This window comes from Ruegeria sp. A5 (assembly GCF_056543005.1).
Genome location: NZ_JBQGAV010000010.1, coordinates 1 through 57,671 on the forward strand (window position 1 = coordinate 1; position 57,671 = coordinate 57,671).

A 57,671-nucleotide genomic window follows, 5' to 3' on the forward strand; every position below is an offset into this window, starting at 1 on the left:
CCCAATCAAAAACCTCAGATGCCCCCAGTCTCTCCCGAGCGTCTCCGCAGCTTCCACCGCGTCCCAGCACCTCAGCAGCGCCGGTGAAGGGGTATTTACGGATTAGGTCTGGGACCTGCAACCCCCAATTTGAAAAAACTTCACATTTCCGACCACCTTCCTCTGCACCTTAATAAAAACAACAGGTTAGCTTAACAAATCCTCCCGAAAACTCACAAAAAAGAGGTTTATAGAAAGAGAAAGAACAGTCTCTCGGCGGAATCGTACCCAATGCTTGGTACGCGCCCTGAGTCAGGCGCATGAAAACGCCGCCCGACTCTCCTCGGGCGGCGCAATTTACTGCGATGGTTATAGGGTTACTTCAGATCAAAACGATCCGCGTTCATCACCTTGTTCCAGGCCGAGACGAAATCGCAGACAAATTTGCCACCTGCGTCGTCCTGACCATAGACCTCGGCCAGTGCCCGCAGCTGCGAGTTCGACCCAAAGACCAAATCCACGCGGGTACCTGTCCACTTCACGTCACCACTTGCGCGGTCGCGGCCTTCATAGACGCCGTCACCGGATGGTTTCCATTCGGTGCCCATATCCAGCAGGTTCACGAAGAAATCGGTGCTGAGCGTGCCGACCCGTTCGGTCAGCACACCATGAGAAGTTCCGTCAAAGTTTGTGCCCAGCACACGCATCCCACCTACAAGCGCAGTCATCTCCGGTGCCGACAGCGTCAGCAGTTGCGCTTTGTCCACTAGCAGGGCCTCGGCCGGAACCGAGTATTCCTTGTGCAGGTAGTTGCGGAAACCGTCCGCTGTCGGTTCCATCACCGCGAAAGACTCGACATCCGTCTGCTCTTGTGAAGCATCGGTGCGACCGGGGCTAAAGGGAACATCAACATCATGACCTGCGGCCTTGGCTGCCTTTTCGATGGCAGCACCACCACCCAAGACAATGAGATCGGCCAATGAGACCTTCTTGCCACCAGACTGCGCGTCATTGAACGCTTTCTGAACGCCTTCCAGCGCATTCAGCGCCTTGGATAGTTTCAGCGGTTCGTTGACCTCCCAATCCTTCTGCGGGGCCAGACGAACGCGCGCACCGTTGGCACCGCCACGCATATCCGATCCCCGGAAGGTCGAGGCCGAAGCCCATGCGGTCGACACCAGATCTGAGACAGACAATCCCGTCGCGAGTATCTTGGCTTTCAGATCGGCTACATCAGCGTCGTCAATAAGCGCGTGATCCACGGCCGGGACGTTGTCTTGCCAAATAAGCTCTTCGCTGGGTGCCTCGGCTCCCAGATAACGCGCACGCGGACCCATGTCGCGGTGGGTCAGTTTGAACCACGCGCGGGCAAAGGCATCGGCAAATTCGTCCGGGTTTTCGTGGAAGCGCTTCGAGATCGGGCCATAGATCGGGTCCATGCGCATCGCCATATCGGCGGTGGTCATCATAGTCTTGACCTTTTTCGATGGATCACCCGCTGCCGGGGCCATGTCCTCTTCCTTGACCCCAACAGGTTCCCAGATCCACGCGCCCGCTGGGCTCTTGGTCAGGTTCCAGTCGTAGCCAAACAGCAGGTCGAAGTAACCGTTGTCCCACTTGGTCGGGTTTGCGGTCCAGGCACCCTCGATGCCGCTGGTGGTGGTATCATCACCCTTGCCGCTGCCAAAGTCGTTGATCCAGCCAAAGCCCATCGCCTCCATCGGGGCGGCCTCGGGTTCGGGACCGACAAGACCGGGATCACCGGCGCCGTGAGCCTTACCAAAGGTGTGACCACCCGCAACCAAAGCAACGGTTTCTTCGTCATTCATCGCCATTCGGCCAAAGGTGTCGCGAATATCGCGACCTGAAGCCAAGGCATCTGGCTGACCATCTGGACCTTCGGGATTCACATAGATCAGACCCATTTGCACAGCGGCCAACGGGTTTTCCAGATCACGTTCGCCCGAATAGCGGCTGTGCGGGTTCTCGGTTGGGGCCAGCCACTCGGTCTCGGCACCCCAATAAATGTCTTCTTCGGGTGCCCAGATGTCTTCACGACCACCGGAGAATCCAAATGTTGTACCGCCCATGGATTCGATCGCGCAGTTGCCCGCCAATATGTAAAGGTCAGCCCACGAGATCTGGTTGCCGTACTTCTGCTTGATCGGCCAAAGCAGACGGCGCGCCTTGTCCAGGTTGCCATTGTCCGGCCAGCTGTTCAGCGGAGCGAACCGCTGATTGCCGGTCGATGCGCCACCGCGGCCATCTGCCGTGCGGTAGGTGCCCGCTGCGTGCCAGGCCATACGAATGAACAAACCGCCATAGTGCCCATAATCTGCGGGCCACCAATCTTGCGAATCCGTCATGAGCGCATAGAGGTCTTCCTTCAGTGCCTTCAGGTCGAGCTTCTTGAACTCTTCGGCATAGTCGAATATCTCGCCCATCGGGTTCGATGCAGGGCTATGCTGATGCAGAATCGACAGGTTCAGTTGGTTCGGCCACCAATCCCGGTTGGACCGGGCCTCGGCGCCATGCATTACCGGGCATTTGCCCATGTTGGGGGTATCACTTCCGTCCATATCGATCTCCAGTCCTGGCTAGATGTGTGCGTCGCGCGGTTAACTTTGAAACGAGAAACAGGGGTCTTGAGTGTTTTTGCGCTCGTCCTTGGCATGGGCGTTACGCGGGATCGCGCAGATCGGCCCTGCCTTCATTGTAGGAAATAGCATTAACGACTCGTTCTTTCTGTTTGGATGTAGATTTAGCAAATCCAAGCCATTCATATAAGTTTTGTTTTTTGATGATATTGATAATCCAGAGCTATCACTTGAACATCTACGCGCAGCCTGACCCTGAAGCGCGTGATTGCGATTGCACCGCCAAGCTTCACCATGCCTCGCAAGTCGGGCACAAGAGAGAGTGGACGCAAATAAGCTTACGATGATGGCCGCGCATGAAACGACTGAACTGAGTCTAGCGCAAAACGGATTGACCGGCCCAGATTCAGTGGCCACTGACCTTCTTATAAAGGGCCGATTTATAGCCGAAGGGAATTCCCAATACCCCGACAAGCCACCCAACCGTTCGGGCGATCTGGATCAATCGCCGATCTGGTTGGAACGGAAACAGAAGGATTACCCCTAACAGCGCCAACAAGCGGAAGGGGGTGCTCAAAAACCCCAAGATCGCCTTTGTTGGCTTCTGATCAAGCTTACGGCGCATATGGGTGTTGGACTGGTCCCTTCCCCGGGCGGTCTGATACCAGAATGACAACCTTTCAGGAGGAATGGTCTCGTACACAAAAGCGTCGGGCACCCAGCCGACCGGTAAGCCTGCAGCAACGGTCTCGGCATAAAACTTTGCATCCGTCCCCCCGGTCATCCGCATGGTTTCATCGAACCAAAGGCCGGTTTCTCTGAACAGACGTGTCTCGCCCAGCCAGTTATTTGTCACGATGGTCACGCCACCGGTACCGTTCAACGTGGCTTTCTTTGCAGCCGCGTTTTCCTTGTCGAGGTAACGATTGCTGATATTGCGCAACATAAGCCGCTGAATCGCGGTCTCCTGCCCCGATGGCCCCGCCGCACGAAGCGGAGCGCCCATTAGAACGGCAGAGCTGGCGCGATACCCGGCGACCAACCGTTCAAGCCAATCGACCGCCACCACCTCGTCATCATCGACAAAACAGAGCAGATCCGAGCCATTCTCCAACGCTTCGCGCGCGGCTCGGTTGCGTCCGAACGGGATGCCGAGTTCGGTCTCAAGGACATAGTTCAGACTTGCTCCATTAGGCAGCTTCTCCCCTACTGCCTGCACGGTACCTTCGCTGAGCGCTGCGCTGTCGTTTTCCACCACCAAACATCGCACCGAGCAGTCGGGCGGCAGCTTCATCTCTCCCCAGCTTCGAATCAAAGCGGCCAGCATCTCGGGCCGCTGCCGGGTCAGGGTCGAAACGGTAATGTTCAGCGGGACAGAGCGGTCTTTCATCGAAATCCCATACAATCCGTGCCGGTTTCTTGGCAAGGCGCGGTGATCAAGTGGCATCCTTCTGATGCTGCATCAGTGCTTCCAACCCTACACGGTAGTTCGGATAGAGCAATGAGACGCCCAGTTCATCCTTGATCCGATCATTCCGAACGCGCTTGTTCTCATTATAGAAACTGCGCGCCATCGGAGTCAGATCAGCCTCATCAAACGGAACCGCAGGTGGCATCGGCAGACCTTGCAACTCGGCGGCATAGCCGATCACGTCCTGCGGTGGCACCGGTTCATCATCACAGACATTATAGATCGCACCCGGATTGGGTTTGGCCATCGACGCGATCAAAACCTGTGCGATGTCGTCAACATGAATGCGCGAAAACACCTGGCCCGGCTTGATGATCCGCCGCAACCCTCCGCGTTTAAGCTTTGAAAACGGCCCGCGACCCGGCCCATAAATCCCTGCCAGTCGGAAGATATGCAAGGGCAGCCCCGGAATGCCGCCCCATTGCTCCTCGGCACGCACGCGCCAACGGCCACGTTCAGCCGTCGGTGTGGCGGGCGTCGTCTCATCCACCCAGCCTCCCTGGTGATCCCCATAAACGGCTGTGGTCGACAGGTAGCCGACCCATTTGAACTGTCCGATCCGCGCGGCGATCTCATCCTTCAATTCCGCCAGCACCGGATCACCATCGGCTGTGGGTGCTGTAGAGACAAGCAGATGCGTCACCCCGTCCAGATCAGGCCGATCCCCTGGCCAGACACGAGGCTCGGCACCCGAATCGCGAATTGTCTCAAGTTGTTGGGAATCACGCGTGGTTCCGATGACCCGCCATGTGGTTGGATCCAGTTGCCTCGATATCGCTCGGGCAGAATAGCCGTGGCCGAAGGAGAATAGTGTCTGTGTCATGGTCCCTTTGATGATCTGCCCGGCACGTGGATGCAAGCGCCGGATGGACGCACTTGATTCGAATCCTCTGATGCGCATTCATTGAGAAATGACCAAAAAGACACCTGACTTGCACGCAGCCTACTCCCTGAAATCGCCCGAGGAGAACAAGCGCCTTTATGCGGAATGGGCAGGGGAATATGACGACAGTTTCGCAGCGCTTGAGGATTATCAACTCCACATCCACACGGCGCGCGCTTTTGTGGGTGCAGGCGGACAAGGCCCGGTATTGGATGTAGGCGCAGGCACTGGGTTATGCGGAGCTATTCTGGCCGGGTTAGGCGTGGGTCCGATCGACGCCACCGATATCAGCGCCGAAATGCTGGACGAGGCGATGCGCAAGGATATCTATCGCGACGCGATCGAAGCCGATCTCAATCAGGGCCTGCCGGTTCCGCGCGGCAGCTATGCCGGTGTCGTCTCGTCCGGAACGTTCACCCATGGCCATCTTGGGCCAGAAGTTTTGCCAGCGCTCTTGCGTGTCGCACGCCACGGTGCGCAGTTCGCCCTGTCGATCAACGCAAAACACTTTGAGGCGCTCGGGTTCGCCGATACCTTCCGCCGCCTCGAGGCGGATCAGATCAGAGACTTATCTTTAACGCAGGTCCGGATTTATGGCGATCTTGCTGCCGGCCCCAACAAAGATGACGTCGCTTTGATCGCATTGTTTGAGAAAACCTGACCAAAGCTCTGCGTAGGTCATATACGGACCTATGCAGAACTCGGCGGGGCAGAACGCCCTCGTGTTTAAGTATACATCTGCTTCTTGAAAGCCCGTGTCCGCGTTGTCGCCTCGGCTGAACCATCGTGATAAGTGCCGAACCACTTGTCGAACGGAATCTCGGATGTGCCGTAGTTACACTCGAAATACCGGTGATGAAGCTGGTGGAAGAAGTCCCCTGCCCGCGCGGCATCCGTTTCACCAGCCTTCAGCTTTTCGAAACCCGAGTGAGACAGTACAGGGCTGATCTGCTGGAAGTAGGCGTGAAACAGCAGATGCAGTGGATGCGATGGTACAATCAGATGGATGAAGTAGGTGGTGAAATAGAGAAGGTTTTCATACCAATGGTTCGATATTCCTGACCATGGTCCGATATTGACGTTGCGATGGTGCACAGCATGAACGTGCTTGTAGAGTTTCGGGTGATGTTCCAATCGGTGCACCCAGTAGAAATGAAGCCCTGACCACATCGGGATGAAAAGCATCCAGATCACGAACCAAACGGGGGCCGTGGCCCAGGTTATCACTGGCGCATAGCCATTCGCCATGGCCCAGTAGATCAGCGACTGATAGACCGTCGCCACAGTCATCGCACTTCCCAGCGTCCACCAGATGTTATCCAAAACCTGATTTCGAAAGGTAAACGACCCATTGTCACGTGTCAGATCACGCCGGTCGAATTTCTTGTACATGCCCTGCCCTTTGCGCATGTAAAGCCACCAATGCAGACCTCCTGCTATCATGATCTGAGGCACCATGTTCAGCAGCCAGATACGGAACATCCAGCCGGGCGCGAAACTCTGCATGGTCTCTAATGGAGGTAAAAACACGAAATAGGCGGCAAAAGCCATCACCATGCAAAGCGTCAGCGACGTAAGGGGAAGCCAAGCCCCTTTGTACCAGTTCAGGATAGCCGCAGGACGCGGCGGCCAGTTGAACAAAGGGTTCAAACCGACGGGCCCTTCGGGGCGGTAATTCCATCGGGCGGCTTCTGCATCATGCATATCGGTCATGGCTGAAACTCCTAACAGTGCGCTTCAGGTTGCGTAATCCGAGCCTTCGGCATCCAGAACAGATTTGATTTCGCGTAGATGTGCTTCGGCCTGACCGGGATATTCATCAAGCTCTTGCGCGGTTTTCTCAGCAATCTCATCGGACAGAACGCGCAAAGGTTGCCTGGTTTGAAGAGCACGAATGTACGTTTCTGCGGCGCGTTCAAAATAATAGAGTCTGTTAAAGGCATCTGCCGGACTGTCGCCGATCACCAAAACCCCGTGGTTGCCCATGATCATGACTTTCTTTTTCGGGTCCGACAGCATCGCGGCACAGCGCTCACCTTCGTTTTCAAAAGCCAGACCTCCGAATTCTTCATCGATTACGTAGCGATTGAAGAAAGTTGCGGTGTTCTGATCGATCGGCGGCAAGCTGCTGTCTGCCAGCGAGGCAAGAACCGTCGCAAAAATCGAATGCACGTGCATCACGCAGCGCGCATGCGGGCAATGGCGGTGGATCGATCCGTGGAGCCCCCAAGCCGTCGGATCCGGTGCGCCGGGCTGGTCCATGACATCTTTGTCATTGGCATCAAGCAGCAGCAGATTTGACGCCTTGATACGCGCGAAATGCATCTGATTGGCATTCATCAGGAACTGCGTGCCGTCTTCGTTCACCGCAAGGCTGAAATGGTTCGCCACCCCTTCATGCATGTTCAACCGTTCGGTCCAGCGGAATGCGGCGGCCATGTCCACGCGTTCGGACCAATGATCGATGTTGGGACGCAGGTTTGTAACGCTCATGCCGGGCTCCTTCGCTGGTCAATTGACTTCTGGGAAATCGTGCCTTCACCGCAAACGTTTGACCAACGAAAAAAACATGCCTAGTTCATTAGTAAAACTACTGGCAGAGTTATGAGCATGCAGAAATCACTTCCACCGCTCGGCTGGCTACGCACATTTGAAGCGGCGGCCCGTCATTTGTCATTCACGGGGGCGGCGCGGGATTTGAACATGACGCAAAGCGCAGTCAGCCAGCAAATCAAATCACTAGAGGGCTATCTGGGTCAGCCATTATTCCTACGTCGCCCGCGTGCATTGGAGCTGACCGAAGCTGGTATCACCTATCTGCCGGTCGTTCGCGAAGCCTTTCGAACTCTGGTAAGGGGGACACAAGCCGTCACGGGCGCACAACAAAACGCAGTTCAGGTCCAGAGCAATATCACATTTGCCGTCAACTGGCTGGCTCCGCGCCTACCCCGGTTTCGGGCACTGCATCCGGATGTACATCTGAACATCTTCACCGAACTATGGGAGCCTCGCGAAATGGCCGAAGGCGCGGCGGTGGAAATCCGCTATTCGCTGCGCCCAGCCGATACGGTGCGAACGGAATTGCTACGGACAGATCACTACTATCCTGTCTGTGCCCCCGACTTCCCGGTGACGCTGGAAACTCTGCAGGAACAGCCCCTGTTCGACTGTTCAAATTTGTTGTCGAATTGGGAGAGTTGGATCACAGATCAGAGTCTAACTTGGCAAAAACCCAAGGTAACCTATTCGACGACCTATCTGGTCAGCCTGTCGGTTGCGATGGCCGGAGGAGGCTTGTGTTTAGCCCACGACACGATCGCAAAACGGTTGATTGAAGAAGGCCGCCTGATCGCGCCGTTCAACCATCGCGCTGCTATGCCCGAGGCCTATTATCTATTGCTATCGCCCCAAGCCGAGGAAACGCCGGGCGCGTTGGCGTTTGTCGACTGGCTGCGCGCGGAGATTGAAGCCGATCGCCACAACTAATCGCGGGTCGCTCCCGCCCATCTTTGATGCCCTTTGGGCATCTCCTCTGGTTGGGCGTGGCAGCGCTGGCGCGCTGCGGATGGCAGGTTTTGTGATGATTCCATGATACCTTAATAGTGGGGGTTGCACCTTGCGCCGCATTCGGGAAAGTTGGGCCATGGAATACACTCCCTTCCCAAGTTGGCCCGATACCGCCCCTCGTCTCATCGCTGTTGCTTCTGGCCGCGAGGCTGCCGATTTGGTGATCCGTGGCGGCGTCTGGGTCAATGTGCATAGCCGCGAAACCCTGCCTGACCATGACGTGGCGATCGCTGCGGGGCGCGTTGCTTTTGTGGGGCCGGACGCCGCGCATTGTATCGGTCCTGAGACTCAGATCATCGAGGCGCACGGTCGCTATTTGGTGCCGGGGTTATGCGACGCACATATGCATATCGAATCGGGCATGTTGACCCCGGCAGAATTTGCCCGCGCAGTCATTCCGCATGGCACAACTTCGATGTTCACCGACCCGCATGAGATCGCCAATGTGATGGGGTTAGAAGGTGTGCGACTGATGCATGACGAGGCGCTGATGCAGCCGGTGAACATTTTCACTCAGATGCCGTCCTGCGCGCCATCAGCTCCCGGGTTGGAGACGACCGGGTACGAAATCACTGCTGAGGATGTGGCCGAGGCGATGTCGTGGCCCGGTATCATCGGACTGGGCGAGATGATGAACTTTCCCGGTGTCATTCATGGCGATCCGAAAATGTTGGCAGAGATCGCAGCCACACAGCGCGCCGGGAAAATTGTTGGCGGGCACTATGCTTCGCCTGATTTAGGGTCTGATTTCGCGGCATATGTCGCCGGCGGCCCTGCTGATGACCATGAGGGCACCTGCGAGGCAGACGCCATCGCACGTGTCCGTCAGGGAATGCGGTCAATGATGCGGTTGGGGTCGGCTTGGTATGATGTCGAAAGCCAGATTACTGCGGTGACTGAAAAAGGGCTGGACCCGCGCAACTTCATCTTGTGCACCGACGACTGCCATTCGGGAACGCTGGTAAATGACGGACACATGAACCGCGTAGTGCGACATGCGATTGCCTGTGGTTGCGATCCTCTGGTTGCGCTGCAAATGGCGACGATCAACACGGCGACCCATTTTGGGTTGGAACGCGAGATCGGCTCGATCACACCCGGGCGGCGCGCTGACATTATCCTGAGTTCTGATCTGGTAGAGCTTCCGATCGAAACCGTGATCGCGCGCGGTCAGATTGTGGCTGAAAACGGGACGGTAACGGTCGAATGCCCGCATCTGAACTGGCCCGCTAAGGCGCGAAATACCGTACACCTAGGGCATGCGCTGACCTCGACAGACTTTGAAATCGCAGCCCCTGCCGGAGCGAACCGTGTCACGGCCAACGTGATCGGGGTGGTTGAAAACCAAGCTCCAACGCAAGCGTTGAAATCCGAGCTACCGATTATCGAAGGGCTTGTTGAAGGCGAAGGCGATGTGTGCCAAATCGCATTGGTCGAACGGCATCGCGCTACCGGAGGTGTGACCAACGCCTTTGTCTCGGGCTTTGGGTATCAAGGCAAAATGGCCATGGCCTCGACCGTTGCGCATGACAGCCACCATATGATTGTTGTCGGCACCGACCGTGAACAGATGGCGCTGGCCGCGAACAGGCTGGCCGAAGTGGGCGGAGGCATCACAATCTTTCGCGATGGCGAGGAACTGGCCTTGGTGGAACTGCCGATCGCAGGCCTGATGTCCGACAACCCAGCGACTGAGGTTGCCGCCAAAGCTGAACAAATGGTCGAGGCGATGAAGACCTGCGGCTGTCAGCTTAACAACGCATATATGCAGCATTCTCTGCTGGCCCTGGTTGTGATTCCTGAACTGCGGATCTCGGACCTTGGGCTGGTGGACGTACGTACATTCGAAAAGATCGACCTTCTGGAACCCCTTGCATGACTACTATCCGAACACCTGACGTTCCCAACCCCGAGAAATTTAGCGATCCGCTTGCAGCTGTCGCACGTTTAGAAGAGCTCTATGAACAGGCGACAAAATTCCTGTGCGATAGGTTTGCAAATGCACTTAAGAACGGCGCTCCTACCGAGAGGTTTCGGGCGTTCTACCCCGAAATCCGGATCAGGACCTCGTCTTACGCGCAGGTCGACAGCCGGCTGAGCTTCGGTCACGTGTCCGAGCCGGGCACGCACGCCACGACAGTGACGCGCCCCGATCTGTTCCGGTCATACCTTACCCAGCAAATCGCGCTTTTGATCAAGAACCACGATCAACCGGTCACAATCGGAGCTTCGGAAACGCCGATCCCGGTCCATTTCGCTGTCGCCAATAACCCGGATCTGGTTGTCCCGCATCAGGGTGCAGCTGGGTTCACTCTGCGCGATGCGTTCGATGTACCGGACCTGAATACAACAAACGACGATATCGTGAATGGCGTGCACGAGCTGGAAAACGAAGCCGGGCCCCTTGCGCTGTTCACGGCCCAGCGCGTGGACTATTCGTTGGCAAGGCTTTCGCATTACACCGCGACTGACCCCGGTCATTTCCAGAACCACGTGCTGTTCACCAACTATCAGTTCTATGTCTCGGAATTTGAGAGCTACGCACGGGCGCAACTCGCTGATCCCGACAGCGGCTATACCAGCTTTGTCTCGACCGGGAATGTTGAGATCACGGACGCCGAAGCCGTACTGGAACAGCCCCTTAAACTGCCGCAAATGCCAACCTACCACCTGAAACGCGCGGATGGGTCTGGGATCACGCTGGTCAATATCGGCGTCGGGCCATCGAATGCCAAAACGGCCACCGACCACATTGCGGTTCTGCGCCCGCACGCCTGGTTGATGGTCGGCCACTGCGCCGGTCTGCGCAACACGCAGGCGCTTGGGGATTTCGTACTGGCACATGCCTATCTGCGCGAGGACAAAGTGCTGGACGACGACCTGCCCGTCTGGGTGCCGATCCCCCCGCTGGCCGAAGTCCAGGTCGCGCTGGAACAGGCTGTGGCCGAGGTAACCGAGTTGGAAGGCTACGAGCTGAAACGTATCATGCGAACAGGTACAGTCGCCTCGGTCGATAACCGCAATTGGGAGCTTCGCGATCAGTCCGGCCCGGTGCAACGGCTCAGCCAGTCCCGTGCGATTGCGCTGGATATGGAAAGTGCAACAATCGCAGCCAACGGTTATCGGTTCCGGGTTCCTTACGGCACCTTGCTGTGCGTCTCGGATAAGCCCTTGCATGGTGAATTAAAGCTTCCCGGCATGGCTTCGGCGTTCTATACCACTCAGGTCAGTCGTCATTTGGCGATCGGAATCCGGGCGATGGAGCACTTGCGCGGCATGCCGCTGGAACGGTTACACAGCCGGAAATTGCGTTCGTTTGACGAAACGGCCTTTCTCTGAAGCAAAAAAGCAACGAATTTCCCCTATTTTTGGGGTTTTTAGTGCTACTATTCGTTGTGTTCAGCCACAATATCCCGTTACAGTTACGCGGTGAGGCCCTATAGATCGGGCACGTTAAGGAGACCAAGAAATGGCAAAGCCTATGACAAAGACTCAGCTGGTGGCTGCTCTCGCTGAGGAAATGGGAACTGACAAGAAATCCGCAAATGCCGCGCTGGAGGCCATGACCGGCCTTATCACTCGCGAAGTTTCGGCCGGTGGTGCAGTCACCCTGCCCGGCGTTGGCAAAATCTACTGCCGCGAGCGCCCCGAGCGCATGGTGCGCAACCCCGCCACCGGCGAGCAGTTCAAGAAAGAAGCCGACAAAGTGGTCAAAATGACCATCGCGAAAGCTCTGAAAGACAGCGTCAACGGCTAATTCGCCGAAGACAGATCGCAAGATCGAAGGGGTCGCCACCGGGCGGCCCTTTTTTTGTCTGAATAAGTTATGTAAGCATCTGATTAATATCGAGTTTTTGCCGCTATCGCCATAGTTGTGTCATGTTCCTCATCCACTCGCTTAATGGGAAGTATTATTGAGGAATCTCGATTTATGGCACGATATCAAACCACTGAATTCGATACAGAAAATCAATTCGACTGGGCAGACATCCAATACACGATTGAAGACGATGTTGTCGTTGCAACGCGGACGACTTTTGATGCCGGATACGAGGTCTTCGGGACTTACGAAGACGGCGTTTTGCGTCAGGAATTTTATGTCGGAACAGAAGAGGCATTGGGCTTTGATAATCGGTTCATTGACTATGACGCCAATGGCATAATGACCGAACGCGGAACGGTTTATCCAGACAGTATCCGCGTGACCGAGACCTTTCAAAATGGTGTTCCGGATGAGATTCTCATCCAAGATGGGTTTTTCGGAGACGGTGCAACACCCTGGGACCAGATCGTTCTACGCTATGATGCGTCGGGCAATATCATAGGCCGCACGATAACAAACGATAATGGTGCCCGGACGGTTGAAGCCTTCGCGCCCGGTCATTTCAGTACTGTTCAGGACTTTCTACAAACCAAATCCTGGGATCGGATCGACACGTTCTTCGATGTCAACGGAGAGACAACCGGACGGACGACCACCTATGACAATGGAATTGTCAAACAGGAAACGTGGACAGACGGACAGCGTAGCAACGTAACGCAGACAGACGGAAGCGACATTAAGTCGTGGGAAACCATCAGCACCTCATTTGATGGCAGTGGAAAGAAATCTGAAAAGACAACGACATATGACAATGGAGTCGTGAAACACGAGATCTGGTCAAATGGCCAGCGCGTCAGCATCAGCCAGACTGATGAGCTGGATGCGAAATCCTGGGATTCGATCACGACCGCCTATCAGGACGGACAAATCTCGGAACGTCGGCTGGAGAAAGATAATGGGGACGTAACCGTTACACTTTACGCGGATGGAAAACGTTCTGACGTGCTGCAACTAGACGGGGACGACAGTGCTTCTTGGGCATTGAAGGTCACCAGCTATCCAGACGCAGGCGGGAAAGAGATTTCTTTGTATGAAAAGGTCGAGGACATCCCTGAATCCTTGTTCCAATACTTCCCGGAACTGACCGCGCCTGACCCGCTTGAAGAGTTCGTGCTGGATTTCAATGACGGAACCCGCATCAATGACAGTGATCAGGTGCTGAATGGTGCATTTATTGCAAGTGTTAGCAAAGGGCAGAGCAACACTGATGGTATTCTAACCCCATACGAATACGGTGGCTCAAACCCCGACCCCGACCTGGAGGCGTTCAATTCCTGGGGGGCAACTGTCGGCTTCTCGAAAAGCGATGGCGAAGAATTCAACTTCAACAGCGTTTCCTTGGCCAATGCTTCCAGATCGGACACCACGTATATTCCTGAATCGAACTGGGCAAACCAAGTCACTATCAATGCCTATAATGGCGATGAGCTGGTGCACTCCGCAGAGGTCGATCTGACATTCGATCACGTCACACACGAGTTTGACTGGCGCGATATTGATCACGTCGAGTTCGTTGCATCGGGAGGTGAAATTACCAATGACCATGTCGAGAACGCGGGTTGGTTCTCGATGGACGATCTTAGCTTTTTCGCCTGAATCAAGCGACAAGCTGAATCATAATGATGAGCAGCGCTTTTCTACAAAAAGCTCTGCTCATTCTCATTGCGCGCAAGCTCATTGATGCCAACTATCGGGCGACCCCGCTATTCGACGCAATGGGTCCTTGCAGCTCATGTTAAAATCAGGAACAGTCGCCCGAATTTCATCAGGAGGCCGTAATGGACCTGCGCGCCATCGCCATGGGGCTTGTTTTCGCCCTCATCTGGTCTTCGGCCTTCAGCTCGGCGCGGATCATCGTTGCCGATGCCTCGCCTTTGTTCTCGTTGGCGCTGCGATTTCTGATTTCGGGACTAATTGGCGTGGCGATCGCACGCGCCATGGGGCAAAGCTGGCGCCTGACTCGCAACCAATGGCGCGCCACTATTCTGTTCGGAATCTGCCAAAATGCCCTTTATTTGGGTCTAAACTTCTATGCGATGCAGACAGTCGAGGCTTCGGTCGCGGCGATCATCGCCTCGACTATGCCCCTGCTGGTAGCCCTAGCCGGCTGGCTGCTATTGGGTGAGCGGATACGCTCGCTGGGCATCGTCGGCTTGCTGGCAGGTTTTGTCGGTGTCGCGCTAATCATGGGTAGCCGGATTAACGCTGGTGTCGATCTGTTCGGGGTTCTGCTCTGCGGAATCGGGGCGCTGGCGCTGACCTTTGCCACCTTGGCTGTTCGGGGGGCGACTTCGGGCGGTAACTTCATGATGGTGGTTGGGCTGCAGATGCTTATCGGATCGGCGGTGCTGTTTCTCGCCGCCCCGGTGTTCGAGTCTATTCATATCCACGCCACACTGCCTTTTATGCTGGCTTTCACCTACACCACGTTATTCCCGGGCCTTCTGGCAACTTTCATCTGGTTCCTGCTACTGGATCGCATCGGCCCGATCCGTGCAGCAACGTTCCATTTCCTCAACCCGGTATTCGGCGTGACCATCGCCGCCATTTTACTGGGTGAGAAGCTGGGCCCATTGGATGCGGTGGGGGTTCTGATCACAACACTGGGTATTCTTGCCGTACAGCTGTCGCGCGAGCCCGGTCAGCGCAGCAACGCCTCGACCTGATCTATCAAATTAGGCGCATTTGGCTTGGTGCTTGACCCATAGGTGGCAACGACATCACCCTCGGGGCCAATAAGCACTTTGTTAAAGTTCCATTTCGGGACAAAGCCAGTCTGCGCAGCAACAGCTTGGTAAAACGGATGGGCATCCGAACCTTTCACTGGAGTGATATCCGTCATCGGAAGCGTAAGGTCGTAATTTAGTTCGCAAAAATTCTTGACCTCTTTCGACGACGCCAGCTCTTGTTTGAACGAATTCGACGGGACCGCCAGTACCACCAGCCCGCGTTCTTCATATGTTTCGTGCAGCTCCTGCAACGCTGCGTATTGTCCGGTAAAGCCGCAAAGCGACGCCGTGTTGACCACAAGCACGGGCTGTCCGCGCCAGTCTTCCAGTGATATTGTCCCACCATCGATTGATGAAAATTCGCCCGTCAGTGGTGCCGCCTGAAGGGCTTTGCCCAACAAGATCAGAGCAGTCAACAGAGCCATACGGAACATCACTTCACCTCCTGTTATAAATCATACGCGCTGTGCATTCGTTTGGATCAACTGCACAGACCCGCGAGCGCGCTGTAATATGGTTTTGATTCCAGCGCATCTATGCCCAAATAGGACATCATCATTCAAACACCGGAGGATCCATGTCCCGTTATACCAAAGACCCCGAGGTCATTGCGGCCCTCTCACCTGAAGAATTTCACGTCACCCAGCGCAGCGGCACCGAACGCCCGGGCACTGGCAAGCTGTTGAACAACAAGGAACCGGGCATCTACGTGGATATCGTCTCGGGCGAGCCGTTGTTCGCCTCGACCCACAAATACGAATCCGGCTGCGGCTGGCCCAGTTTCACCAAGCCAATCATACATGAACATGTCGAAGAGTTTCGCGACACCACTCATGGCATGATCCGGACCGAGGTCCGCTCGAAACACGGCGACAGCCACCTGGGCCACGTGTTTCCCGATGGCCCCCGCGAACATGGCGGGCTACGCTATTGCATCAATTCCGCCTCGCTGCGGTTCATTCATCGCGACGAGATGGAGGCCGAAGGGTATGGCGAATTTCTGATCCATGTGGAGGATATCTGATGACCGATGAACGCGCCGTTCTGGCCGGAGGCTGCTTTTGGGGCATGCAGGACCTGATCCGCAAATTGCCCGGCGTCTCGCGCACCCGCGTCGGGTACACCGGCGGCGATGTGCCAAACGCAACTTATCGCAACCACGGCACCCATGCTGAAGGGATCGAAATCTGGTTCGACCCGACCCAAATCACCTATCGCGATCTGCTAGAGTTCTTTTTCCAGATCCACGACCCGACTACCCTGAATCGTCAGGGCAATGACCGCGGAATGAGTTATCGCTCGGCGATCTACTATGTGGACGATGCCCAGAAACAGGTGGCCGAAGATACAATTGCCGATGTCAACGCCAGCGGCATTTGGCCCGGCAATGTGGTGACCGAAGTCGAACCCGTCGGCGATTTCTGGGAAGCCGAGCCCGAGCATCAAGATTACCTAGAGCGCATCCCCAACGGATACACCTGCCATTTCCCGCGCCCGGACTGGGTGCTGCCAAAACGCTCCAGTGCGGCAGAATGATATGCGCGGTATAGCCCCTTGCGGGGCTATCCGACCGCCACCCGAGGTCGTCCGCTCGCCTCAACCGTGATCAACGCTTCGACGAATACCTCTTGCGCCTCAATCTTGGCGGTGCGGATATCGCGGTCGACTGTCACGCGTATATCCTCGGCACCTGCTTGGCGCACCGCGCCCTCAGCCTCGTTGCGCAGCACCTCTTCAAGCAGCTGCAGAGCGGAATTCGAGTCCGAGAAATCCTGCGGCCCCTCTTCCAGATGTACCCGATAGCGGCCTTCGGCCGGGGACGTAACTGAACCGGCACGCCGAAGGGTCAGCCGCCCGACAACCGCACCGATGGCATTTGCAACACCGGCATGCTCTGGCAGGACCATCTTGCAATGCAACCGCTCTCCGACTGCCGGGTAATAGCTGGGGGCCGAAGCCCCAAGGCCCACCACATCCACATTCAGCGCGGCATCCAATGCCAACAACCCACGGTGTTTCGCCAGCCCGCGCTGCGTCAGAACATGCCGGGCCAGATCTCTTGCAGGTTGGTCAAACCCATGGCTTTCCTCGGCAAAAGCAGTCTCTAACAAGGTCAATGCGGTTTGTTCCGTCAACTGATCAACGATAATCTGAGCCAGCGCTTCAGGCGATACTGCCAGCCTGTCCCCTGATCCAACCCGCTTACGCGCCATCAGTTCCAGCGCCTTGAGCGCTGCCGAGCAGTCCCAATCCGCAAGCCGCCCCAGAGCATGGCTGGCATCCGAAGGGGTGACACCCGAGACCTGTACGATCCCGCGATCCACCAAACGACCCAGTGCCCCATGCTCCATCCGGGTTTGCAACAGACTGCTGAGCGGCACAACACGATCCTCCAACCGGTCCAGTAACACTGATTCACGCGGCCCGACCCCATCGGCGGGGATACCCGACACACGACGGGCAAACCTCGTGTCATGTTCACCTACGGTCGTCGCCCGCAATTGCTCATCCAATGCCGCATGTACCACATCCGGGGCCACAGCTGCGATCAGCGACACCGGCAGCACCCGACGCGGCCCAAGGAAGACACCGCCGCCCAAGCCTTCGGTCACCACATGCACCTGACTGTCACCGCCCAAACCATGAGTCCGCATCGCAACCGCTTCGACCATGGTCCGGAAACCGCCAACCTGCGCGCCTGCAGGGTCGATGGCGGGTTTGCCATCCCGGATCAGCGCGACGTCGGTCGTGGTCCCGCCGATATCGGACACCAGCGCGTTCTCAGCTTCGGTCAGCCAGCGCGCGCCAACGATAGAGGCCGCAGGGCCACTTAGGATCGTTTCAATCGGACGCTCCCGCGCCTGCTCGGCGCTCATCAAAGCGCCATCCCCGCGCACAACCATCATTGGGGCGGTGATGCCCTGCGCGCGCAACTGATCCTGCGCGCGCCCGATCAAGCGGTCGATCATCCCGATCAATCGTGCATTCAGCACGGCGGTCACTGCACGCTTTGGCCCATTCAGCTTGGCCGACAGGTGATGAGAGCACGTGACCGGCACTCCCGTACGCTCGGAAATCACGCGCGCCACTTCCAGTTCATGCGCCGGATTCCTGGTCGCGAACTGTGCCGCAACCGCATAGCCGGAAATGCCTGAATGTGAGTCTAAAAAGGCCTCTAGCCCTGCAACATCCAATTCGGCGACCTGACCCCCGGCATGGTTGTGCCCCCCAGCCAGAACCAAAGCCGGATCGCCCTTCAACGCCTCTCTTAGACCGTGTTTCTCAAGGTCGCTTTCCCGAAACCCGACATAGATCAACGCCACGCGCCCGCCCTGGCCTTCGACCAACGCATTGGTGGCCAGCGTTGTCGATAACGATGCCATCCCAATCTGATCCGGAGACACATCAGCCGTCTCTAGCACAGCAGAAACCGCGCGGCCCACACCAATCGCCAGATCCGCTCGTGTGGTCAGCGATTTGGCCGACGCGATCACCTCGCGCTCATCCCGGATCAGCACCGCATCCGTATAGGTTCCGCCCGTATCCACCCCCAAAGCCAACGCCATCGGGTCCTCCATCTGTTCGCCAGAACCGGGTGTAGCGTTTTCCTGCGGCGCGTCCAGCCTGTTTACGACAACCGGGATGCCGCCCAGCGCGCGGCATCAGCCACGGTCGGATCCGGATCATCGGTCAGCGTCTGTGCAACCTGCAGTAACGCCGGCACCGCTGAGTTCCCAATCGCATAAAGCACGTTCCGCACGAACCGATTCCGTCCGATCCGCTTTATCGGCGAGCCCGAGAACATCGCGCGGAATGCTGTATCATCCAGCTGCGCCAGTTCCGCCAACGGAGGCGCCTTTAGCTCCTCCCGCGCCGCATAGCGAAGGTCACTGGCCGCGACCGCAAACTTGTTCCACGGGCAGGCCGCAAGACAATCATCGCAGCCATAGATTCGGTTGCCCAACAGCGCGCGCAACTCTTCCTCCACCGGCCCCTTATGCTCGATGGTCAGATACGAAATACAGCGCCGCGCATCCAACTGATACGGTGCTGGAAACGCGTCGGTCGGACAGGCCGTCAAACACGCGCGGCATGAGCCACAATGGTCGACCTCAGCGCCATCCACAGGCAAATCCAAAGTTGTGAAAACAGACCCTAAAAAGGCCCAATTTCCCCAATCCTGACTGACAAGATTGGTATGCTTGCCCTGCCACCCCAGCCCAGCTGCCTGCCCCAGCGCCTTCTCTGGCACCGGAGCAGTATCGACAAACACCTTCACTTCACCCCCACCCTCGGCAATCAGCCAGCGCGCCAATCGTTTGAGGCGCTTCTTAACCAGATCGTGATAATCCTTGTTCTGCGCATAAACCGAAATGGCGCCCAAGTTGGAATGCGCCAGCACCGCAGTCGGGTCATGCTCGGGCGTATAGCTCTCCGCAAGCATGATCACCGACCGCGCGTCAGGCCACAGCACAGACGGATCACCGCGCCAATGAGCCCGCTCAGCCATCCAGCCCATCTGGCCATGATATCCGGCTTGTAGAAAGGCATCCAACCGTTCGGGAACAAGGGGCACATCCCAAGGACGACAAACCCGACAGGCGACAAACCCCTCAGACAAGGCTTGCTCCACCAACCGCTGTTTCAACTCCGATCCGCTCTTCATCTGGCCAAAAATACCTTCGGGGGTGAATTGGCCCAATGGCCAAGAGGGGGCGGACAGCCCCCTACCCCTCAATCTATCAGAAATCCAGATCCGCGTAATGTGGCGGTGGCCGGAATCCCGGAACCTGATCCGCCAGAATCGAGCGGAACGCCGGGCGGGATTTGATCTTGGCGTACCAGTCCTTCACCGCAGAGCTTCGGTTCCAATCTACGTCCGAAATGTAATCCAGCGCCGACAGATGCGCCGCCGCGGCGAAATCGGCCAATGTCATATGATCTCCGGCCAGCCAGCGACGGTGATCCAGCAGCCAGGCCATATAATCCAGATGATACTTGATCGCGCGCGCGCCTTCCTTGACGTTCTTGCTGTCCGGATAGCCTTGCCCCGTTACTTTCTTGTTCACCCGCTCATAGAGTAGCTTTGAGGTCACCTCGTGGTGAAACTTGTCATCAAACCAGCCTACCAAACGCCGCACCTCATAACGTGCTTCGGCTTTTTTAGGCATCAAGGGTGGCTCGGGTCGGGTCTCTTCGATATATTCGCAGATCGCGGCGCTCTCGGCCATGATCTGACCATCCAGTCGCAGCACAGGAACCTTACCCGCCGGGTTGCGGCGCAAAAAATCCGGGTCCTGTTCCCAGTATCGTTCTTCGACCAGCTCAACCTCGATCTTCTTTTCGGCCAAAGACAGGCGAACCTTGCGGCAATAGGGCGAGAGGGGAACGTGAAACAGACGCGCCATGAACTTCCATTCGAACCAGTAGAGTACCCTTCAAGCTTTAGCCGCTGAGGGGTCTGGGTTTCAATCCTCGAAACACGCGGCGCGTCCATCTGCGCGGATGGTGGCCGCTCCATCCAGAATTGACGCGGCACGCCTGCGGGTCCGCACCGATGGATCCGTAACCGACCGGTTGCGCGGGGATGGCAGAATCGCCGCCACACGCGCCGCTTGTGTCGGAGACATTTTTGCCGCACTCACCCCATAATACTTCTGCGCCGCGGCCTCGACGCCAAAGATCCCTTGTCCGGTTTCCGCGACGTTCAGATACACTTCGAGAATGCGCTGCTTGCTCCAGACGATTTCAACAACCGGAGTCATCGAGGTTTCAAGCGCCTTGCGGACCCAGCTGCGCCCCTGCCAAAGAAATACATTCTTGACCACCTGCTGCGTGATGGTCGATGCACCCCGGCTGCCGCCATCTTCCAGCGCATCGCGGATCGCTTCGACATCAAAGCCCCAATGCAGGCAGAAGTTGGCATCCTCGGCTGCTACGACCGACCGCGCCATGATCGGGGCAATCTCTTCGATCGGCACCCACTCGCGATCAACCTTCCCAAGCCGACGCCACTCGGACCAGATCGTATGCGTGACCGGCGGGTTCACGACTGAATAGATCAGAACCAAAGACACAAAAGCCACGACCATCGCCAGAACAACACGAAGGGCCCAGCGCCGTATCCGAGCGATAAGGCCTGTTGTTTTGTTTGATCTGGACGCCTTCTTTTTCTTACCGCGCGGTTTGCGGACTGCTTTTTTTGCCATGCCTTGCTATACGCCGCGAAGGGCGTATTTGAAACGGATTATTTCGACAACATCTGTCCGCCGCGCGGTCGCACAACCGGGCGTGCAGTTCTGACTGAGGCTGCTCCGCGCGCCGCCAACTCCGGGAACAAGGCCAATACTTCTGCTTGCGTCCGACGCTCGGCCTGGGTCAGTGCATGTCCCGGGTAGTAGCTTTCACTTTTGGCGCCATTGGCGAACACGATCTCATGTCGCCGGAACAGAATGTGGATATAATCCACCTCGCCACCTTCGACACGCGTGACTGTTGTTCCGTTCACAAGACAATGGGCAGCGATCAGAACTTCTTCATGGCCAAACAGGTAGGGTGCACGCCAATCATCGATCAGCATCCTGTGCTGCGGCGAAACAAGCAGAGGGCGCGTGAGCCCGAACATCCCTGTCTCGAACCGAATTGGGGCCAGTTTACCCTCGGCTGCTACCTTGGTACGACCAATCCAGAGCACAGGTTTAGCGCCGCTATCCGCGGTCGTAACCAGATCTCCAAGTTTCAGGTCCTCGACCGGCCGGGGCCCATCGGGGGTATTAATCAATGTGCCGGGCGTAAAGCAGGGCGGACCGAGATCACCGTTGGCGATATCGACCGAACCAAACGAAGCCCCATCATCGCTAAAATCGGTGACTGAAGAAGAAACAAACGTGCCTTGCTGCAGAACCGATCCGTCCGTCGGGGTAAAAACCTCGCGCCCGTCAGCAAGGTAGAAGGTAACGCCGGTATATGTAACCTGCGCACCACCCGGCAACTCGATCGTCACCATATCATTGAAGTAAGACGCAGTGATGTCAGATCCGTCAACCGAGTCTCCATTCAGCCGGTTGACCAGATCATCGTCATTCTGATCGATGATATCAAAGAACTCGACGTTCAGCGTGGATCCAACAACGGTTCCGTTCGCACCCGGATTGGCCGGGTCGAGCACAAAAAACTGGTCTGTATACGTCGTGGGCACACCGATATTCCACTTCACTCACATCATTGGGATAGCAGCATGCCTGCATTTCCCGAATAAACTATGACTAAAGCTAGGCGTTATGCACGGCATTACACAAGAATTGGAAACAATATGGCCAGACAAAAGAATACCCGGCGTGTTGGGAACGACACGCCGGGCCAAAGATTTAGATCTCTCAAGACTTATTCTGCAGGAACCGCCGCCACTTCGGTGGTCAAAGGATGACTGAGCTTGTTCAACATCTCTTTCGGGCAAACCTGCAGGAAGTTGGTCTTTTCCACATCCCAATGCTGTAAGATATCAATGGCTTTGCGGCTATTGGTTTCCGCGACATGGCGCTCGATCATTGCTTTCAGCTGATCTTCCCAATGGTCCACTGTCACCGGACAGGTGACAAGCGTCTCCATGTTCATCAGCGCTTCGGCCTTGCCTTCGGGGTCGTACAGATAAGCCATACCACCCGTCATCCCCGCACCAAAGTTGGCACCGATATCGCCGAGAATAACCGCAACACCGCCGGTCATGTATTCACATCCGTTCGAGCCGCAGCCTTCGATCACCACTCTGGCACCTGAATTTCGCACCGCGAACCGCTCACCTGCGCGGCCTGCTGCAAATAGGTGGCCATCGGTGGCACCGTATAGGACGGTGTTGCCAATGATGGTGTTATATTCCGCCTTGAGGGGGCTCACCTGCGGGGGCCGCACAACGATCATGCCGCCCGAAAGCCCCTTGCCGACATAGTCGTTGGCATCACCCGAGACCTCCAGCTTGAGACCTGGAGCGGCAAAAGCCCCCAGTGACTGGCCCGCCGAACCCTGCAGCTTCACATGCAAGTGATCGTCCTGGAACGTGTTCCGCATGCCGAAATTCTGGACGATGTGGCTTGAGACACGTGTACCCACGGTCCGATGCGTGTTCTGCACCGCGTAAGATAGTTGCATCTTCTCACCGTCTTTCAGGAAGCGCGCCGCATCGCGCACAATCTCGGCATCCAGCGTATCCGGCACTGCATTACGATCCTTGTCGCGGTTGTAGACGATATCATGTGCGCCATCGACGGTGATTAACAGCGGGTTGAGGTCCAGATCATCCAGATGCGCCGATCCGCGGCTGACCTGAGCTAGCAGATCAGCACGACCGATGATTTCGTCAATCGAGCGTGCGCCAAGGCTAGCCAGCAGTTCTCGCACTTCCTGTGCGTAGAAGGTGATCAGGTTCACCACCTTGTCCGCGTTGCCAGTAAACTTGGCACGCAACGATTCGTCCTGCGTGCACACGCCCACCGGACAGGTGTTCGACTGGCACTGGCGTACCATGATACAGCCCATTGCGATCAGGGCGGCGGTACCGATGCCGTATTCCTCAGCGCCCATCATCGCGGCCATGACGATGTCACGACCGGTGCGCAGGCCACCATCCGTCCGCAGAGTCACACGGTCGCGCAGGTTGTTCATCGCCAGAACCTGATGGGCTTCGGTCAGGCCCATTTCCCATGGCAGGCCGGCATATTTGATGCTAGTCGCAGGTGAGGCCCCAGTGCCGCCATTGTGACCTGAAATAAGGATAATATCCGCTTTCGCCTTGGCCACACCGGCAGCAATCGTGCCAACGCCCGAGGACGCCACCAGCTTAACCGTCACTTTGCAGCGCGGGTTGATCTGTTTCAGGTCATAGATCAGCTGCGCCAAATCCTCGATCGAGTAGATGTCGTGGTGCGGCGGCGGCGAGATCAGCGTAACGCCCTTGGTAGAATGCCTCAGACGCGCGATCAGGTCTGTGACTTTCATTCCCGGCAGCTGACCGCCCTCACCAGGCTTCGCGCCTTGGGCGACCTTGATCTCAAGCTCTTCGCACTGGTTCAGGTATTCGGCGGTCACGCCGAACCGGCCCGAGGCCACCTGTTTGATCTTGGCCGACGGGTTGTCACCGTTGGGTTCAGGCACAAAATGCGCCGGGTCTTCACCACCTTCGCCGGAATCCGACTTCGCGCCAATCCGGTTCATCGCCACGTTCAGTGTCTTGTGCGCCTCGGGGCTTAGGGCGCCCAGCGACATGCCTGGAGTGACAAAGCGTTTGCGGATTGAAGTGATCGATTCGACCTCTTCGATCGGCACCGGCTTGCCCAGCGGCTTGAAATCCATCAGATCGCGCAAGTGAATCGGAGGATTGGACTGCATCTTGGCCGAATACTGTTTCCACAGCTCATATGAGGCGCGGTTACAGGCCATTTGCATCATGTGCATTGAGGTTGCTTCCCACGCGTGGGTCTCACCCGATTTACGCGCTTTGTAGAAACCTCCGATGGGCAGAACATCCAGACCGCTGTCCCACGCCTTAGCATGAGTTTCTTCGACTTTGGTCTGAATGCCGGTGACACCGATGCCGGAGATACGACTGGTCATACCGGGGAAATACTCGGCCACCATCGCGCGGCTGAGACCCACGGCTTCGAAATTCAGACCACCGCGATAGGACGAGATCACCGAAATACCCATCTTGGCCATGATCTTGAGCAGACCCTGGTCGATCGCTTCGCGATAGCGCGCAACGTTTTCGGTCAGGGTGCCGTCCAGCAGACCACGGTCAATGCGATCAGCCAGTGAGTCTTCGGCCAGATAGGCGTTCACAACAGTCGCGCCACAGCCGATCAGAACCGCAAAGTAATGAGGATCAACACATTCAGCAGACCGCACGTTCAGCGAACAAAAGGTCCGCAAACCCTGACGGGTCAAATGCGAATGCACAGCACTGGTGGCCAGGATCATCGGCATCGCCACACGACCTTGCCCTGAATTCATGTCAGACAGAACCAAGTGACCCGCGCCCGAGCGCACGGCTTCCTCTGCTTCGGCTCTAACACGTGCCAAGGCGGCGCTCAGAGCGCCTCGGCCGGGTTCAAAGCTACAATCGATCTCCGCAAGGGGTGAACCCAGTTGATTGACCAGGGTGTCCCATTGTGCATTGCCGACAAAGGGGCTTTCCAGAACGATGATCTCGGTCTGGCTGCTGTCTTCGTCCAGCACGTTCTTAAGGTTGCCGAACCGCGTCTTCAGCGACATCACACGGTATTCACGCAAACTGTCGATCGGAGGGTTCGTCACCTGGCTGAAGTTCTGCCGGAAAAAGTGGCTGAGCGGGCGGTATTGCTTGGACAGAACAGCCGAGGGCGTATCATCCCCCATCGAAGCCAGCGCCTCTTTGCCGTCCTCTGCCATCGGGGCAAGAATCTGTTCTAGGTCTTCTACAGAATACCCGGCCGCGATCTGACGCTTGCGCAGTTCTTCTCCGGTGAATTTCGGGTGTTCCGTCACGCCCGCAAGTGACTCGTCCAGATCGTTGATCTTGCCGACCCAGTCGCCAAACGGCAGTGCTCGGGCCAGTTTGTCCTTGATCTGCTTGTCGCGGAACAGCTTGCCCTTTTTCATATCGACAGCCAGCATCTGGCCCGGTCCCAGCGCGCCTTTTTCGGTCACGGTGGCCTCATCAATCGGCACCATACCCGCCTCGGACCCCGCGATGACCAGACCATCGCCGGTTACCACATAGCGCATCGGGCGCAGACCATTCCGATCCAAACCGGCACATACCCAGCGGCCATCCGTCATTGCCAGCGCAGCAGGGCCATCCCAAGGTTCCATCACTGAATTGCAGTAGGAATACATGTCGCGCCAGCTTTGCGGCAGCTCGATAGCTTGCTTGGACCAGCTTTCCGGAACCAGCATGGTTTTCGCCATCGGCGCCGAGCGCCCCGCACGCACCAAGACCTCGAATACCGAGTCTAATGCGGCGGAATCCGACGATCCGCCCGCTATGATCGGTTTGATATCCTCGGCATAGACGCCAAAGCTATCCGAGGTCATGCGGATCTCGTGGCTTTTCATCCAGTTGATGTTGCCTTTCAGCGTGTTGATCTCACCGTTGTGGGCCAACATACGGAAGGGCTGGGCCAGCCACCATTGCGGGAACGTGTTGGTCGAATAGCGCTGGTGGTAAATCGCAAAAGCGGACTCGAACCGCTCATCCATCAGGTCGGGGTAGAAAACAGCGACCTGCTCGGCCAGCATCATGCCTTTATAGATGATCGACCGGCAAGACAGCGACGCCAGATACAGCCCCGAGATTCCTGCGGCCAGCGCCGCTTTTTCAATGCGGCGACGAATGACATAGAGCTCACGCTCGAATGTCTCTTCATCCACGCCTTTGGAGTTCGAGATCAGAATTTGCTCGATCTCGGGCCGGGTCGCGTTGGCCTTTTCGCCCAGACAGGTCACATCAACCGGCACATGTCGCCAGCCATAAATATAGTAACCCATGCGCAGAACTTCGGTTTCCACTATGGTCCGGCACTGTTCCTGCGCGCCAAAATCCGTGCGGGGCAGGAAAACCTGACCGACAGCAACCAGTTCATCCAAGTTTGGTTCATGACCCGTGCGACGAATCTGATCATAGAAGAATGGGACCGGGATCTGCACATGGATACCTGCGCCATCCCCGGTTTTACCGTCCGCATCCACCGCGCCGCGATGCCAGATTGCCTTTAGCGCATCGATCCCGGCATCCACCACCTTGCGTGACGGCTTACCATCGACGGACACAACAAGGCCCACACCGCACGAGGAATGTTCTTCTTCCTCTGAATAGAGACCGTTTTTTGCCATCCATTTGCGCTTGGCTTCTTCGGCCCGCACCCAATCGGCATCATATTTGGTCATTGGCTGTCTCCTTCTTCCCAAGGGGGCACACAGGCTTTTGTTCATCTGTCGGCGTTCGCTTTCGAACGCATACCCGCTGGGATTTTTCGAATTGCTTTTGCGTTTTGTTTCACTCGGCTGCGATGGCGGATTTGGCGTTAAAACGCTCAATTATGGCATCTGCGCAATCGCGCCCGTCACGGATCGCCCAGACCACCAGCGAAGCACCGCGCACGATGTCGCCGATGGCATAAACGCCCTCCATCTCGGTCGCACCGGTCTGGAACGCAGCTTTGATTGTACCCCAGCGGGTCACGGGTAGATCGGGTTGACCAAACAGCGTGGGCAGGTCTTCGGGTTCGAATCCAAGCGCCTTGATCACCAGATCGGCCTCTTCGACATAGTCTGCGCCCTCAATCACTTCGGGAGCCTGACGGCCCGAGGCATCGGGCTGGCCCAGACGCATCTTCTGCACCATGACACCGTTTACTTGCTCATCGCCGGTAAAGCCTTTGGGTGCGCTAAGCCATTCGAAGATCACGCCTTCTTCCTCGGCATTCTGGGTCTCGCGCTGCGAGCCCGGCATATTGGCGCGGTCGCGGCGATAGAGGCATTTGACCGACGTCGCACCCTGACGAATCGACGTGCGCACGCAATCCATCGCGGTATCACCCCCGCCGATGACGACCACTTTCTTACCTTCCGCGTTCAAGCGGCCATTGTCGAAGTCATCAACCGCATCGCCAAAACTTTTGCGATTCGAGGCTGTCAGAAAATCGATCGCCTTTTCAATCCCACTCAGACCGCTGCCGGGCATGGACAGATCACGGGATTTGTAGACGCCCGTTGCAATAATTACCGCATCATGTTTCGCGTGGATTTCCGCGAATTTCGCGGCGTCCACATCGCAGTTCAGCTCAAATGCAACACCACCGTCTGCCAGCAGGTCATTTCGGCGTTGGACGATATCCTTTTCCAGCTTGAAACCGGGAATGCCGTACATCAGCAGCCCCCCCGCACGGTCATAACGATCATAGACCGTGACCTGAATACCCGCCCGGCGCAGCATATCCGCCGCTGCCAATCCACCGGGTCCACCGCCAATGATACCCACGCTTTCGTCGCGCTCGGCACGGGGCTGAACGGGTTTAACCCAGCCTTTATCCCAGGCTGCATCGGTAATGTATTTCTCGATCGAGCCGATGGTGACCGTACCGTGGCCTGATTGCTCGATCACGCAATTGCCTTCGCACAGACGGTCCTGTGGGCAAATGCGACCGCAGATTTCAGGGAAAGTGTTGGTAGCCTGGCTTGTTTGATACGCCTCTTCCAACCGCCCGGTTGCCGTCAGATTCAGCCAATCAGGGATATTGTTGTGCAGCGGACAATGGGACTGGCAATAGGGCACTCCGCACTGGCTGCATCGGCTGGCCTGTTCGGCCGCCTTCTCCGCGGCGTACTCGGCATAGATTTCATCGAAGTCCCCTTTGCGGTCACTGGCGGCACGCTTTTCAGGCATGACACGATCGATCTGCACAAATTTCAGCATCGGTTGCTTGGCCACGGGTCAGACTCCATGAATTGGCTTGGTCAGGGTTCTTTAAGTGATGTCATTCTGGATGAAAAGTCAACTGTGCTGACCTATATTGAGAAAACTGCATCGCTCGATGTTTTTTCAGAGAAATTTGTCGTGTTTTTAGTTCCGATTCGGACCTATCTGAGCACTTCACTTTCCCGTTGCCCGCTTATACCCATTGTTCTCAACAAAACGAGCACGGTACCGGCAGAGCAGATGAGCCTTTTTCACTTGATTCTTGTGGCGATCATTCAGGGCGTCACCGAATTCTTGCCTGTATCTTCATCCGGGCACCTGATCCTGTTGCCCCGCCTGACTGGCGCGGTTGATCAAGGCCTGGCAATCGATGTCGCCGTCCATGTAGGAACACTTGGCGCGGTTATTCTTTATTTCTGGTCAGATGTGAAACAAGCCCTAGCCGGGATACCCCAAATTATCCGAGGACGAATTGAGACGCCTCAGGCGCGGTTGGCACTGGGCTTGGTCATCGCCACGATTCCGACAGTCATTGCGGGCGGGATCGTGTACCTGACGGGGCTTGAGCAGACTCTACGTTCAGTCGCCGTCATCGGATGGGCGATGCTTGGCTTCGGGTTAGTGCTGTATTGGATGGATCAAAAGGGGGTACAGACCAAACGTAGTTCGGACTGGGGCTTAAAGGACGCAATGATCATGGGGCTGTGGCAGATGTTGGCCTTAATCCCGGGGACTTCACGCTCGGGGATTACGATCACAGGCGCTCGTCAGCTTGGCTATACACGCGAAGATGGTGCGCGGATTGCCATGCTGATGTCGATACCTACGATCATCGCTTCGGGCGTCCTGCTTTCGATCGATGTCGTCCGTGAGGCGGATACACAGCTGGCCAAGGACGGCGCGATTGCCGCAGCCTTCGCCTTTGTTTCGGCTCTGATCGCGCTTAACCTGATGATGCGGCTTCTGCGCAGCGTCAGTTTCACACCCTATGTGATCTACCGGGTCATCCTCGGAGCAATACTGCTAATGATCGCCTATAGCTGATCAGATGCGCAGGTTCTTGGCCGAGTTCTGAATATCGTCATACTGACCCGCGGGGCGGAATTTCCACAGATATTCTGGCAGCACCGACTCCAACGTTGCGGGCTCGATCCCGAGGTCCGAAAAACCTTTAGCGTCATCCGCCACCACATTATCGCGCCGCAGATTCTTAAGTTGGTCACGGGTCAGGATATTGTTCGGAAACAACTGAAAACTGACGAACTTCGCGATATCCAACACACCCGCCATGATTTTCGCCGCCCAGAAAGGCATCCCGATGATGATCCGGCGGCGATGAATTACGTCGAGCATCTGCTGCATCAAGGCGCGGAAACTCTTTACCTCTGGCCCGCCCAGTTCATAAACACCGGCAGACGCTTTGCCCAGAACGCCTTGAACTGCCGCTTGCGCAACATCATCGACATAGACAGGTTGAAATTTCGTTTCCGCCCCAACAAGCGGCAGGAACGGGCTCATCCGTGTCATTCCTGCGAAGCGGTTGAAAAACTGGTCTTCGGTGCCGAAAATGACTGATGGGCGCAGAATGACGGCGCCCGGCATGTGTTGCAAAACGCCCGCCTCGCCCTGCGCTTTGGTGCGCGCATATTCGCTGTCGGATTCGGGATCCGTACCAATGGCCGAGATATGGACCATGCGGTCAATACCCTGAGCGGCCGCCAGCCGGGCGATCCGTTCGGCACCTTCGGCCTGCACTGCGTCGAACGCATTCTTGCCCAGCTCATTCAATACGCCGACGCAATTCACCACGGCGTCCACACCATGCATCGCTGCAGCGACCGAGGCGTCATCACGGATATTGCACAAGATAGGCTCGACCTGACCAACCGCGCCATAGGGTCTGACGAACATCGCTTCATTGGGCCGCCGCACAGCGACGCGGACACGCCAGCCTTCTGCAGCCATACGCCGCGCGATATATCGGCCGACAAAGCCCGATCCACCGTAAATCGTGACGAGTTTCGACATGATGGCGCTCCTGCTGTCTTGGTCTGAATTGATCTAGCGCCCACGAGCCCGTCGAACAAGGCGCAATAACGCCGCGCTTCTCTGAAAATCCGTCGCGTGAACCAGAAGTTGGGGCACGCATCAAAAAACTTTCAAAAACACCCCCGAATCTGGTTGACGCCCCCTGCCAGTCAGCTTAAACGCCCCTCCACGACACCTGCCCAGGTGGCGGAATTGGTAGACGCGCTAGCTTCAGGTGCTAGTGTCCGTATGGACGTGGAGGTTCGAGTCCTCTCCTGGGCACCAAATTTTCCATAAAATTTGAACCCCTAGCACTTCCGGTCACTTGACCGATGTACAATTAGACTGGTTTGGCCTGTCTGAGACAATTTCTTTGTTTGACCCCGAAAATTGACCCGCAGGTAGCGGAATTAACAATCTCTGTTGCACTACCTTTTGCCAGTCGAAGAAGGACATGGTGCAAGGCTATGGCAATTTCCTGCAAATCAAACTCATCTTTTTTGAAGATACCTTCCCGTCACGCTTGTTAGTTACAAAGTCAACTATTACCACACCGATTAAATTCGATCGTATCTGTCCGGAAGGAACGTGCAAAATGAATGAGCCGACCAAGAATGAACGCATGACAGTTGCCCCATCCTTGAAAGGGCCGCACGAAGGGTACATGCCGGGCTTTGGCAACGATTACGAAACTGAAGCGCTTCCTGATGCTCTGCCCCAGGGTATGAACAGCCCGCAGAAATGCAATTACGGCCTCTATGGAGAGCAACTTTCAGGTACTGCGTTCACGGCACCCTCGCACCAGAACGAGCGCACCTGGTGCTATCGTATCCGCCCGTCAGTAAAGCATTCACATCGCTATGAAAAAATCGATGTTCCCTATTGGAAATCAGCGCCAAATGTCGATCCTGACGTTGTCAGCTTGGGACAGTACCGCTGGGATCCGGTGCCCCATACCGGTGAACAGACAACCTGGATCACGGGCATGCACACCATGACCACTGCCGGGGATGTAAACACCCAGGTCGGGATGGCCAGCCATATCTACATGGTGAATACTTCGATGCAGGATGATTACTTCTTCTCGGCTGACTCCGAGCTGCTGGTGGTGCCGCAAGAGGGCGTTCTGCGATTCTACACCGAATTGGGGATCATCGACCTTGAACCCAAGGAAATCGCTATCATTCCACGCGGCCTTGTCTACCGGGTCGAAGTTGTGGAAGGCCCTGCGCGCGGGTTCGTGTGCGAAAACTACGGCCAGAAATTCGAACTGCCTGGCCGCGGCCCGATCGGCGCCAACTGCATGGCCAACCCGCGTGATTTCAAAGCACCGGTCGCGGCGTTTGAGGACCGCGAAGTGCCCTCAACCGTGACCGTCAAATGGTGCGGTCAGTTTCACCAGACCAAGATCGGCCACAGCCCACTGGATGTAGTGGCGTGGCACGGCAACTATGCACCCGTTAAGTACGACCTGCGTACCTATTGCCCGGTCGGAGCCATCCTGTTCGATCATCCGGATCCGTCGATTTTCACCGTTCTAACCGCACCTTCAGGCCAGCCCGGCACCGCAAATATCGACTTTGTTCTGTTCCGCGAGCGCTGGATGGTCATGGAAGATACCTTCCGCCCGCCCTGGTACCACAAGAACATCATGTCCGAGCTGATGGGCAACATCTACGGCCAATATGATGCGAAACCGCAGGGCTTTATTCCCGGCGGTATGAGCCTGCACAACATGATGCTGCCCCACGGCCCGGATCGCGAAGCCTTTGAAAAAGCATCGAATTCAAACCTGGGGCCAGACAAACTGGAGAACACCATGTCCTTCATGTTCGAAACCCGCTTTCCGCAACATCTCACAGCGTTCGCCGCCAATGAGGCACCACTGCAGGACGACTACATCGACTGTTGGAACGACATCGAAAAGAAATTCGACGGCACACCCGGCAAGAAGTGACGAGGGTATAATTCCTTCGTCTCCCAAAGGGCAGAGAATTAGAACGCTTGATCTGTAACGCATTTAAGCGGGTACGTTCAGAAAAGCTTGGCGACCCCGGCAGGAAACGTACGCATCCCGCCCCGAACCTATATTAAGTTATTGTAAAATCGCAGAAATATCGACGTCTTGCGTAGTGTAAATCCAGCGCAGCGAAAAATACATCGCGCCTAATTTCCTACTAAGTGTTCCGCTGTCTCGAACGAACGTGACCTGATCTTCGGGTCGTAGGCCACCGGGTCTGACTTATTAAGTTGGTTCCAATCCTTAACCTCCAAACAAAGCAGGTCACCCTTTGCGGCGACGTGCTGCCTCGGCGATTGTACCAGAATACCGTGTTGCCCATCGGTTTAGTGTTGTGTGGTCCACCAAAACACCGCGCTCTGACATGATTTCTTCCAGATCCCGGCATGACACACCGTATCGGACGTAGAAAAAACACCGCGAACAGGATCACATCCTTCCGATATTGCACGCCTTTGAAGGAAGTCATGAACTGGCTTTCGACTGATTATGCGGAAAGTCATTCACCCGCAGCATCCGATCTCGTCAACAGCCAAATATTTGCAATAGATTCTTTTTTAAATCAAAAAAAGAAAGTGTTTGTTAAAGATGCACCTGACTGGGCTCGGGTTCCTCACAGCTTGGAAGATGTAGCCAGGAAAGCAAAGAACGGTGCAAACCGGACTTTCACCCAACCGTCAAGATGCTACGCCCGCAGCCCTCAAAACTACCAATCGCTGCACGTGCTCACTCTCGTTACGAATGAAGGACATGCAGGGGGCAGGTCCCCCGATATGAGCGGAGATCGCTAAGGTCACGAGATTTAATGGCCAGAACCATGACCAGCGCGGTTTCATGGCCGCTCACGTAGTATTCTAAGAGATCGACCGAGGCTGCAATCAGTTGACCCAACGCCGTTAGGCGATATTGAGTTTCCGGTCGTGGCTCCGGGCGACAAGGCCTGTAGCCTGTAGCCTGTAGCCTGTAGGGCAGGCGCGCTTAATAGCATCTTCCTGTCAAAGGAATTGATTTTCATTGAGGGTCTACCAGGTCTTGCAGATCCCGCGTCGCTATGGCGCGCGACGTTCCGGTGATCGAGATATAATTCTCAGTACTTAACGCCAGCGTGGCTTGCCGAGTTTATCGAATTCCAAGCCGACATCGGGATGATCGCAGCGAGGGTACGATTTGCCTGTGCCTTGTCAGTTCCAGCATGTCGAAGCAAAGGGTTATAATACCATCTATCTAAGCTAAATGACCTTACCGCCCTTCGTGCCGTACTTCAGACCCTACCCGACCCGATGCAGCTTCAACCAATATCGCGTGTATCGGAGTTCACCCGTTCGGCTCAGAGCGCCCTTCTCGACCAGATCCTGGAGATCCTGCGTCGCCGTGGCGCGGGACGTTCCCGTGATCGAGATATGGTTCTCGGCGCTCAATCCACCTTTGAATCCGTTCGGCCCAGCGTTGAACAACCGGGCGATTACCTTGCCTTGGCGGGCGTTGAGCTGATCGCGATGCCGGTCATAGAAATGCGTCTTGGATATTAAGAAACCAAATCTCGTCCTGTCTCCCCAAATTTACGTAGCGTGGAAAGTCCAAGACAGCATTGCCTTCGTGGACAGCTCTCCCTTTTCGATCTTAACCAGTAGTGAAATCAGGTATCGTTTAAGAACCATTTATTGTTCAACTGTTAAGGCGAAGATGATAGCCGAAGCTATGGAGGAGAGAAGCGTCAACGTGATATTAAGTTTTATTCTTGAGCCCAGCTTGGATTAATAACATTGTTTAGACGTTCAACGCCTTCATCAAATTTTACATTTTCATCAAAAGCAGGAAGACCCATTCGTTTCACCATGGAGGGGCGTACAAATATCTTTAGGTTGCCGAAGCCACTTTTAAACCACTCATTCTGAAGATGCCCAAAAAGCTGCGCATCTTCCCACCAAGTCTTTGTTCTTAGCTCCAACAAAATGACATCAACTCGCTCTGCCTCCAACAGGGCATTGAACTCATCGGCGCTGCTGCTAGTCAGAATTTTGCTTCCCTGCTCCGAGAACAGATAGAAACTGTCGACAGGACAGCGATACAACGCGCCATTCCTATCGATGGCTATCTTACGTGCGCCCCGAGCCTTTAAGTGAAGGCATAGACTGTGTTGTATTTTGGCCCTAGCGCTTTCTCTCTCGTTAATCTGGCTTTGCAGCCGGATGTTTGTAGCTAAGTTCAAAGAGCCGACAAAGAGAACTGTGATCAAAAGCACAATACGCTGCAGGTAAAGAGGTGTTTTTAGCGTCTTCAAGGAGAAAGTGATCAGCTTGAGGCTGAAAAAGACCAAACAAACCACCAGCAACGCAATAGGAAATCCGTAGCGCAGATTGGCAACTACCGCCGCGCTTAGAGTGATTCCGTCCATCTGAACCGGAAAGAGATAGATAGCTGACATTATCACACAAATTATGAATGCGGTGCATAGCCATGCCTGCCCATCTCCAATTGAGATCAAATTCCGCTTATTCCAGAACCTAAACCAGATTAGAAGCGATGCAGCGATGGCTATCGCATAAACCCAATAACCGACACCTCTTTGAATCAGTGTCACATATGACAATTCGAACAAACTAGGCTCATTCATGAAGGACCGATTCGTCTCAAACCGCTCTTTGAGAACTGGATCGACATAGTAGGGATAAGCAAAGCCAAGATTGCCGGATTCCGTACGGCTGTATTTCAAATAGTTCTGAATCGCGAAATAGAAGACCAGACAACTCGCCACCCAAAGCTCAGCTATTCGAAAAACGGCCCATTTGTGCCTGTTCAACAATATCAAACCAATCGCGGACCAGGCAGCACACATATAGATTGCCCCAAGTGTGTGTCCTTGCAAGCTCCCGAGCACCGCAAACAGCGTAACAATGGTGTGAGAAATTGACTGTTTGCACATATCGGAGCGATTGATGGGTTGCGATTGTAGCAACAGCCCAAAAGCTACAAATAACGGCGCGACCACATAGCTGTCTCTGCTAAGAGCTCTTAGCTGATACTCCCAACCGGAATGAGAAACGATAAGCGATAGTGCCAATAAAAACCAAAGAGGCGTAAGCTTGGATTGGCTCGTCACAAAATAAAGAATGCCCGCCACCGCAGCTAAATGGTTGACCCCGATAAGCAAGCGCGGCACCTGGTCGTCGCCAAATCCGGGCGAGGCCGAAGTTAAGAATCCCCAAGTAAGATAAAGGCTGTACGAAATGTCATGGGGATGTTTAGTTCCGGTTAGGTTAAAATACTCCTGAAGGCTTAATCCATCTCTTAGTGATTGGGCAATTCTCGCTGCCTCAAGAAAATATACTGAAATGTCGTTGTCGATATGAAGACGGACGGATTGTGCGTACGCCGCGAAAGCGAAATAGCCCGCCAGTAGCCCCAGCGTAACCGGAAGTATGTGAGAGAATTTAAGCGCTACAGAATTTCTTATTTTGCGCCAATTTGAGGAAACATGAAATACGGCAACCACTAGAACGAGAGCAGATATGAGTATAATTGGAAGCGTCGCCATCCAAGGCAGCAGAGGTGCGGGAATTGGCGCATGCACGAGTATCCGACTATACGCGGTAAACAGAGCGGGAAGGAGAGCGAATCCTAGAAGCCAGCTGTTCGAGTTGTTTAACCAGCGGCAAAATGCTACCGGCGCAGCAACGAGCGCGAAAGCAACAGTAATGATAGACAGCATCTGCACTCAGTTTTTCCCGGTAAGGTCTTTCGGCACTACTAACAAAGGCAGAACCAAAGCTAAATCGGCGATCAACCACAAAAACCGATGAGTTACTGTGATCTCGACAATATGACGGACAGATAGACCAGAGTTTTCAGGTAGCAGCATGCCAACAACGATTTCCCGAACTCCGATACCGGAAGGCGCAAAAATAGCCAATTGCCCAGCTGCAAATGCCAGATTGAACTGACCTGCGGACCAAAGCCAATTTGAGGCTACCGGCAATGCAATAATGGCAAAGCTTAGTCCGAAGAGAACACAACCAACTGCCGCCACCAAAAATGCGCCAAGACGATTTGCCCAGTCATCATTGGGTAAACAAATTTTGAGACTTGCTATGCTGGCGATAAGACCGAGAGTAAGTAGTGCCTGAAAAACCCAGTCGATGCGCAGGGTCAAACTTAGCGATAGAACTCCGGTCAAACCAAATAGTAGTATGAGGATATAAGTTTCCGACAAGAGTATTTTACTTCCCTTGCGTAGATCAATGTTGTTGTGCTTATAAATGGCCAGGCGTCCGGCAATGCCCCAAATGCCACCTGGCAGATATTTAGCAATATCAGCAAGTGAATAGGCGCGCCAGCAAAACAGAGCAGTCCTGTTTTCACCGTAGCCTTTCAGAGAAAAGTGAACAAGCGCTACCATCAATATCTTGCCCACGACAATCAAAGCTATAGCAGGGAGTGCAGTAGACCATTCAAGTCGAGAGATTGATCGATGCAGCGTCTCCGGTTCTTTGATCAAAATGTAGGTTACAAAACCGACAACAAGCAGCACCCAGAACCGCGTGATGAGCGCATTGTTAATCTTCAATGTTCCCTACTTTCCTTGTTTGGGCAAACCGATCTTTGAAAATGGTTCTAGGCTTGATCTACGCTTTTCGAAGGCGGCTAATGATCAGTTTAGCTGCATTGGTCAAGCGATCTCGTCCCTCCGCGATCAGAAAGTTAGGCGTATTATATGCCCACCTTTCTGGATGTGTTGAGACGATAAGCAATTGGTTATTCTTCGCAACCCATTGTCCAAAACTTACCGTTTCGGGCGTTTCAGGTTTCGTTGTCGCTACACCGACACGATCTCGCAAATTCAAGACTTCAGGTGCTCTCCAGCTACCACCGGTGTCGGTCAAGTACACAAGTTCAGTCTTTGCAAAACTAAGTACTGCGTCAGATACGAGGTTATAGTCCCTTAGATTTGCTCCTACCAAAAGATCTTGATTGTGATAGGGGCTTAGAGGTGCGCCGTGCATCGCAACGCTTTGGCAGGGAGCGATCCCGCGAAATCTTTCGAGATTCTCCGCGAACGACTCAAGAGCTGCCTTTAGGTCACCTCTGCTGCGAGAAAGGCATTCATAGTGGTAACCAACTTCGTGGTTCAGCTCTGAAATCGCAAGAACATAGCGTTCCGGAAAAAGCCCGCGCTTATTGCAGCGAAAGTAATAGGTCGCCTTGATATTGTTGTTCGCTTCCAGCCTCGCCATGTGAAGTGCGTTTTCAGGACTGCGATCCACGTCATGACGCATAACATTCGCATTACAAAGTAAGCCGTCATTTGCTTGCAAGCTTTTGGTAGCTTCAGTGATGGTGAGCCAGTCTCTGCCCGGAATCTTCGCGAGCTTGTCAATGAGTCCCTTGTAGTCAGATAGGTGGAATGCCATTCACGACGCCTTCACTTATTCTTCAAAAGTTTTTTAGTGCGGGACGCGATGAGGCGCGGAGAAAAAGTCAGAAACAGGTATTCACCTATTTGAATTGGTACGTAGAATGGTCGCAAGAACGTCCATTTGCGAATTTTAATCTTGTATAGGTCCACAAAAGCATAAACATGCTGATGCCAAGACCGAGCGCCCTTTACATCATCATATAGCTTTAACTCTGGTGCCACTATCCCGAGGCGACGAGCCATATTTCTGGTAACGTCTGCATGACGTCGATTTTCGAGCGTATAACCTTGGGACGCTACAAGTTCATCCCGGCTTAGCTTTTCGCTACATATAATACCGTCCGCGACAGCTTTCTGCAGCAACTGCTCGCCCGTATCAGTACGGGCGATAACGGCTGAATAACCAGCGCTTTCCTTTTCCTTAAAGCGGGTCAAATGCGGATCACCCACAGCAATATCGGCGAAGTCCGAAATTTGGTCAGGACAAATTCTGCAACGCGGCAACATCCAATAGCCCTGAAAAGAGACCATGTAGCGCAGGATATTCCAGCGGCTATTGCCGCGAATCCGAGGTATCCGCTGAATCTGGGAAGAGTTTTTCTGCTTCAAGGCGAGTTGGCCTGGCCATACCCCATCCCGATAGTCGATTTCCTCGACATTTTCTGCCTCCACGCCAAAATTGGAGAGGTAGTGACCAATACCAGAATAACGGTTTATTCCACCACAGAACAATCCGATTATCGCTACGCATCTCTGGGCAATGTCGTCACGATACGCCATCACGCTTCGCATTGCAGACACTTCACACGGCAGGCCAACAAAAGCAAATCGCTCGTTGCTCTCAGCCAGTTCTTCAAGTGCCGCGCCAAAGTTTACCGGATGGTAATGGGAGCCTGCGGAGTTTCTCAGATCATCGGAATTTCGAGCGATTTGACCTTTGCCGTTATGCGGATCAAGTCCTGCTGTGCAATAAGCAAAATCAATGATATCTTCGTTCAACCAGCTCTGAAGAAGAGCTGTGGTTACACCTCCCGACGCGGCAAATTTCCGCACTGTTTCGTCTGTTGCGTAACCAGCCTGGATGGATTTTGTTACACCGACGAAGCCATCTTTTGGCTGCTCTCCAAAGACGTCTTGCGAAAGCGCTTTCATATCGACCTTGGCGCCCGGACAAACACGCTGCTCTAGACTGGCGGCGTCTGAGCTTGAAATAGTTGGGACCCAAATTTCCTCATCCTTAGACCAAGCAAGGTCAACTTTTGAAGTCGTTTCAGCAAAGGAGAGTGGAATAGAGCACATGCCGCAGCCAATGCAGCGGCCAGATGAAACGACCTCATCCAGTTCATTAACAGCAATTGTAGGGGACGAAGTAGTCATAGTTTTTCAGCTTTCAATATGGAAGCAATGCTAACTGCTGATCGATCAAAGCAGTCCTGCGCAACTTCAGACATTGTTAGCTTGAGATCGTCCTGTCTGTCCAACAAACCTAGTAGGTGTTCACAAAGTGTATCGGGCGAAAGATCAGAATAGTCTAAGCTCATTTGCCCAGCTTTGAAGGGCGCTGCCGCTTCCTGATACTTGTGACTCCAGCCAACAATGACGACCGGTACGGCTTGGGAAAGGGCAGCAATCATGGAATGAAACCGACATGCAATAAATGCATCTGCTTGGGCAACCAGTGCGCGGGCCCAGCGTGGATCGCCCTGTGCATCTAGCACCGCGATATTCAGACTGTAGTTTGCTGCGACGTGTTCTTTGATCGCAGTTACGATCTTCAAATCGTCATTCTTAGCGATTCCAGTGTCAGTAGAATGCGGTAGAAGCGTGCAATGAATGCCTCTGTCATGTAGGGATTTGACCACTTGGCTCAAAATTTCAACCAGATCTTTACCGACGCTCTCGCAGTACTTTTGTACCACCGCGCTAGGTGAAATCATCACCATCCTTTCACCTTCGTCTCGGCGCAAATGTCGGGCAATTTCTTGCCTTGCACGGAGCTTCAAATCCGGTTGGACGTCTAATGCGAAGCTGGTATCTGGAACGTACTCACATTTCTGAAGGCCAAGTTGGTGCAGATGTGCGAGCGAAATTTCACCCCTAGCTATAACTTTGGTGCACTTTCTGAGCACCCATTTTGCAGCAAAACGATTAACGGGATTATTGAATGGCCCCATAGCCTGAGAAAGTTTGTGGACAGGCTTGTCGAAGAAAAGGCCCGGCAAGGTTACTGCAACATTGTAGGCCAAAAGCGGGAATCCGCGCCCGTCAATGAATGCGACACCAGACAGATCAGCCACTGCATCAATATCGGAGAAATGTTTTAGCACTGGAACTTTCTTTGCAATTTCTTTAACCAGCCGGAAACGACGAAACGGCCAAAAAAGCAAGCAGAAAGGTGCAGCAACAAGCATCAATGTACGATAATCCGCCGCAACAATTTCTGCCTTATCGACGGTATGCGCTACAGCGGCATCCTTGGTTGGGAGAATGGATGCAAGTTGAAATCTTGTAAGGTGTGGCAACAACACATCCTGCACAGCACACAACATGGCTGTGCCCCCAAGGTTTCCGGTTCGGGTAACGCCGGTCACAATCAGTTTCATCTGACTTCTAGGTCCTTTTCTTGCAAAGAGTAACCGTCGCAATGTCACCGGTGTTGAGTGTGACGTTCCAATTGGGCACCAGTTTGGTAACGATTGGTTCTAGGAAATGTAACCGAAAACTCCGTACTGCTTTGATGGCGATGAAGTTTAGGCTTACCTTCTTGCTCTCTGTACGTATGTCTTGCAACTCAAAGCCAGCACGCTCGATCAATTGTCGAATGCTCTGGCGAGTGAAAAAATGTAGATTTACAGGTGGAATCATAAGAGCCCAGCGCGCGCCCAATAAACGAGCAATTTTAGAGTCAATCATGGGTAAAGTCATGACCAGAGAACCGTCATCTTGAAGCAGTGTGAAGCACTTCTCCAACACCTCCGCAGGCTGATGCAAGCTTGCGAGAACATCCCAAAGAGTAATCAAGTCATAGGAAGCACCCTGAAAGTCGGTTGCGAAGAAATCGCCCTCAAAAATGGTGAAACCAGCATCCCTTGCTTTACTTGCCGCAACAGTTGAAAATTCCACACCATCGATGGCGAAGCCTTTTGTCCGGGCAGCTCGGAGAAATGCACCATTTCCTGCGCCGATGTCGAGCACCCGCCCACTACAAGTTCGTGAAAGATTTTCTGCCCGCTCCATGGCATTGCGGTTTATAGGCGATGTTGCGCTTTCAATTGCCTGTTGATCGCTGGCGAAAAAGCCATCGGCATAGATCTGAGATAGATATTCAAGATCTGATCTGCCGATTGCAACGCCATGACCGCATTGATCGCAAATCTTGATATCATAGCACTCACGATGATCCAGATATGGCGTAACAACCCGCATCCGCTCCTGCAATATCCCGCTCACGCATGAGGGGCACTGATCAGGATTTAGGGTGTATGTAGAGCCAGTCATTATATCGATAGTCCATTTCAAAGCTATTTAGCCACAATTGAATGCTGACAATTGTCGTCATTCCGAAAAAAATCGATGCAGTTTGCGAGATACTTCCAACAACGATTAGCTTCACGATAATATAGGCCATTAAAAATAGGCTCAAAATCGACGCGAAAATTGCAAGTGCATAAAACAAAACGATAGGGTGACCGTGCCGAAAAGCATATTTATTCAAAACGCGGAAAAAAAACAGCCTAATCAAGAGTAATACGATGGGGAGTATTACTTTGTGTGATTTCATTTTAGACTGCCACTCGGAACCGTATACAGCAGTGATAGGCACGTCGCAAACACGCATATCTGCCGTGTTTAATCGAACTAAATAGTCATTTGGGCAACCGTAGCGCGGATAGCATTTACTCCAATCGACAGCTAAAAGTGCCCGGCGATTTATCGCTGTATAACCGCCTTGGGTGTCGCTGACGTGCCAATATCCAGAAACGATCTTTGTCAGAATAGATAAGACCAGATTGCCAAACAGGCGGTGCCTTGGAATTTTGGATAACTCCTCACGACCTCGGAGGAAGCGGTTCCCCTTCGAATAATCTGCCCGGCCCTCCACGATTGGACGAATGATGTCGGGAAAGTCGATGGGGTCCATTTGGCCGTCACCTGCCATCACAACCGCTATGTCCTCACCGTTTTTTATGACTTCTTGATAACCCCGTACAATTGCTGCGCCCACTCCGGAGTTCTTCTCCAGGTCAATCAGTACGACACGGCTATCCAAAGAGGATTTTTGTTGAACTATCTCAGCAGTATTGTCAGTGCTTTGATCATTAACGATATAAACCGTGTCAACTTCAGTTGGCATTGAGTCGAGGACTCCCTCAATGCGACCAGCTTCATTGTAGGCTGGTACGACAACCGCAATCTTCTGGTTTTCAATCATATCAAGTAACTTCCCTAGCAGATTCCATAGCGAGTGACCTACATCCGCGCCACCTATATCGCCGAGAGCTTTGGATGCCAATCAGTCTTCTTAAACTGGATCGCAATTGTTGGCGGCTTATCATCATATTTGATTGAATTGTCTAATATCAGCGCCAACGGGACAGTTTAAGTTGAATGATAAGAGAACGTTGGGGCTCATCGTATGCTCTGTTTAGGAAGGAGTTTTGCTCAATTTATGGAGGAGTGACGCCGGTTAGCTCCTTAAACTGAGCGCTAACGCCACATTGCCAAATCTGCGAAGGATGGAAGGTAAGAATTAATGCAGAAAGGGTGCGACTGTCGTTGGATGGAGATGAGAGTGGTCCAAGCTGACGCGTTGGGAATTACGACCACCCCGCAACGCAACAAGGCGATCTAAGTTGATATAAGGCTGCCAACTTTGCTAAAATGTCGTCGGTCTGTAGGTGGGTGTAACGCATTAACATCTGCAAATCCCTAGTCCCATTGATCATTTGTATCTGTGCTAGCGATAGGGCACTTTCCAAAAAACCGGCCTCGTGCCGAGTGTCATGAAATGTAAGCTCAATCACCCCCGCCCGGTGCCTGCGTCGGTCAAAGGCTAGTGCACAGAGTTGCAAGACAGAGGAAAAGCTAAAAAAACTGCCAATCGAAGGAGTAGAACGCGATCGCGCGTTCGTTGCACGTACAGCCTTCGAAGATGTCCGCAACTACGTGAACAAAAAGCGGAAAGCGCGTCATCGATTGCGTCAATACCGTCGTGTTGCCCAATTTCAACTGTGGTTTTCGCAAGCGAGACAAGTTCAGGAGCTGTTCGAGCATACGCGCCGGTCGTGCTGAAACTTCCTAAAATGCCTTTTGACCGTGTCGAAGATGAACGTGGTGGTACCCCAGATTGTCTGGACATGCCCGATGGCAAAGTAAGCGAAACAGTCATGGGCCAGAATGCATTCCGCATGAAGGGTGTTGTTCCATTTGACTTACTGCAGGTCTTCGAAGCGGAACAAACGAAAGGAAATGAGGCGCTACGATGAACAACGAACAGCTTGCCTCCAAGGTTTGGAAGTAAGCGCACGTGCTGCGTGATCAGGGCGTTTCGTACGGCGACTATGTTGAGCATATAACTTACCTCCTGTTCCATAAGGTGGACCAAGAACGGGTTGATCTTTTGGGGGAATGCCTTCCGCTATCTGCGCAGGTGTGAGAGGACCACGATATGGGTCAAGTGAGCTATTCAAATAGGTATTCCCTGAATGCCACCGCCTCAACGTCTGCCACATCGTCCACATGGAGGCTGGATATATCACCGCCCAGAAAGTCGACCAGATAGCGAACCGAAGTTCGGAAATCGTTGATGGTCGAACCCCTCAGTGGTTTGTAACCTGAAGCATTCCCCGGCGCTCTAGCTTCAACATACGCCTCAACCATCTCAGCCAGTGGTTTGGATTTGGCCATACCCCGTTTACCGAACGCATCTCACACTGCGATGGGCGCTCTCTCGACCTCATCATAGAACACATCACGCGCCAGTATCGCAGCCTCTGGGTCTGGGTCCGTCATTGCCTCAGCCCATCGGTCTGCAGCAGCAAGGCTGTAACGGTTCCTGCCCAGCGCCTGCAGTTCTAACTCTCGAACCTTGCTCAATTCCACATAGCGCAACTTAAGTGCCGTCGCTTTGTGCTTAACGCCCCCAAGGCTTCTGATGATGTTTCGACCAAAGGTTTTGCCTGTCTCGGGGTCTGTGGTTCCCTTTTAAATTTTGGGCGCAGACATGCGAAACCACCACGCCGTACTAGGTCCACGTGGCTGCTCAAGGTTGCTATCATTACTCATGGCCTGGTCATAGTAGTGTAGATTCGAGGTGTAACTCCACCACACCCACAACGCCACGTCTTACATTTCGTCAATAAAATAGGGGTTTAGGATAACTGGCGACCCCGGCAGGATTCGAACCTGCAACCTGCCCCTTAGGAGGGGGCTGCTCTATCCAGTTGAGCCACGGGGCCGCGCGTCGTTTTCTCTAGCGGGGTTTTTTCAGATTGTCATGGGCTTTGCACAACAGTTGAACAATTCGCCCTGTTCACGCTACCATCGGCCAAACAAACAATGCAGGTATCTCGGTGACAACAGAAACAAAACGCCCGCTTACCCTTCGTGATGTCTCGGAAGCGTCCGGAGTATCCGAAATGACCGTTAGCCGGGTGCTACGTAATCGCGGGGATGTGTCGGATGCCACCCGTACCCGTGTTTTGGCCGCCGCAAAAGAGCTGGGATATGTGCCCAACAAGATCGCGGGAGCATTGGCGTCAAGCCGGGTGAATCTGGTCGCTGTGATCATCCCGTCATTGTCAAATATGGTCTTCCCCGAAGTTCTAACCGGTATCAATCAGGTGCTGGAAGATACTGAACTGCAGCCGGTGGTTGGCGTCACGGACTATCTGCCAGAAAAAGAAGAAAAAGTGCTGTACGAGATGCTCTCGTGGCGGCCCTCAGGCGTGATCATTGCCGGGCTGGAGCATACCGAAGCCGCGCGCGCTATGCTGGATTCAGCTGGCATACCGGTGGTCGAGATCATGGATACCGATGGCAAACCGGTGGATGCGATGGTGGGAATCTCTCACCGCCGCGCCGGGCGCGAAATGGCGCAGGCAATCCTGAAAGCGGGCTATGAGCATATCGGGTTTATGGGCACCAAGATGCCGTTAGACCACCGTGCCCGTAAACGGTTCGAAGGGTTCACCGAAGTATTGGGCAAGCACGGGATCGAGATTGAGGACCGTGAATTTTATTCGGGTGGCTCAGCGCTGGCCAAGGGGCGCGAGATGACACAAGCGATGCTGGAACGCTCGCCCGAGTTGGATTTTCTGTATTATTCCAACGATATGATCGGCGCGGGTGGGCTGCTGTATTTGCTGGACCAAGGGATCGATGTGCCCGGTCAAATCGGATTGGCCGGATTCAACAATGTGGAGCTGCTGCAGGGGCTACCACGCAAGCTGGCCACCATGGATGCCTGCCGGACCGAGATTGGGCGCACCGCGGCCGAGATCATTGCGGCGAAGCTGGCCGATCCGGATTCCGAGGTTGAAACCCGCGTTACCCTAACCCCCAAGATCAGCTATGGCGACACGCTGAAACGGCGATAACGCCAGATGGCGCAGCAACGTCTGGACAACCGCGCTGCGCGGGCGCTGTTCATGGATCGGCACGCGCTTTTGGAACAGCCTACCGGAAGTTCCAAAGGCGATGACTTGTTACAGCTGATCCATCGTTTAGGGTTTGTCCAGCTTGACAGTATCAACACCGTCGCCCGCGCGCATGACATGATCCTATATGCGCGTAAGCCCAGCTATCGCGCGCGCCACCTCAAACACCTCTATGAACGCGACCGCGCGCTGTTTGAGCATTGGACGCACGATGCGGCGGTGATTCCAATGGAATTCTATCGCCATTGGCATCTGCGGTTCCTGCGCGATGCCGACATGCTGAAAGCTCGTTGGAAGAACTGGCGGCGAGACGGGTTTGAGCAAAAGTTCGAAACCGTCCTACAACATATCCGCGACCATGGTCCGGTTGGCTCGTCCGATGTGGGAAAAGACGAGAAAAAGGGATCTGGCGGTTGGTGGGACTGGCATCCATCCAAGACCGCGCTGGAATATCTCTGGCGATCCGGCGCGCTGACCGTGGTTGGACGCGATGGGTTTCAGAAACGCTATGACCTGACAGAGCGGGTTATAGAAACTCAACTTTGCCCCGGCAATTTGCACTGCGACGCAAATGAAACTGTGGATTGGTTGTGTAACGCCGCACTCGACCGGCTGGGGTTCGCCACATCAGGAGAGCTTGCCGCGTTCTGGGATACGGTAAGCGCTGCCGAGGCAAAATCCTGGTGCCAACAGGCTCTAACACAGGGTGAAATCGAAGAGATCTGCGTCGAATGCGCAGACGGGCGGGAACGAAAAGTGTTCGCCCGCCCCGGTCTATGCGAACACGCAGCGGCGATGCCCGATGCGCCGGGCCGGATCAGAGTTCTCAGCCCTTTTGACCCTATGTTGCGTGACCGGAACCGGGCCGAGCGGTTGTTCGGATTCCACTATCGGATCGAGGTGTTCGTACCCGAACCCAAGCGTATCTACGGCTATTATGTCTTCCCGTTGCTTGAGGGGCACCGGTTAATCGGGCGCATCGACATGAAGGCCCAGCGAGACCGTGGACTGTTGCGAATCCGATCCGTATGGCCAGAAAGGTCGGTGCGTTGGTCTGATGCAAGAACCCGCCGCCTGCAGGCCGAATTGGACCGGGTAAGGCGATTTGCGGAACTGGACGGGGTGGAATTTGAAAAGGATTGGCTGAAAGATCCTAAATAGAACTCAATTTTTCGATCAGGAAACCTTGTTCCTCAATCAGTAGGCGCAGCTCGTTCAGCGAAACATGGGGCGCCCTGCCCGATGTATCTAGCTGCGCATTTGCCCGCCCATACAAAGCCTCGCGACTGGCCAATATGTTCTTGAGCTGTTCCATCGCCTTGGGATTTCCGGCCATCGGGCGTTCGTCGCCTTGGGCGCGCACGCGGTCCATATGCTCGGTCGGTGACGCGCGCAGCCAGATGGTGTGAAACCGGCCAAGCAGGGTAGCATAGGTCGAAGGCTCTGATACGATCCCGCCCGCGACTGCCAGCACGACCCGATCATGCTCTGCAATCACCCGATCCAGCGCCTGCGCTTCCAGATTGCGATACCCGTCTTGCCCGTAGAACGCCATCACTTCAGACATGGGCATGCCGGCCATCTCTTCAATCATGGCTGTGAGCTCAACAAACGGCAGTCTTTGTGCAGCGGCCAGCATAGCGCCAAGAGTTGACTTACCCGCTCCGCGTAATCCAATCAGACAAACCCGATGCGCACGTGCATCCTCATCTGGGTGAGGTTGCAATGCACGCCTGACGCTTTCTTTGACGTCGTCGCTGGCTTGTCGGAAAAGCTCAACTATCTGCAAAGCATCCGAATCCCACGGATCATCTTCACCAATCAACCATTCGGCTTTGTAATCCAGTGCCTGTGCGACACGGTGCAACACGCCGATCGAGATGTTGCCCTCACCCGCCTCAAGCTGCGCCAAATAGCGTGGGGAAACGCCCGAGTTCTCAGACAGAATCCGGCGCGGGATGCCTCGCATTTGACGCGCCCGGCGTACTCGCGCGCCCACTCGCTCGCTTAAATCCTGCTTTGCAATATGTGCAGGCAGTGCCGGTTCTGGCGGTTTGGGCCCATCCATCTGCATTGAACCGTTTGTTAAAGGTAAGGATGAGGCTACGACGCGAACCATCTACGGGCAACGAATATTACCTTCTCCGCCCACAATGCTTATCGTTTGGGGCCCTGAACGAGGTCTGAACGACGACAAGCAGTTTGGTTAGAGCCTGTTCTGAGCATTGCGCTCAGCCTTCCAGCTGGTGAAGCTCTACCAGAAGGTCCAGCAACTTCTCGTGCTGCTCTGCCCCGAGCAAAGAGCGGGTGTGTTCCGCCAGCTCCAACATTTCCGCCAGATTTGCGTCGATAATTTGCAACCCATTCTCGCTGATTTCGACAATCTGTCGGCGGCGGTCTTTGGTATCCGGCCGCCTCATGATCAGCTTGCTGTCTTCGAGCTTTTTCAGAATGCGCGTCAGGCTGGGCAACAAGAGGCAGGCGCGCTCGGCGATCTGAGTAGGCTCCTGAGGTCCTTCTTCCTGCAAAACGCGCAGAACGCGCCATTGTTGCTCGGTGACGCCAGCATCCGTTAGCACACCACGAATAGGCCCCATCACCTTTTCCCGAGCGCGCAACAACGCTATCGGCAATGATCGGGACGTCTGTGGTAAGTTCTTTGACATATGGAATTTTCGCGCAATTCCAAATATTTCGCAATAGAACGTTGGTTGTGGTTGAGTTTCGTTTACTGGACTTTACTTAACTTGTTTAGCATATGATACTGACAAAAAGGCTACCGAGGCGGATAAGATGAAATGGAATGAATTCTCCGATTGGGGCAAGAAGGTTGCCGAGTGGACGCAAGACTATCACTTGACGGTGGGCGGCAAGCCCGTGCGCGCCCGGACCGAGCCGGGCGATATCCTGAACGCTCTGCCCGCGCATCCCCCTGAGCAGGGCGAGCCGATCGAGGACATCTTTCATGATTTCGAACAAATCGTGATGCCCGGCATTAGCCATTGGCAACACCCTCGGTTCTTCGCCTACTTCAATTCGAACGCCTCGGCCCCGTCTGTTCTGGCCGAGTTCCTGGCCAGCGCCATCGCGCCGCAATGTATGCTGTGGCAGACCTCGCCCGCCGCAACCGAGATGGAAACACGAATGATGGACTGGCTGCGCGAAGCGCTGGACCTGCCCAAAGGTTTTGCCGGGGTCATTCAGGATTCGGCGTCATCTGCGACATTGGCGGCTGTGCTGACCATGCGCGAGAAGGCGATGAACTGGCAGGGCAACACGCTGGGGCTGTTCGGTCAAAAGCCACTGCGCATTTATTGCTCTTCCGAGGTTCATACCTCAATCGACCGCGCAATCTGGGTTGCGGGGATTGGACAGGACAATCTGGTGCGCATCCCCGTGCAAGGTGATTGGCGTGGAATGAACCCCGAGGCGCTTGAAGCAGCGATTCAATCAGATTTAGAGTCTGGTTTTCACCCGGCGGGCGTGATCCTTTGTGTTGGAGGGACCGGAACCGGGGCAACTGATCCAGTGGATCGCTGCCTTGCGATCGCACAGAAATACGGCCTTTATAGCCATGTCGATGCAGCCTGGGCGGGGTCGGCGATGATCTGCCCCGAATATCGTCACTACTGGCCGGGGATCGATCAGGCCGACAGCATTGTATTCAATCCCCATAAGTGGCTGGGCGTGCAATTCGATTGCTGTGCGCATTTCCTGAAAAACCCCGATGATCTGGTCCGCACACTTGCGATCAGCCCGGAATATCTGAAAACCCACGGCAAGGACGGGATCATCAATTACTCGGAATGGTCGGTGCCATTGGGACGTCGGTTCCGCGCGCTGAAACTGTGGTTCGTCATCCGCACCTATGGGCTGGAGGGGCTGCGCGAACGGCTGCGGAATCACGTCAATTGGTCGCGCGCGCTGCATGATCGTCTAGCAGCAGAACCGGATTTTCGGATCGTGACGCCTCCAATGTGGTCTCTTTGGACCTTCAGATACGAGCCGGATGGGGCCGACGATCTGGATGATCTGAACCTGCGGCTGGTGAATGCAATCAATGATGATGGGCGGATCTACCTGACACAGACCCGCGTGGATGGCGATCTGGTCATCCGCTTTCAGGCCGGTCAGTTTGAAACCAAAGAACAGGACGTGATGATGGCCTATGACGTGATCACAGAAATCGCTCGAGGGCTTTAGGCCCTCATTGACGCTGCAGCCTGCGCGTATCCCCCCGAGGCCCCGTCAACAAAGTGCACATGGTCGTCGCGCATGGCCGAGGGAACAAAGCAGGTCATCATCGCCTCTTGCTGAGCGTGCATGCCATATCTGATTTTGCCTTTTGTTTGCGCGTCGTCCAGCATCTGAGTGAGCTGTTCCAACGTGCTCGAGTCACAATCCAGTGTCATTTTCAGACCGTCATCAAACTTTCGGAAATCAGCGTTGCGACTGACCATCTCCTTGTAATGCTTGGGTTCGAATTGACCCAGGCGCATCCCGGTTTTGAACAACAAGCCGATCAACATATTCCCGATCATCAAGCGTGTTTTCTGCATCAGAAGATTCCGACCCGCGCGTGAGACATGGGCATCGATATCGACGCCGGGCGGAGGGAAACTCATCGGAGGTCCTTTGGCCGGAACCGGGTGACCGGCGCGTTCTAGCCCTTCGGCGACGGACAGGATGGATTGAGTCAGGGCGGCGAATTCAGCCTCATTAGACTCTGATGTAGGTTGAATAACCAGTGAAACGATCTGACCAACCCTCGCTGGACTGTTGGACCAACGACAGGATAGGCCGGTCAGATCGGGCTGCGCGTCAGGTCCGGCTGGTTGAACAACAAGTTGCCCGGATTTCATCTGAGCCTCGGCCCAGGCCAGTCCCCCGCCGGTAAACATCGCATAGTCAACGCCGGTGGACGGCGCAAAGCGCGCAACACGCAGATCACGTCCAGCGGCGCGGATGTCGGCCACCGAAACCAGCGCCGCGCGCAGAGTGATGGCGAATTCCGTTTCGGCCCAGCTTTGCAATGTTGCCAGCGTATCCCGCGCGATCTCGGCATCCTCACCCGATACGGCGAATCCAGCACCATCACCACCGAAGACATACGGGAATATGCGCCCGCCCAGCGCATTGATCATGCCTGAAATCACGGCCGCCCCCACCATGTTGACGGTCTTGTACCGGCCCCGCGCGATTTCACCGGTAGAATCTACGATATCGGCGACGCCCAGCACCCATGTCTCGGGCAAAGGTGTGAACTGCGCGGGGTCACTGAGGCTGAGGAAATTGTCCGAAATGGGGACGGAGTCATAAAATACAGAGTCTGAGAGGGTCATAACACACTCGGAAAATCCAAAATCTGCAGTGATGATAGCTCAATTGTGAAGAATGTCCGCCCCAATCGATTCAATCATGGCACTTGTGCCGATCAACGCGGCGTGCCAAGCATCGGGGCGAGGCAGCTAGACAATAGGTCAAGAAATGCAGGCAGGTTTGGTGATCTTGTGTCTGGCCTATGTACTCAGCCAGTTTTTCCGCGCTTTTCTGGCAGTTTTAAGCACCGATCTGGGACGCGATATCGGCGCAACACCCGAAGACCTCGCCTTTGCCTCAGGTCTTTGGTTTCTAATCTTTGCGGCGATGCAGATCCCGGTGGGCTGGGCACTGGACCGCGTCGGTCCTCGGCGCAGTTCTGCGGTGCCGCTACTAATCGGCGGGGCTGGCGGGGCTGGCCTGTTTGCGGTCGCAACGACCCCATTCCATGTGGCACTCGCCATGGCGCTGATCGGGGTTGGATGTTCGCCCGTTCTGATGGCGTCCTACTATATCTTTGCCCGAGAGTTTCCGCCCGCCAAATTCGCCACGCTCGCCGCCGTGATGCTGGGCGTAGGGTCTGTCGGCAATCTGGTCGCCTCATACCCCACGGCGCTGGCGGTCGAGCTGATGGGCTGGCGCGCTACGCTGGCCGGTCTGGCGATTATCTCTGCTGCGGTGGCTGCGGGGATCTGGCTGACGGTGCATGACCCTGAAAAGGTAAAAACCGAGCAAAAAGGATCACTTCTGGACCTGCTGAAAGAACCTGCGCTGTGGACCATTCTGCCGCTCATGCTTGTGTCTTATGCGCCATCGGGTGCGATCCGAGGGCTTTGGGCCGGGCCGTATTTGAATGACGTGTTCGGGCTCAGCACCGCTCAGATCGGGACGGCAACGTTGATCATGGGGGCCGCGATGATCGCGGGAACCTTCGCCTATGGGCCGCTGGACCGTATCCTGGGCACCCGGAAATGGGTGATCCTGGGCGGTAATACCTTGGGAGTCGCAGCACTGGGCCTGCTGTGCCTGTGGATTGACAGCGGCGTTTGGGTCTCGGTGCTGCTGTTGGCGGTGATCGGCTTTCTGGGCGCCAGTTTTCCGGTGATCATGGCCCATGGCCGGGCCTTCGTGCCGCCGCATCTGGTCGGTCGGGGCGTTACCCTGCTGAACCTTTTTGGCGTTGGCGGCGTTGGTCTGGCGCAATTTGCCACCGGGCGCATCCATGCGGCCAGCGCCGGGATCAGCCCCTCAGCACCTTATACGGCGATCTTCGGCTTTTTCGCGGTCACCCTTGCCATTGGCTGCGTGATCTATCTATTCAGTCGGGACAGCGTGGACTGAAACCGGAGACCGCCCGTGCAGGACATTGAGGTGATTGCACCCAATCTGAAGCATTCCCTGTCGGGCGTGACAACGACGGTGATCCGACTGCTGCCAATCCAGCAGAAAATGATCGGCATCCGTGCCACCGGTCCCGGCCTGCCGCCAGATTTGCCCCATATCAGACTCTGGAAACTGTTGTTTCTACCCAATCGCAAACGGGTTTGGCATGCGCGCCGGAATACCGAGATGTTGATGGGTCTGTTTCTGCGCACTGTGCTTCGGCGCAACTACAAACTGCTATTTACCTCAGCCGCGCAACGTGATCATTCCGGGTTCACCAAGCGGCTGATTTCGAAAATGGACGCGTTGATCGCGACGACGCCTCAGGCCGCTTCCTTTCTGGAGCATCCCGCTACTGTCATCATGCATGGCGTCAACACCGAGCTGTTTCACCCAGCCGAGGACAAAAGCGCCCTGCGCCAAAAACTTGGCCTGCCAGACGGGCTGCTGATCGGGTGTTTTGGCCGTATCCGCCCTCAGAAAGGGGTCGACTTGCTGGTCGATGCCGCCCTGAAGATGCTGCCTAATCACCCCGATGCGCATGTGATCTTTACCGGGCGTACCACCAACGAATTTGAGGCGTTTCAGGCTGAGCAGGAGCAAAAGCTGCAGGACGCCGGGCTGGGCGACCGCGTTCATTTTCTGGGTGAGCGCCCTTGGGATGAGATTGTCGAGACCTATTGCGCGCTCGATCTGTTCGTTGCGCCCGCACGGCACGAAGGGTTCGGCCTTACACCGCTTGAAGCGATGGCCTCGGGCGTGCCCGCCATAGCCAGTCACGGGGTCGGAGCGTTCAGTGCGCAAATCAAGGATGGTGAGACCGGAAGACTGGTCGAGAAAGACAATGCCCCTGCACTGGCCGACGCGCTGGAGGATATGGTGCAGGACCGCGCCGCGCTGGCCGCTGCGGGACTAGCCGCGCGCGCCCATGTCGAGCAGAATTTTCGAATCGAAGGCGAAGCGCAGGCGATTGTCGAGGTTTATCGATCCTTGCTGAAACAACCCTGAACGTTACTGAACTGTGTCAAATCGGTGTGACGGGGTGAAATAAGCCGAAACGCCTCTTTTTTCTTTGCCGCAACGCGGCTATGAACGCGCGTCCTTAACTTTGGAGACATGAAATGGGCTATCGCGTCGTAGTCGTCGGCGCCACGGGTAACGTGGGCCGCGAAATGCTGAACATCCTGGCGGAACGCCAGTTCCCTGTCGATGAACTTGCTGCTCTGGCAAGCCGTCGTTCGCTGGGTACTGAGGTGACATTTGGCGACAAGACGCTCACTACCAAAGATCTGGACACATTCGATTTCACTGGTTGGGACTTGGCGCTATTTGCTGTAGGTTCCGAGGCCACAAAGGTTTACGCCCCTAAGGCGGCAGCGGCTGGCTGCGTGGTGATCGATAACAGCTCGCTCTATCGCTATGACCCGGACATTCCGCTGATCGTGCCGGAATGTAACCCCGAGGCGATCCACGACTATAAAAACAAAAACATCATCGCCAACCCCAACTGCTCGACCGCGCAGATGGTCGTCGCGCTGAAGCCTCTGCATGACCGTGCCAAGATCAAGCGCGTGGTTGTGTCGACCTATCAGTCGGTGTCGGGCGCCGGTAAGGAAGGCATGGATGAGCTTTGGGATCAGACCAAGGCCATCTATAATCCCACGACCGAGGTTGAACCGAAGAAATTCCAGAAGCAGATTGCCTTCAACGTCATTCCGCAGATCGACGTCTTCATGGAAGACGGCTCGACCAAGGAAGAGTGGAAGATGGTTGTCGAGACCAAAAAGATCGTCGATCCGTCGATCAAGGTCACCGCAACCTGCGTTCGCGTTCCGGTATTCGTCGGCCACTCCGAGGCCGTGAACATCGAGTTCGAAGAGTTCCTCGACGAAGACGAAGCCCGCGACATCCTGCGCGAAGCACCGGGCATCATGGTGATCGACAAGCGCGAAGCCGGTGGCTACGTCTCGCCCATCGAATGCGCGGGCGACTTCGCCACCTTCATCAGCCGTATCCGTCAGGACTCGACCATCGAGAACGGCCTGAACCTGTGGTGCGTATCCGACAACCTGCGCAAAGGCGCGGCGTTGAACGCTGTTCAAATTGCAGAATTGCTGGGCCGTGAAGTTCTGAAGAAGGGGTAACCTTCGCCAGTTGGTTATGACTCTATTAAACCCCGCTGCACCGCCAGTGGGGTTTATTATTTTGTGGACGGGCAGAGATGGCAATATTGCGGGGCAAAGCCGCCCTGTGCATGCGTTGCCATTGCCTATCCAGCACCAGTTGGTCAGTCACCGATCTGGGACATTGTCGCTTTTACCGCATGGTATCTTTGAGAGTTTGGGGGATGCGTCCCCAGAAAGCGATCACCAGGATCAGGAACTCGTGCGAAGTACAGCGCACCCTTGAGTGGATCATAACCCGCTTTGTAGGCTATTACAGTGCCTAGTCGATCAGCTTCCAATTCAAAGTTCTTTGAATAGCTGCGGCCGCCAACAAAGGCTCCAATGTCTTGTGCTGCGGCAATGTCATTCGGCCCTGACCCCGCAATTGTTGCTAGACCGGCCAAAAGCACCGCACCAGCCGCCGCATTTTGGGCCTGTCGCGCCAAATGCCCTTGAATGTGGTGAGCGGCCTCATGCGCCATAACAAATGCAAGTTCGTCAGTGTTGTTTACATTCCGTATCAGCGCTTGAGTCATTGTGATAACGGGGCGCCCCGACTTGCTTAAACTCTGATACGCGTTTGAGGGTGCTTTTTTGTCTGGATCAATGCGGATCAAAAAATCACAATTCACATTCTTAGTGCGGCGGCGGCATTCTCGTTCTGCCACAGGTTCTATTCGTGAGGCGACCTGACGGAACCTTATTTGTGCCTGTTGTGAACTGACGGGCGCGCTCGCGCGACCGGGGTTTGGAATAGGTGCTGATGGAGGAGTGGTGGTTGAAGCGCATCCCGCTAATGCCAAAACAGCTAACATCAATACCGTTCGCCTCATAAACACACCTTTCCAAATGTTCAGAGCATCAAAATCGAATCTGTGGCTTTCGAGAAACCAACTTGCACATTCGAACCTACGGTCTTCACGATTTGATATTCAATAACAGACGGGTTGTCGGTGGTCGCCCCGATTAAGCTGTCGTCAAAATGGTAGGCACTACAAATGGCATTGAAGCGAAGGACCAAACGATCCACGCCCCGTTCTGTATGGGCTTGAACCGAGTTGAACACCGCGTCAGCGGAGGTTATTTGCGCTGCACGATGGCTTGATCCCAGCCTCCTGCGCGGCAAAGGGACTGCTATGGGCGCACGTACATTTCAACAATCGTTTCTGGTATGGCCTCAAAGCAGTCATCAGAGAGATGCCTCCTGCCTGATCCTTCACCCCTGTCCCTCAACCAGCGTCTTCAAATTCTCCAACCCGCGCTCGTAATCTCCGCCGACCCAATTGTCCATCATTAGGCCCATCCAGCGGGACATGGGGTTCATACCAAGGTCGGATACGAATCCCCAGGTAACCTGTGTGCCTGATCCTTCTGGCCGCAACTGGAACGAGGCGGTGGCTGTCCCCATCGGGCCAAAATCCAGTGCGGTTTGCACGGACTGATCCGGGGTGCTCTCGGTGATTTCCTGCGAACCGGTTCCCACCTGCGGGTTGTCCGAGGCCCAGTTCAGCGTGTTTCCGACACCCGCTTCCGGGCCACTATAGCTCAGCTTGGTTTCGGGGTCTCGGGACAGCCAGGGGGACCATTTCTCGGTCTCCTGCATCGAATTCACATAGGGAAAGATCGCCGAGGCTGGTGCGTCGATTGTGATGCTGCGGGACACCTCGGCCTGACCAGGCAAAAGATATGATACTCCGACAAGCGCCAGAATGATCACCAGTAGGGTGACGAGAATGCGTTTAATCAATTTCATGAGCTCGATCCGATTCTGAAAACATCATCGGAAACATATCAAAAAATCGACGTAATTTCAGAGGCCCGATCGTATGACCCGCAGGATCAGGCCGGTGGCTGGTAAGGCAGCGACGAATGGTGCAGCACGATGCGAAGCACTCCGTCAGCGTCCTTTTTGTAGCCGAAGCTTTTGTCGACTTGCGTGATGTTACCTTGGCTATCCGTCAGAATGACCTTGCCCATCCACATGGCGACATCGCCTTCGACGAAGCTGGCCGATGTCTCACTTGCCATTTCGCGCCAACCCTTGATTCCGAAACCGCCATCAAGCGGAAATTCGGCATCGTGACCGACAAAATAGGCCAGTGCACCGTGGCGAGTCGGGCGAAAGGTTTGATCTCCGGACGCCATAGTTGGTTTGAACAGGACCGGACCCAGATTATAGCCGTATGCCGCATCCAGAACACCCTCGGCAACGGAACGGGCCGCATCGATCCCACCGTCTTCAAAAGCTTTGGAGATCGCAATCAACCCATCGCCCCAGGCGGTACGGGCAGCGGCCAGCTCGTCAGTGGTAATCGGCATGATCCTGTCCTTCTCTGTCCGGTTTCTATGGTACTGGCAGCAAGTGAGCGTCAACGCAAGAGGTGTGACCGGACTCTCGCCCGGTTTTGCCCACAGAACCGCGTGGAAGCCTGAATTCTCAGAAAATTCGACCCATTCTTTTGAACCGGTGCAAGGTTTTGCAAAGTATTTGCCGCCAATCTCTGACAGTGCCGTGGGGGCATTTCAATTGGGGTGAATGTGGTGGACAAGATTATCACACTGGAACAGAAAGAACCCGTGCGTCTGGACCCGGACCGCCTGAGCAGCCTGTACAATCAGCTTTGCGACACCAACGCGATGGACGTGCTGTGCCGCACGGTTGAAGAACTGGCGTTGCGGCTGTCGAATTGTGAACGGTTTTGGCGGCAACGCGATTGGGCCGGGCTGCGCAAATGCGCAAAATCTCTCGTAGCCATATCCGAGCAAATCGGCATGACAGCACTGGCACGTGTGGCAGGCGATGTAGCCTGTACTGTCGACGCTGGCGATGCGGTCGCGACAGGGGCGACTCTGAGCCGCCTGATCCGGGTGGGCGAGCGATCGCTGACTGCCGTCTGGGACCAACAAGATCTATCTGTCTGAGAGGGGGTTGCGAGTGTGCCGCAGACAGATAGTCTGGGCGAAAATCCAACCAGCCGAGACACGCATGACCCTGTCCTTCGCCCCTGCCTCCGACCCATCGCTGCCACTACATGTGTTAGAGCAATCAGATTTTGAAAGCTGGCTGACCGATCAGCCGGATCATATCCGAGCTTGGGTTGCGGCCGATGGGTTTTCCGGAGCTCTGGG

General features: G+C 55.0%; 50 protein-coding genes, 2 tRNA genes and 2 pseudogenes (1 of these 54 running past the window's edge). 22 read left to right on the forward strand and 32 right to left on the reverse strand.

What is annotated here, in order from left to right:
* Positions 1 to 356 precede the first annotated feature (356 nt).
* The 3 genes from katG to ACR0AY_RS18295 form a co-directional block, all read right to left on the reverse strand.
* Positions 357 to 2,558, reverse strand: a complete 2,202-nt coding sequence (gene katG / locus ACR0AY_RS18285) for a catalase/peroxidase HPI (RefSeq protein ID WP_170515311.1) — start codon at positions 2,556 to 2,558, stop codon at positions 357 to 359.
* Between the two features lie 424 nt (positions 2,559 to 2,982).
* On the reverse strand, positions 2,983 to 3,966 hold the full coding sequence (locus ACR0AY_RS18290; RefSeq protein WP_170515313.1) for a glycosyltransferase: 984 nt from the start codon (positions 3,964 to 3,966) through the stop codon (positions 2,983 to 2,985).
* Positions 3,967 to 4,012: 46 nt separating this feature from the next.
* The gene (locus tag ACR0AY_RS18295) at positions 4,013 to 4,870 is read right to left on the reverse strand and encodes an SDR family oxidoreductase (RefSeq protein WP_170515316.1); all 858 of its coding nucleotides are present in this window, start codon (positions 4,868 to 4,870) and stop codon (positions 4,013 to 4,015) included.
* A gap of 88 nt (positions 4,871 to 4,958) precedes the next feature.
* Between ACR0AY_RS18295 and ACR0AY_RS18300 the strand changes: the two genes are divergently transcribed.
* Entirely contained in the window at positions 4,959 to 5,591 is a 633-nt protein-coding gene (locus ACR0AY_RS18300) for a class I SAM-dependent DNA methyltransferase (protein WP_170408735.1), read from the forward strand.
* 65 nt (positions 5,592 to 5,656) lie between these two features.
* Here ACR0AY_RS18300 and ACR0AY_RS18305 read toward each other — a convergent pair whose 3' ends face one another.
* Together ACR0AY_RS18305 and ACR0AY_RS18310 are read right to left on the reverse strand one after the other, a co-directional pair.
* Positions 5,657 to 6,643 (reverse strand): sterol desaturase family protein, encoded by a 987-nt coding sequence (locus ACR0AY_RS18305; protein ID WP_170515319.1) that lies wholly within the window; start codon positions 6,641 to 6,643, stop codon positions 5,657 to 5,659.
* A 24-nt stretch (positions 6,644 to 6,667) separates the two neighbouring features.
* Positions 6,668 to 7,423, reverse strand: a complete 756-nt coding sequence (locus tag ACR0AY_RS18310; protein ID WP_170515321.1) for a class II aldolase and adducin N-terminal domain-containing protein — start codon at positions 7,421 to 7,423, stop codon at positions 6,668 to 6,670.
* 117 nt (positions 7,424 to 7,540) lie between these two features.
* Between ACR0AY_RS18310 and ACR0AY_RS18315 the strand changes: the two genes are divergently transcribed.
* From ACR0AY_RS18315 to ACR0AY_RS18340, 6 genes are all read left to right on the forward strand, one after another.
* Positions 7,541 to 8,416 (forward strand): LysR family transcriptional regulator, encoded by an 876-nt coding sequence (locus ACR0AY_RS18315; protein ID WP_170515325.1) that lies wholly within the window; start codon positions 7,541 to 7,543, stop codon positions 8,414 to 8,416.
* A 157-nt stretch (positions 8,417 to 8,573) separates the two neighbouring features.
* Positions 8,574 to 10,376 carry an adenine deaminase gene (ade, locus tag ACR0AY_RS18320; protein ID WP_170515328.1) on the forward strand — a complete coding sequence of 601 codons (1,803 nt, stop codon included), beginning with the start codon at positions 8,574 to 8,576 and terminating at the stop codon, positions 10,374 to 10,376.
* Positions 10,373 to 11,836, forward strand: coding sequence for an AMP nucleosidase (locus ACR0AY_RS18325; RefSeq protein WP_170399140.1), 1,464 nt, complete (start codon positions 10,373 to 10,375; stop codon positions 11,834 to 11,836). Before ade ends, ACR0AY_RS18325 begins: the two co-directional genes overlap by 4 nt.
* Before the next feature lie 130 nt (positions 11,837 to 11,966).
* Positions 11,967 to 12,254: an HU family DNA-binding protein gene (locus tag ACR0AY_RS18330; protein ID WP_010442901.1), complete on the forward strand. Its 288-nt coding sequence runs from the start codon at positions 11,967 to 11,969 to the stop codon at positions 12,252 to 12,254.
* A 174-nt stretch (positions 12,255 to 12,428) separates the two neighbouring features.
* Entirely contained in the window at positions 12,429 to 13,976 is a 1,548-nt protein-coding gene (locus ACR0AY_RS18335; RefSeq protein ID WP_170515331.1) for a hypothetical protein, read from the forward strand.
* Between the two features lie 182 nt (positions 13,977 to 14,158).
* Positions 14,159 to 15,046: a DMT family transporter gene (locus tag ACR0AY_RS18340; protein WP_170515334.1), complete on the forward strand. Its 888-nt coding sequence runs from the start codon at positions 14,159 to 14,161 to the stop codon at positions 15,044 to 15,046.
* Here ACR0AY_RS18340 and ACR0AY_RS18345 read toward each other — a convergent pair.
* Positions 15,022 to 15,543: a glutathione peroxidase gene (locus ACR0AY_RS18345; protein WP_170636750.1), complete on the reverse strand. Its 522-nt coding sequence runs from the start codon at positions 15,541 to 15,543 to the stop codon at positions 15,022 to 15,024. The genes ACR0AY_RS18340 and ACR0AY_RS18345 overlap by 25 nt on opposite strands.
* 143 nt (positions 15,544 to 15,686) lie before the next feature.
* Between ACR0AY_RS18345 and msrB the strand changes: the two genes are divergently transcribed.
* Together msrB and msrA are read left to right on the forward strand one after the other, a co-directional pair.
* On the forward strand, positions 15,687 to 16,133 hold the full coding sequence (msrB, locus tag ACR0AY_RS18350; protein ID WP_170399151.1) for a peptide-methionine (R)-S-oxide reductase MsrB: 447 nt from the start codon (positions 15,687 to 15,689) through the stop codon (positions 16,131 to 16,133).
* Positions 16,133 to 16,645 carry a peptide-methionine (S)-S-oxide reductase MsrA gene (gene msrA / locus ACR0AY_RS18355; RefSeq protein WP_170408742.1) on the forward strand — a complete coding sequence of 171 codons (513 nt, stop codon included), beginning with the start codon at positions 16,133 to 16,135 and terminating at the stop codon, positions 16,643 to 16,645. The genes msrB and msrA overlap by 1 nt, the downstream gene beginning before the upstream one ends.
* A 26-nt stretch (positions 16,646 to 16,671) precedes the next feature.
* On the opposite strand, the gene ACR0AY_RS18360 is transcribed toward msrA, so the two are convergent.
* The 7 genes from ACR0AY_RS18360 to ACR0AY_RS18390 form a co-directional block, all read right to left on the reverse strand.
* The gene (locus ACR0AY_RS18360) at positions 16,672 to 18,675 is read right to left on the reverse strand and encodes a hydantoinase/oxoprolinase family protein (protein WP_170515340.1); all 2,004 of its coding nucleotides are present in this window, start codon (positions 18,673 to 18,675) and stop codon (positions 16,672 to 16,674) included.
* Positions 18,676 to 18,737: 62 nt separating this feature from the next.
* Positions 18,738 to 19,775: a tRNA epoxyqueuosine(34) reductase QueG gene (queG, locus tag ACR0AY_RS18365; RefSeq protein ID WP_170426247.1), complete on the reverse strand. Its 1,038-nt coding sequence runs from the start codon at positions 19,773 to 19,775 to the stop codon at positions 18,738 to 18,740.
* Positions 19,776 to 19,851: 76 nt separating this feature from the next.
* On the reverse strand, positions 19,852 to 20,517 hold the full coding sequence (gene fzlA, locus ACR0AY_RS18370) for an FtsZ-binding protein FzlA (protein ID WP_480454493.1): 666 nt from the start codon (positions 20,515 to 20,517) through the stop codon (positions 19,852 to 19,854).
* Positions 20,518 to 20,577: 60 nt separating this feature from the next.
* Positions 20,578 to 21,318 (reverse strand): monofunctional biosynthetic peptidoglycan transglycosylase, encoded by a 741-nt coding sequence (gene mtgA / locus ACR0AY_RS18375; RefSeq protein ID WP_170515343.1) that lies wholly within the window; start codon positions 21,316 to 21,318, stop codon positions 20,578 to 20,580.
* Between the two features lie 38 nt (positions 21,319 to 21,356).
* Positions 21,357 to 22,325, reverse strand: a complete 969-nt coding sequence (locus ACR0AY_RS18380; RefSeq protein WP_480454494.1) for a Hint domain-containing protein — start codon at positions 22,323 to 22,325, stop codon at positions 21,357 to 21,359.
* Positions 22,326 to 22,492: 167 nt separating this feature from the next.
* Positions 22,493 to 27,025, reverse strand: a complete 4,533-nt coding sequence (gltB, locus tag ACR0AY_RS18385; RefSeq protein WP_170515348.1) for a glutamate synthase large subunit — start codon at positions 27,023 to 27,025, stop codon at positions 22,493 to 22,495.
* A gap of 109 nt (positions 27,026 to 27,134) precedes the next feature.
* Complete coding sequence (locus ACR0AY_RS18390; RefSeq protein WP_170515349.1) at positions 27,135 to 28,568, reverse strand: NAD(P)-dependent oxidoreductase; 1,434 nt, start codon at positions 28,566 to 28,568, stop codon at positions 27,135 to 27,137.
* A 228-nt stretch (positions 28,569 to 28,796) separates the two neighbouring features.
* Between ACR0AY_RS18390 and ACR0AY_RS18395 the strand changes: the two genes are divergently transcribed.
* On the forward strand, positions 28,797 to 29,600 hold the full coding sequence (locus ACR0AY_RS18395; RefSeq protein ID WP_170399173.1) for an undecaprenyl-diphosphate phosphatase: 804 nt from the start codon (positions 28,797 to 28,799) through the stop codon (positions 29,598 to 29,600).
* Here ACR0AY_RS18395 and ACR0AY_RS18400 read toward each other — a convergent pair whose 3' ends face one another.
* Complete coding sequence (locus tag ACR0AY_RS18400; RefSeq protein WP_170515352.1) at positions 29,601 to 30,584, reverse strand: complex I NDUFA9 subunit family protein; 984 nt, start codon at positions 30,582 to 30,584, stop codon at positions 29,601 to 29,603.
* A 198-nt stretch (positions 30,585 to 30,782) separates the two neighbouring features.
* On the opposite strand from ACR0AY_RS18400, the gene ACR0AY_RS18405 reads away from it, so the two are divergent.
* Together ACR0AY_RS18405 and hmgA are read left to right on the forward strand one after the other, a co-directional pair.
* Positions 30,783 to 30,869, forward strand: a tRNA-Leu gene (locus tag ACR0AY_RS18405).
* A gap of 310 nt (positions 30,870 to 31,179) precedes the next feature.
* Positions 31,180 to 32,541: a homogentisate 1,2-dioxygenase gene (gene hmgA, locus ACR0AY_RS18410; protein WP_170515355.1), complete on the forward strand. Its 1,362-nt coding sequence runs from the start codon at positions 31,180 to 31,182 to the stop codon at positions 32,539 to 32,541.
* Between the two features lie 333 nt (positions 32,542 to 32,874).
* Here the strand turns inward: hmgA and ACR0AY_RS18415 are convergent.
* Positions 32,875 to 33,073: pseudogene (locus ACR0AY_RS18415) on the reverse strand (IS6 family transposase); the annotation flags it as partial.
* Between ACR0AY_RS18415 and ACR0AY_RS18420 the strand changes: the two are divergent.
* Positions 33,072 to 33,395 carry a hypothetical protein gene (locus ACR0AY_RS18420; RefSeq protein WP_170515357.1) on the forward strand — a complete coding sequence of 108 codons (324 nt, stop codon included), beginning with the start codon at positions 33,072 to 33,074 and terminating at the stop codon, positions 33,393 to 33,395. The pseudogene ACR0AY_RS18415 and the gene ACR0AY_RS18420 sit on opposite strands and share 2 nt — an antisense overlap.
* Before the next feature lie 477 nt (positions 33,396 to 33,872).
* On the opposite strand, the pseudogene ACR0AY_RS18425 reads toward ACR0AY_RS18420, so the two are convergent.
* From ACR0AY_RS18425 to ACR0AY_RS18460, 8 genes and pseudogenes are all read right to left on the reverse strand, one after another.
* A pseudogene (locus ACR0AY_RS18425) lies at positions 33,873 to 34,145 on the reverse strand (DUF4172 domain-containing protein); the annotation flags it as partial.
* A gap of 191 nt (positions 34,146 to 34,336) precedes the next feature.
* Complete coding sequence (locus ACR0AY_RS18430) at positions 34,337 to 36,313, reverse strand: hypothetical protein (RefSeq protein ID WP_480454495.1); 1,977 nt, start codon at positions 36,311 to 36,313, stop codon at positions 34,337 to 34,339.
* Positions 36,314 to 36,319: 6 nt separating this feature from the next.
* On the reverse strand, positions 36,320 to 37,168 hold the full coding sequence (locus tag ACR0AY_RS18435; protein ID WP_170515366.1) for a hypothetical protein: 849 nt from the start codon (positions 37,166 to 37,168) through the stop codon (positions 36,320 to 36,322).
* 58 nt (positions 37,169 to 37,226) lie between these two features.
* Entirely contained in the window at positions 37,227 to 38,012 is a 786-nt protein-coding gene (locus ACR0AY_RS18440) for a hypothetical protein (protein ID WP_170515369.1), read from the reverse strand.
* A gap of 11 nt (positions 38,013 to 38,023) precedes the next feature.
* Complete coding sequence (locus tag ACR0AY_RS18445; protein WP_170515372.1) at positions 38,024 to 39,394, reverse strand: Coenzyme F420 hydrogenase/dehydrogenase, beta subunit C-terminal domain; 1,371 nt, start codon at positions 39,392 to 39,394, stop codon at positions 38,024 to 38,026.
* A complete protein-coding gene (locus ACR0AY_RS18450) occupies positions 39,391 to 40,620 on the reverse strand; it encodes a polysaccharide pyruvyl transferase family protein (protein ID WP_170515374.1) in 1,230 nt (409 codons plus the stop codon). The genes ACR0AY_RS18445 and ACR0AY_RS18450 overlap by 4 nt, the downstream gene beginning before the upstream one ends.
* A gap of 7 nt (positions 40,621 to 40,627) precedes the next feature.
* Positions 40,628 to 41,443 carry a class I SAM-dependent methyltransferase gene (locus tag ACR0AY_RS18455; RefSeq protein ID WP_170515377.1) on the reverse strand — a complete coding sequence of 272 codons (816 nt, stop codon included), beginning with the start codon at positions 41,441 to 41,443 and terminating at the stop codon, positions 40,628 to 40,630.
* A gap of 40 nt (positions 41,444 to 41,483) precedes the next feature.
* Positions 41,484 to 42,530, reverse strand: coding sequence for a glycosyltransferase family 2 protein (locus ACR0AY_RS18460; RefSeq protein WP_170515381.1), 1,047 nt, complete (start codon positions 42,528 to 42,530; stop codon positions 41,484 to 41,486).
* A gap of 790 nt (positions 42,531 to 43,320) precedes the next feature.
* Between ACR0AY_RS18460 and ACR0AY_RS18465 the strand changes: the two genes are divergently transcribed.
* The gene (locus ACR0AY_RS18465; protein WP_480454496.1) at positions 43,321 to 43,503 is read left to right on the forward strand and encodes a hypothetical protein; all 183 of its coding nucleotides are present in this window, start codon (positions 43,321 to 43,323) and stop codon (positions 43,501 to 43,503) included.
* A 196-nt stretch (positions 43,504 to 43,699) separates the two neighbouring features.
* Here the strand turns inward: ACR0AY_RS18465 and ACR0AY_RS18470 are convergent, their stop codons facing one another.
* The 3 genes from ACR0AY_RS18470 to ACR0AY_RS18480 all read right to left on the reverse strand — a co-directional run bounded on the left by ACR0AY_RS18470 (position 43,700) and on the right by ACR0AY_RS18480 (position 44,475).
* Positions 43,700 to 43,924 (reverse strand): hypothetical protein, encoded by a 225-nt coding sequence (locus tag ACR0AY_RS18470; RefSeq protein WP_170515387.1) that lies wholly within the window; start codon positions 43,922 to 43,924, stop codon positions 43,700 to 43,702.
* Positions 43,925 to 43,945: 21 nt separating this feature from the next.
* Positions 43,946 to 44,113 (reverse strand): hypothetical protein, encoded by a 168-nt coding sequence (locus ACR0AY_RS18475; protein ID WP_170648969.1) that lies wholly within the window; start codon positions 44,111 to 44,113, stop codon positions 43,946 to 43,948.
* 285 nt (positions 44,114 to 44,398) lie between these two features.
* Positions 44,399 to 44,475 (reverse strand) — tRNA-Arg (locus tag ACR0AY_RS18480).
* A gap of 114 nt (positions 44,476 to 44,589) precedes the next feature.
* On the opposite strand from ACR0AY_RS18480, the gene ACR0AY_RS18485 reads away from it, so the two are divergent.
* Entirely contained in the window at positions 44,590 to 45,615 is a 1,026-nt protein-coding gene (locus tag ACR0AY_RS18485; RefSeq protein ID WP_170399205.1) for a LacI family DNA-binding transcriptional regulator, read from the forward strand.
* 6 nt (positions 45,616 to 45,621) lie between these two features.
* Complete coding sequence (locus ACR0AY_RS18490) at positions 45,622 to 46,836, forward strand: DNA glycosylase AlkZ-like family protein (protein ID WP_170426259.1); 1,215 nt, start codon at positions 45,622 to 45,624, stop codon at positions 46,834 to 46,836.
* Here the strand turns inward: ACR0AY_RS18490 and ACR0AY_RS18495 are convergent.
* Together ACR0AY_RS18495 and hpaR are read right to left on the reverse strand one after the other, a co-directional pair.
* Positions 46,829 to 47,794 (reverse strand): helix-turn-helix transcriptional regulator, encoded by a 966-nt coding sequence (locus ACR0AY_RS18495; protein WP_480454497.1) that lies wholly within the window; start codon positions 47,792 to 47,794, stop codon positions 46,829 to 46,831. The genes ACR0AY_RS18490 and ACR0AY_RS18495 overlap by 8 nt on opposite strands.
* 112 nt (positions 47,795 to 47,906) lie before the next feature.
* A complete protein-coding gene (gene hpaR / locus ACR0AY_RS18500) occupies positions 47,907 to 48,341 on the reverse strand; it encodes a homoprotocatechuate degradation operon regulator HpaR (RefSeq protein WP_170515396.1) in 435 nt (144 codons plus the stop codon).
* 127 nt (positions 48,342 to 48,468) lie between these two features.
* On the opposite strand from hpaR, the gene ACR0AY_RS18505 reads away from it, so the two are divergent.
* Positions 48,469 to 49,878: a pyridoxal-dependent decarboxylase gene (locus ACR0AY_RS18505; protein WP_170515399.1), complete on the forward strand. Its 1,410-nt coding sequence runs from the start codon at positions 48,469 to 48,471 to the stop codon at positions 49,876 to 49,878.
* Here the strand turns inward: ACR0AY_RS18505 and ACR0AY_RS18510 are convergent.
* Positions 49,875 to 51,017 carry a DUF3095 domain-containing protein gene (locus ACR0AY_RS18510; protein WP_170515402.1) on the reverse strand — a complete coding sequence of 381 codons (1,143 nt, stop codon included), beginning with the start codon at positions 51,015 to 51,017 and terminating at the stop codon, positions 49,875 to 49,877. The two genes, ACR0AY_RS18505 and ACR0AY_RS18510, sit on opposite strands and share 4 nt — an antisense overlap.
* A 145-nt stretch (positions 51,018 to 51,162) precedes the next feature.
* Between ACR0AY_RS18510 and ACR0AY_RS18515 the strand changes: the two genes are divergently transcribed.
* The 3 genes from ACR0AY_RS18515 (at position 51,163) to ACR0AY_RS18525 (ending at position 54,521) form a co-directional block, all read left to right on the forward strand.
* Positions 51,163 to 52,335, forward strand: a complete 1,173-nt coding sequence (locus ACR0AY_RS18515; RefSeq protein ID WP_170515405.1) for an MFS transporter — start codon at positions 51,163 to 51,165, stop codon at positions 52,333 to 52,335.
* 15 nt (positions 52,336 to 52,350) lie between these two features.
* The gene (locus ACR0AY_RS18520; protein ID WP_170648977.1) at positions 52,351 to 53,385 is read left to right on the forward strand and encodes a glycosyltransferase family 4 protein; all 1,035 of its coding nucleotides are present in this window, start codon (positions 52,351 to 52,353) and stop codon (positions 53,383 to 53,385) included.
* A gap of 113 nt (positions 53,386 to 53,498) precedes the next feature.
* Positions 53,499 to 54,521, forward strand: coding sequence for an aspartate-semialdehyde dehydrogenase (locus ACR0AY_RS18525; RefSeq protein ID WP_170648989.1), 1,023 nt, complete (start codon positions 53,499 to 53,501; stop codon positions 54,519 to 54,521).
* 143 nt (positions 54,522 to 54,664) lie between these two features.
* On the opposite strand, the gene ACR0AY_RS18530 is transcribed toward ACR0AY_RS18525, so the two are convergent.
* From ACR0AY_RS18530 to ACR0AY_RS18540, 3 genes are all read right to left on the reverse strand, one after another.
* Positions 54,665 to 55,357 (reverse strand): M48 family metalloprotease, encoded by a 693-nt coding sequence (locus ACR0AY_RS18530; protein WP_480454503.1) that lies wholly within the window; start codon positions 55,355 to 55,357, stop codon positions 54,665 to 54,667.
* Positions 55,358 to 55,758: 401 nt separating this feature from the next.
* On the reverse strand, positions 55,759 to 56,295 hold the full coding sequence (locus ACR0AY_RS18535; protein ID WP_170408759.1) for an SRPBCC family protein: 537 nt from the start codon (positions 56,293 to 56,295) through the stop codon (positions 55,759 to 55,761).
* Between the two features lie 86 nt (positions 56,296 to 56,381).
* Positions 56,382 to 56,861 (reverse strand): phosphoribosyl-AMP cyclohydrolase, encoded by a 480-nt coding sequence (locus ACR0AY_RS18540; protein WP_170399250.1) that lies wholly within the window; start codon positions 56,859 to 56,861, stop codon positions 56,382 to 56,384.
* A gap of 213 nt (positions 56,862 to 57,074) precedes the next feature.
* On the opposite strand from ACR0AY_RS18540, the gene ACR0AY_RS18545 reads away from it, so the two are divergent.
* Both ACR0AY_RS18545 and ACR0AY_RS18550 read left to right on the forward strand, forming a co-directional pair.
* A complete protein-coding gene (locus tag ACR0AY_RS18545; RefSeq protein WP_480454498.1) occupies positions 57,075 to 57,464 on the forward strand; it encodes a hypothetical protein in 390 nt (129 codons plus the stop codon).
* Between the two features lie 64 nt (positions 57,465 to 57,528).
* Positions 57,529 to 57,671 carry the start of a M17 family metallopeptidase gene (locus ACR0AY_RS18550; RefSeq protein WP_170515411.1) on the forward strand. It continues 1,240 nt past the right edge of the window, so the window shows 143 of its 1,383 coding nt (coding positions 1-143); its start codon is at positions 57,529 to 57,531; the stop codon falls past the right edge of the window.

Bases quoted from the DNA above. Each gene is read 5' to 3' on its own strand.
- katG (WP_170515311.1), bottom strand. From the start codon at position 2,558: ATGGACGGAAGTGATACCCCCAACATGGGCAAATGCCCGGTAATGCAT.
- ACR0AY_RS18290 (WP_170515313.1), bottom strand. From the start codon at position 3,966: ATGAAAGACCGCTCTGTCCCGCTGAACATTACCGTTTCGACCCTGACC.
- ACR0AY_RS18295 (WP_170515316.1), bottom strand. From the start codon at position 4,870: ATGACACAGACACTATTCTCCTTCGGCCACGGCTATTCTGCCCGAGCG.
- ACR0AY_RS18300 (WP_170408735.1), top strand. From the start codon at position 4,959: ATGACCAAAAAGACACCTGACTTGCACGCAGCCTACTCCCTGAAATCG.
- ACR0AY_RS18305 (WP_170515319.1), bottom strand. From the start codon at position 6,643: ATGACCGATATGCATGATGCAGAAGCCGCCCGATGGAATTACCGCCCC.
- ACR0AY_RS18310 (WP_170515321.1), bottom strand. From the start codon at position 7,423: ATGAGCGTTACAAACCTGCGTCCCAACATCGATCATTGGTCCGAACGC.
- ACR0AY_RS18315 (WP_170515325.1), top strand. From the start codon at position 7,541: ATGCAGAAATCACTTCCACCGCTCGGCTGGCTACGCACATTTGAAGCG.
- ade (WP_170515328.1), top strand. From the start codon at position 8,574: ATGGAATACACTCCCTTCCCAAGTTGGCCCGATACCGCCCCTCGTCTC.
- ACR0AY_RS18325 (WP_170399140.1), top strand. From the start codon at position 10,373: ATGACTACTATCCGAACACCTGACGTTCCCAACCCCGAGAAATTTAGC.
- ACR0AY_RS18330 (WP_010442901.1), top strand. From the start codon at position 11,967: ATGGCAAAGCCTATGACAAAGACTCAGCTGGTGGCTGCTCTCGCTGAG.
- ACR0AY_RS18335 (WP_170515331.1), top strand. From the start codon at position 12,429: ATGGCACGATATCAAACCACTGAATTCGATACAGAAAATCAATTCGAC.
- ACR0AY_RS18340 (WP_170515334.1), top strand. From the start codon at position 14,159: ATGGACCTGCGCGCCATCGCCATGGGGCTTGTTTTCGCCCTCATCTGG.
- ACR0AY_RS18345 (WP_170636750.1), bottom strand. From the start codon at position 15,543: ATGTTCCGTATGGCTCTGTTGACTGCTCTGATCTTGTTGGGCAAAGCC.
- msrB (WP_170399151.1), top strand. From the start codon at position 15,687: ATGTCCCGTTATACCAAAGACCCCGAGGTCATTGCGGCCCTCTCACCT.
- msrA (WP_170408742.1), top strand. From the start codon at position 16,133: ATGACCGATGAACGCGCCGTTCTGGCCGGAGGCTGCTTTTGGGGCATG.
- ACR0AY_RS18360 (WP_170515340.1), bottom strand. From the start codon at position 18,675: ATGGCGTTGGCTTTGGGGGTGGATACGGGCGGAACCTATACGGATGCG.
- queG (WP_170426247.1), bottom strand. From the start codon at position 19,775: ATGAAGAGCGGATCGGAGTTGAAACAGCGGTTGGTGGAGCAAGCCTTG.
- fzlA (WP_480454493.1), bottom strand. From the start codon at position 20,517: ATGGCGCGTCTGTTTCACGTTCCCCTCTCGCCCTATTGCCGCAAGGTT.
- mtgA (WP_170515343.1), bottom strand. From the start codon at position 21,318: ATGGCAAAAAAAGCAGTCCGCAAACCGCGCGGTAAGAAAAAGAAGGCG.
- gltB (WP_170515348.1), bottom strand. From the start codon at position 27,025: ATGACCAAATATGATGCCGATTGGGTGCGGGCCGAAGAAGCCAAGCGC.
- ACR0AY_RS18395 (WP_170399173.1), top strand. From the start codon at position 28,797: ATGAGCCTTTTTCACTTGATTCTTGTGGCGATCATTCAGGGCGTCACC.
- ACR0AY_RS18400 (WP_170515352.1), bottom strand. From the start codon at position 30,584: ATGTCGAAACTCGTCACGATTTACGGTGGATCGGGCTTTGTCGGCCGA.
- hmgA (WP_170515355.1), top strand. From the start codon at position 31,180: ATGAATGAGCCGACCAAGAATGAACGCATGACAGTTGCCCCATCCTTG.
- ACR0AY_RS18420 (WP_170515357.1), top strand. From the start codon at position 33,072: ATGAACTGGCTTTCGACTGATTATGCGGAAAGTCATTCACCCGCAGCA.
- ACR0AY_RS18430 (WP_480454495.1), bottom strand. From the start codon at position 36,313: ATGCTGTCTATCATTACTGTTGCTTTCGCGCTCGTTGCTGCGCCGGTA.
- ACR0AY_RS18440 (WP_170515369.1), bottom strand. From the start codon at position 38,012: ATGGCATTCCACCTATCTGACTACAAGGGACTCATTGACAAGCTCGCG.
- ACR0AY_RS18445 (WP_170515372.1), bottom strand. From the start codon at position 39,394: ATGACTACTTCGTCCCCTACAATTGCTGTTAATGAACTGGATGAGGTC.
- ACR0AY_RS18450 (WP_170515374.1), bottom strand. From the start codon at position 40,620: ATGAAACTGATTGTGACCGGCGTTACCCGAACCGGAAACCTTGGGGGC.
- ACR0AY_RS18455 (WP_170515377.1), bottom strand. From the start codon at position 41,443: ATGCGGGTTGTTACGCCATATCTGGATCATCGTGAGTGCTATGATATC.
- ACR0AY_RS18465 (WP_480454496.1), top strand. From the start codon at position 43,321: ATGCCTTTTGACCGTGTCGAAGATGAACGTGGTGGTACCCCAGATTGT.
- ACR0AY_RS18470 (WP_170515387.1), bottom strand. From the start codon at position 43,924: ATGGCCAAATCCAAACCACTGGCTGAGATGGTTGAGGCGTATGTTGAA.
- ACR0AY_RS18490 (WP_170426259.1), top strand. From the start codon at position 45,622: ATGGCGCAGCAACGTCTGGACAACCGCGCTGCGCGGGCGCTGTTCATG.
- ACR0AY_RS18495 (WP_480454497.1), bottom strand. From the start codon at position 47,794: ATGGTTCGCGTCGTAGCCTCATCCTTACCTTTAACAAACGGTTCAATG.
- hpaR (WP_170515396.1), bottom strand. From the start codon at position 48,341: ATGTCAAAGAACTTACCACAGACGTCCCGATCATTGCCGATAGCGTTG.
- ACR0AY_RS18505 (WP_170515399.1), top strand. From the start codon at position 48,469: ATGAAATGGAATGAATTCTCCGATTGGGGCAAGAAGGTTGCCGAGTGG.
- ACR0AY_RS18510 (WP_170515402.1), bottom strand. From the start codon at position 51,017: ATGACCCTCTCAGACTCTGTATTTTATGACTCCGTCCCCATTTCGGAC.
- ACR0AY_RS18515 (WP_170515405.1), top strand. From the start codon at position 51,163: ATGCAGGCAGGTTTGGTGATCTTGTGTCTGGCCTATGTACTCAGCCAG.
- ACR0AY_RS18525 (WP_170648989.1), top strand. From the start codon at position 53,499: ATGGGCTATCGCGTCGTAGTCGTCGGCGCCACGGGTAACGTGGGCCGC.
- ACR0AY_RS18530 (WP_480454503.1), bottom strand. From the start codon at position 55,357: ATGTTAGCTGTTTTGGCATTAGCGGGATGCGCTTCAACCACCACTCCT.
- ACR0AY_RS18535 (WP_170408759.1), bottom strand. From the start codon at position 56,295: ATGAAATTGATTAAACGCATTCTCGTCACCCTACTGGTGATCATTCTG.
- ACR0AY_RS18540 (WP_170399250.1), bottom strand. From the start codon at position 56,861: ATGCCGATTACCACTGACGAGCTGGCCGCTGCCCGTACCGCCTGGGGC.